A 57,671-nucleotide genomic window follows, 5' to 3' on the forward strand; every position below is an offset into this window, starting at 1 on the left:
CAGCATTGACAACACACAAATGGAGCAAATGTTTGCACAAGGTAAAGCGGCTATGATGATTGATGGTGGATGGGCACTAACCAATCTGGCAGCAAATGCATCACCTGAAGCTCTAGCTGCAATGCGTGCAACGGTTCTGCCTTCTATTCCAGGCGGTAAAGGAAATCCTGACTCTTTATCTGGTGTAGTTGGAACAGGACTTGGACTAAGCAAGAAGGTTGAAGGCGCTCGCAAGGATGCTGCATTTAAGCTCATCTATGCGATGGCTAACCCAGAAGTACAGAAGAAGACGCTTGAAGGTAATCAATTAGTCAGCTACAAGGTAGAGCTGGACACTTCAAAAGTTACACCTATTTTCGCTGAAGTGTACAAATTGCTTGGTACAGTGACTACAACACCTGTATATGATGGTCGCCTAAGCTCGGCGGTTGCTGATGTGGTGAACAATGGACTACAGGAATTATTGATGGGCGGTAACCCAGAAGCGATTGCGAAGAAGATTCAAGCTGCTCACGAAAAAGAGCTTGCAGGTAGTAAATAGAAAGATTGGTAGAGCGATTCCAGTCATCAACTAGGGCTGGAATCGACTTTTTATAACTGCAGCGGCATGAGAGCTAGGAGGGTATTATGACAACTTCGACGAGAATCAAAGGGTTTATTTTAATCGGTCTTCTCCCCGCCCTATTGTTGTATTCATTTTTTGTGATTGTCCCTATTTTTTGGTCTGCTTATTATGGTTTTTTTGATTGGAAAGGGCTTGGTAGCGCTAAGTTTATCGGCTTAACGAATTATGTAGAAGTGTTTAATGACCCGATCTTCTGGACGGGCTTCAAAAATAATATGCTGATCGTTGCTGCTTCTGTGTTCGGTCAGGTACCAATTGCTATGATTCTAGCACTCTTGTTAACGCGTGCTAGTCTATTCCAACGAATGATCCGCGCCTCGATTTTCATGCCTATGGTGCTTTCCTCAGTGGTCGTCGGGATTATCTGGGGCTATATTTATCACCCGCAAATCGGTGTTCTTAATTTTGTACTAGATGCTACAGGGCTAGAAATGATTAAGAAAGTCTGGTTATCCGATCCAAGTGTGTCCATGTACGCCATTATGGTGCCGATTATCTGGAACTACATTGGTCCTTACATGATCATCTTCATCGCTGCACTTCAGAACACATCACCTGAGATTAATGATGCTGCTTCATTAGATGGAGTAGGTCCAGTGCGCAAACTCTTCCAAGTGACATTGCCAATGATTTGGGACACGATTAAGGTCGTTATTGTGTTATGTATTTCGGGTAGCTTGAAGGCATTTGATCTGATCTATGTGATGACCGGTGGGGGACCTGCTCATACAACCGAGGTTCTAGCTTCCTATATGTATAACAGTACGTTTAACGTATATCGGTTTGGTTATGGTAGTGCGATTTCGACAGCCATTATTATCCTGAGCTTAATTCTTATCTTGGGAAGCCAGTATTTAATGAAGCGGGATTATCGATAGAGAGGGGATGATTACCGATGGAACAGATACTAACTAAGAATAAGAATATCCCTAAGCTGCAGGATAAAAAGCTAAAGTGGAGCCAGGGAATTATTAATATTGGGCTGACGCTATACGCATTAGTAACGTTATATCCGTTATTTTGGTTATTCACCAGCGCACTCAAAACGAACGAAGAATTTGACTCAAGGCCCTTCGGCTTGCCGGAAGTATGGCAATGGGAAAATCTGAAACGAGCTTGGGACGTTTCGGCAATGGGTACCTCCCTTATTAATTCGACGATCGTAACGATAATATCCTTGGTGCTGACGCTTTTACTTGGTGCACTAGCAGCTTATGTGCTGGCACGCTTCCAATTCCGGTTTAAAGCATTTATTATGGGTTTATTTCTTCTAGGGATGTTAATTCCTATTCATAGTACACTAGTCCCACTATTTATTATGATGAATAAAGTCAATTTGTTGGATACGTATTGGGCACTCATTTTGCCGTATACAGCATTTGAGCTACCTTTAGCCATTTTTGTTACTGCAGCATTCTTGATTGCTATTCCGAAGGAAATTGAAGAGGCTGCTCTTATTGACGGTACAGGGTATTGGGGCATTTTCTTCCGAATGATGCTTCCGCTCAGTCTTCCTGCTCTATCCACAGTAGCCATTCTTGGATTTTTACGGTTTTGGAATGATTTTGCCTTTGCGCTTATTTTCATTAGTAAACCCGCGTTAAAGACGGTTCCACTAAGCTTATCGGTGTTCGCAACAGGCTATGCTACGGATTATAAGCTGACGATGGCCGCGATGACCATTGCTGTAGTTCCAACGATAATCGTGTTCCTGATGTTCCAGGAGCAGATTATGAAGGGCATGACTGCAGGAGCGGTTAAAGGATAAGGCTCCGATTACATTACAAAATATAAAAAGCGGTAGTCAATGGGCTTAGATGCCCTATGACTACCGCTTTTTTTGTCTTATCGTCTTAATTTACGGATGCCCCTCGAACCAAAGTGACATACATCCGCTCGTGATCGACGGACTTCCCTGTGATGAGCTTGAGGAGTTGTTCGGAGGCGAGCGCTCCCCATTTTCTATTAGAGTAATCGATTGTCGCGAGTCTTGGCTGAACATACTGAGCGATCTCGATGTTGTCGAAACCAATGAGATGGACGTGATCTCCGATGAGGAGTGAAGTATGATTGCTTATATAATTATAAATACCGATGGCCATCTCGTCATTCAGACAGAAGACCGCAACGGGGCGGGTGTATTCATCTACAATTTGTTTAGCGGCAGCTTCCCCTGAGGCTTTAGTGAAGTCACCTGAAATTTCGATGTATTCCAGATGAGGTGAGCGATCAACGACTTGTTCGACCGCATGCATCCGTTGCTTAACGTCGTAGGAGCCCTTAGGCCCAGAAACGACATAGATCTTATCATGGCCTTGCTCAAGTAAATAATCCATTGCTAGGGAGGCCCCAGCTTTATTGTCGAGGAGCACCTGATTAATATTGGGATGGATTAACTCGCGATCTAACACAACCAGCTTGTGTCCTTGATTTGCATACTGGAGCAATTCTTCATCGGCAAAGGTTTCATCAAGTATAATGGCCCCATCGATCATTCGCTCAGGGATCATCCGGTGCGATTGCAGTCCGCTGCATACGATCAGATCGTAGCCCTTCCCTTGGAGCCCCTCTTTAACCCCCTGCAATAAATCTCCATAAAAATTACCGCTGAAATCTGTAAGGAAGATTCCAATAATATTAGATTGTCTCTTCTTCAATGATCTGGCAGCGGCATGAGGAACATAATTTAACTCCTCCGCGATTTTAATGATTCGTGCCGCAGTTTCTTCCGTTACCTTGCTGCTTCCGTTCAGAGCGTAAGAAACCGTCGAGATGGAAACGCCCGCCCTTTGGGCAATATCTTTAATGCTAACCACGAGTCTCGCTCCCTTATTGTACTTGCATTGTCAGATTAAAGGATAATTGTTAGTAGGTCAACACATCTTCAACGAATAAAATCGAGCTTTGGTGAAACGTTTCGATTTCTACTATATCCGAACCTTGTCTCGTTATCAACTTCCCATTTTTTCCCGTTGTAAACGGTTAAAGAACGTTTGACATCCTCTAAACCCTAGATTTATAATCAATATTGAAGTGAATCGAAACGTTTCTATTAGACAACAATAACAGCTAGAGAGGTTGATAATGCTATGTCCAAACCATCAGAGCAAGCATCTCGCATTTCATCCATTAATAATCAAACCTTGACTGAGTTACTCGGGCAAATGACGCTTGACGAGAAGATTGCCCAACTCCTTCAGTTAGCTGTTCCGTTCTATGAAGGCGCGGAAGGCGATGGTCTAATTACGGGACCTATGGAGTCACTAGGTATTTCAGAGGAAACAGTACGCAATTCCGGTTCTGTCCTTGGTATGGCTGGAGCGGCAGAAACGATTAACGTCCAACGTGTGCATCTGCAGAACAACCGACTGGGCATTCCATTGCTTATGATGGCGGATATCGTCCATGGATTTAAGACGATCTTTCCCGTGCCACTAGCAATCGGCTGCTCATGGGATCTGGAGCTGGCTGAACAAAGCGCAGTGATCGCTGCTAAGGAAGCGTCTGTATCAGGCGTCCATGTTACGTACGCGCCTATGGTTGATCTTGTGCGTGATCCGCGTTGGGGACGGGTTATGGAGTCCACTGGGGAAGACCCTTACTTGAACTCGGAGTTCGGACGGGCATTCGTTCGCGGGTTTCAGGGCACCGATCTTGCCAACGACATGGATAGAGTAGCGGCATGTGTGAAGCATTTTGCAGCATATGGAGCTGCAGAGGGTGGACGAGACTATAACACGGTCGATATGTCCGAGCGTCAATTGCGTGAGTTCTACCTGCCAGCTTATAAGGCCGCTCTTGACGAGGGCTGCGAGATGGTGATGACGTCATTTAATACGGTGGACGGAATTCCAGCGACAGGAAACTCGAATTTGATGCGGAAGCTACTTCGGGAGGAATGGGGTTTTGACGGCATTCTGATTTCCGACTGGGGTGCGGTCAAGGAGCTCATCGCACACGGAATTGCGGCTGATGAGTCGGAAGCTGCGCAGAAAGCCATCCAGGCGGGAGTCGACATCGAGATGATGACTTCCTGCTACGCTAAGCACTTATCCGAGCTTGTGGAGAATAAAGAAGTGGACGTGGCTTTGATCGATGAAGCGGTTATGCGCATCTTGACGTTGAAGCAAAAGCTTGGCTTGTTCGATAACCCTTATCGCGCAGCAGATCCAGAACGTGAAAAGGAAATTGTTTTCTGTGACGCGCATCGTGAAGCTGCACGGGAGCTTGCGGTTAAATCATGCGTGCTTCTGAAAAATGAAGATGTGTTGCCGCTCAAGCGGAACGGTAAAATTGCGCTAATTGGTCCGTTTGCTCAAAGCGGTGACCTGCTTGGGCCATGGTCTTGGACAGGCTCCAAGGAAGATGTTGTTCAGCTGGCAGATGCAATGAAGAGTAAGCTTAACTCGTCGGCTGAGCTTGTTGTAGCTGCTGGCTGCGACTTTGAGACGGCTACGGAAGCACAATGGGTAGAAGCTCTTGCAGCAGCTGAGGCTGCGGACGTTATCGTTCTTGCGCTTGGTGAGCACTCAGATATGAGCGGGGAGGCTGGCTCTAGGGCGAATATTCAATTACCTGAAGTTCAACTGGAGCTTATTCGGAAGCTCGAAGAGCTCGGCAAGCCGATCGCGGTTGTATTGTTTAACGGACGTCCGCTTGATTTACATGGGGTTTATGACAAAGTGGACGCCATTCTGGAAGCTTGGTTCCCAGGCTCCGAGGGCGGTCTTGCAGTCGCAGATTTGCTGTTTGGTGACGCTAATCCATCTGGTCGTCTAACGATGTCATTCCCGTTCAGCGTAGGTCAAATTCCGGTCTACTACAACGCATTTAACACGGGACGTCCTCAAGGGGCACCTGATGCTCAAGTTAAATACGTATCTCAGTACCTGGATATCCCTAATGAGCCATTGTATCCGTTCGGATATGGCTTGAGTTATTCCTTATTCGATTATAGTGAAGCACAAATATCCTCCGACATCATGACAGCAGATCAATCGATTAAGATTGCAGTGAAGCTGACGAATAAAGGTGAGGTTGCCGGTGAGGAAACCGTGCAGCTATATGTAAGAGATATTTCAGGTGAGGTTGTAAGACCACTCAAAGAGCTGAAGGATTTCCGCAAGATAACGCTCCAACCGGGTGAGAGCTGTGAGGTTGAATTTGAACTATCGGAAAGCCAACTCCGTTATTATCACTCGGATCTCAAGCATTATAGCGATGCCGGAGCGTTCGTGGCCTACGTGGGACCGAACAGCAAGGTGAACACCGAGCTTCCGTTCAAATTGACGAAGTAACTTAACAACTACCAAGAGAAACATAGAAAGGGGCAGTCCCGTCAGAGGGACTGCCCCAATTGTGTAGCAAAAATAAGAAAGCCAGGCAAAGCAGGTTATGACCTGCTTTGCCTGGCGAATTCACATCAGCCTATTCTTTAACGGCACCGATGACGACGCCTTTAACGAAGAAGCGTTGCAGGAACGGATAGACGAGCAGGATCGGCAAAGCGCCAATGAAGATCTGTGCTGCCTTGATCGTCCGCTGTGACTTATTGACGACAACTGATACATCGAAGCCTGTCATATTATTCGCTACGATTATCGTTTGCATAAAACTGGCTAGTGGCAGCTTTTCGGCATCCTTCATGTAGATAAGACCGTCAAAGTACGCGTTCCAGTGTCCGACCATCGTGAACAAAGCGATGGTCGCGATCGCCGGCATGGAGATCGGAAGGTAGATTGCGAAAAAGGTGCGAAGATGTCCTGCTCCGTCCATAAACGAGGCCTCTTCTACCTCTTTCGGCACGGTGCGGAAGAAGTTCAAGAGCAAGATGATATTGTACACCGTAACCAAGCCTGGAAGGATCAACGCTAATAGATTATTTAACAAGCCGAGCTTCAAGATAAGGATGTAGTTTGGAATAAGACCGGCGGTAAAGAGCATCGTGACGACAAAATACCAAAGGTATATGTTTCTGGCACGAAACACGCGGGTATCTTTGGACAGTGCGTAAGCGGCAATGGCATTTACGAACAAAGCCAGCGCCGTTCCGAAAACGGTCCGTTCTACCGATACCTTGAGGGACGTCAAGAAATTAACGTTCTCGAACGTCCTTGTGTAAGCTTCGAACGTCAAGTCAATTGGCCAGAACGTTACGAGTCCGGCGTTAGCCGAAGAGGTCGAACTCAAGGATACCATCAGCAAATGGTACATCGGCAGCAAACAAAGGATGGCGACCGTAACGAGTAGTATATAGTTAAAAATGCTAAATATACGATAAGGCAATGTTTTATGGTACATGCGATGTCACCCTCCCTAGAAAATTCTATATCCGGCTACTTTGAATGCAAGACGGTACGAAATGACAATCAATGTCAAGCTAATGACCGACTTGAAGAGGCTGACCGCCGTAGCAAAGCTAAATTGACCGCTCAGCAAACCTTCCCGGTAAACGAACGTGTCGATGATGTCGCCTTGTTGGTAAATCATCGGGCTGTACAGGTTAAATACTTGGTCGAAGTTAGCGTTCAGCACATTGCCTAGGGCCAGTGTCGCAACGACGATTAGCATCGGCACAAGTGAAGGAATCGTAATATGCAACGTTTGCTTGAAACGGCCTGCGCCGTCGACTTCGGCTGCTTCATAAAGCGCGGGGTTGATTCCCGCCAGCGCAGCAAGGAAGATGATCGTGTTAAATCCGAATTCCTTCCAGACGTCACTGAAAATGATCGTAAGTCGGAACCAAGTCCCGTCGCCTAAGAAGAAAATAGGTTTATCAAGACCAAATACGGACATCAGGAATTGGTTGACAATACCGGTTTGGGAGAGCAAGTCAATCAGAATCCCGGAAAGGATAACCCACGATAGAAAGTGGGGCAAATAGACAAGAGTCTGAATGGATCGCTTGAATCCCATGTTTCTGACTTCGTTCAGTAACAAGGCGAATGTAAATGGGATGATCAAATTAAGGACGACTTTGGAGCAAGCGAACAACACGGTATTCCAAATGATTTTCACGAAATAATCATTCTCGAACATATATCGGAAATGCTTCAAGCCGACCCAAGGTGAACCGGTAATACCAAGATTCGCTTTATAATCCTGAAAAGCCATAATAATGCCCGACATAGGCAAATAGGAAAAGACGAAAACAAACAGAACAGCCGGCAGCACCATTAGATGTAAAGTCCATGGTATCTTATAGCCTTTTCTTTTTTCGGATTTCCGAATGGCTTTGAGGTTGGTATTGAGTGATAATTTATTTTCCATAACTCTCTCCCATTCCAATAAATGTAATTAGCGTATTGAGTGAAGCCCTGATATATATAGTAACAACGCGCACATTCATTGAACTATAAGACAATCTTAGGATCGATAGTATTTTGTTAGGGACATTGTCTAGGGGGAACAGTTTATGAAGCTCAGGAGAGGCATCGATTTTATAAGAATACGGACGGGTTCCAAATTTAGCCTATTTTCAAAGATGAACAGTTTGATCTTAGTGTTGTTCATTCCGATTATTGTTTTGTTTACCTACTCGAATGGGGTGACTTCTAATGTCATCGAGAAGGAGCTCCAGGCTTCGAACATTAAACAGCTATCTTTTCTATCCAGCCAAATCGAAACTCGTATTAATCAGACGATGGACTTTGTTGTGACCTTCTCAAGAGATCCGAACGTTCGCAAGTTCAACGGACTAAATATATGGGACGATCGTTACGATCGAATGCAGACGAGGTACGCCATTCAGGAAAAAATGGTACTGCAATCCGGGGTTATGAACATATGGCCGGTGAAGTTCACGGTGTATTCACAATTGAACAAAGATGCCATATCGAATGGGACGGACCGGGTTGAGTACGATGAGCAGTATTTGAAAAGAAATGTGACTGGCAAATGGTCATATGGGGATGGGAAAATCGATGAATCCGGTAAATCACAAGCCTTTCATTGGTTCTACACAGATACTTTTGGTCAGCAAGATGTGATTAAAGGGAGTAACCTGGTCGTGCAAGCCACCTTCGAGCATGAGAACATTCAGAATATGCTGGACACATACAAGGCAGGGGGACAAGGTGATCCCTTGTTTTATCACAAGGGAGACGCTCCTATCCTAAACCGCAGTGCATCACCTTTAACGAACGCGCTTATCCAGTATTTGGACGGTAACGATTTAGAGGATACGAGGCAAGAGGTCGTCGAATTAGATAATAAGAACTACTTGTTGAACGCAGTGAAATCTCCCCTATTGGGATGGTATTTGGTGGACATTGTACCGCTGGATCAGATTATGGGACCGATATCGTTTAGTCGCAATCTATTTTACTTAACGATGGTGCTGCTCTTCGTGGTGGGGATTTCTGCGTCTGTACTTATGTATAGGAATGTCCAACGCCCGATTCGGAAGCTGGTTCGAGGATTACAGAGTGTTCAGCGCGGGGATTTCTCAGTACGGATGGATTCCAATGTAAACAGCGAGTTCTCGTTCTTGTTCTATAGGTTTAACGACATGTCGACGCAAATTCAAAGCTTAATCGAGAACGTACTGAATGAGAAGCTTCTGGCTCGAGAAGCGACCTTGAAACAATTACAGGCGCAGATCAATCCTCATTTTCTATATAATTGCATCGGATATATGATCAATATGGCACAGATGAAGGATGATGAGGCTGTTGTCTCTATGGGGTACAATCTTAGCGCGTATTATCGTTACATGACCCGACTGGAGCGCCCAACGGCGAGCTTGGATGAGGAAGTTAAGCTAATCGTTAACTACTTGGATATCCAGAAGCTACGCAACGGTAGAATTCATTATCATATCGATATTCCCGAGGAAATGTTGAAGCAGCAGGTTCCACGACTCATGCTTCAACCGATCGTAGAGAACGCAGTTATTCACGGGGTTGGCAAGACTTACACATCAGGGGAGATCCGCATAACTGGTGAAATGTCTGAAGGCTTCTGCAGGCTATATGTAGACGATGACGGACCTGGCATGGCCGATGAGCAGTTGGAGACACTGAACCGCAAAATGCTTGAAGCGTTACAAGAAGATATGGGCTACGGCTTCTGGAATACGAATCAGCGGATTATCCATCATTTCGGAGAACGCTCGCACCTCAGTTTCACAAAATCGATGCTTGGAGGATTCCGCACGGAAATGGTGTGGGAGCACGCTCCAGTAGACGAACGTCAGCATCATTCGATACAAGAAGGAGATTGACCAAATGCAAATGATCATCGTTGATGACGAAGCCCACTGGGTGGACAACCTGTCTATGAACAAGCCTTGGCATACGCTAGGCATTGAACAAGTTCATAAAGCCTATTCCGCACAAGAGGCGCTGCGAATCATAGAGACGCATCCTATAGATATTGTTATTTCTGATATTCTCATGCCGGAGATGACAGGGATTGAGCTTATTGAAAAAATCCGCGAGCGAGACAAAAGAATCAAATGTGTCATCCTTTCCGGACATTCTGATTTCGAATACGCGAAGGAGGCTCTCCGGCATCAAGCGGTAGATTATTTGCTTAAGCCACCGATGGACAACGAATTGCTAGCGGCGGTGAAATCTGCGGTCGATCAATTAAATGCGGAATGGGAAAGCGTGAGTTCCCATGAGCGTACCCAATATACGTTGCGAGAAAACCTTCCGCTCTTGCGGGGCCAACTCCTGTTAAGTGCATTTCGTGGTGAGCGAATGCCGACAGAGGAATGGATCCGGAAACTCGAAAATTATAGTTTGCCTTTTCAATTTGGTGAATGTGCACTGCTATTGGTCCGAATGGAGGATGAATTCGGACAGTACCGTAACAACGGGCAGCAGCTTCTGGAATACGCCATTATTAATATTGCAGAAGAGATTTTTGGCGAGTTTGCGAACATATGGGGCGTCAAGGAGGAGCATGGTTATTTAGCTTTTCTGCTTCAGTTCAAGGAAACCGCACAAGAGGTTGGGAATGACATATTGCTTGAGAAGCTCTCGATGCAGCTTCAAGCGAAAGTAAAGCAGTTCCTGAAAGGCTCCTTGTCCATCGTTTCGACAGAGCCGTTTCATTTCCCGGATCAGCTTGCGGAGCGATATCGGCATGCCCTGGCCTACTTTAGGCAGATCGTCGGGGATGAGCATGAATTTGTTATGAGAGCTGGGGACTTGGAGCGAGGCTTGTCACATGGCACTCTAGATGCGATTCATGTGCTTCCTGGATTAAACAACCTGCTTGAGGCAGGACGCTGGGAGGCAGCGGAAGAGAAGCTCCAAGAGGTATTTGCAGAGCTTGACGAGAGATGGTCAGATTCCTGGGAGCATTGCATGGAGACGGGGTATATTATTGCGTCCGCTTACGCACAATTCTCTCATCGCAACGGGCATATGCTTGCCGGTATTTTGGGGGACGACATCGAGCCGTTACAGAGTGGAGAGGCTTTCACGACGATAAGCAAGCTGCGGAGCTGGGCTATGGGAGTTTTGCAGAAACTGAAGCTGAAAGCGTCCAATGAAGTCAAGGATGTCCGTTCCGTGTACGTCAAGAAAACGCAGGAGTTCGTGCAGGCGAATCTGCATGACGATGTTTCACTACGCGCGCTAGCCGATCATGTCAATCTTCACCCGACACATCTTTCGAAGCTGTATAAGATTGAGACGGGAGAAGGCGTGAGTGAATATGTGTCCCGCCTCAGGATGGAAACGGCTTGTCACAAGCTGGTATCGACCGATAGGAAGGTGTACGAGATTAGTGCGGAAATCGGCTATTTGGACTCTGCTTATTTTATCAAGGTTTTTAAACGACAATTCGGGGTTACACCGCAAGAATATCGAGAGGGAAATTAACAACATGACAGAGTCCTATGGAAACTAACAAAATCCTATAGATGACCTCCTAGCCTCGTTGGTAAAGTAACTCATGAGACAATCTTACACCGTAGGGGGAAATCAGAATGGGTAAGTTAAAGTTAAGTAAAGTAATGCTACCTATCGTAGCAGCATCGCTCATCGTGTCGGCTTGCAGCAGCAACAACGACAACAACGCAAGCTCGACTCCATCCGGTTCAGCTAGCTCAAGTGCATCGGCACCAGCTACTAAATCAGAAGCGGATCTTGCATTCGAGAAAGGCAAATATGAACCGGCTATCGATATTAGCACGATCATTATGCCTAAAGAGTACACCAAGGGTGAAACGAAGGACAACAACATCCATGACAAATGGATGCTGGAAACACTAGGAATCAAATACAAGGGTACTTGGTATCCTGCAGGCGCTGACCAATACAAGCAACAGCTACAGCTTGCGCTTACTTCTGGTGAGAAGCTACCTGACTTCGTTATGGTACCTACCGATGCAGTATTAACGAATCAACTGATTGAATCCAAGCAATTCATTCCGATTGACGAGCTGTTCGAGAAGTACGCAACACAAGTTTGGAAAGATCATACTGTAAACAACCCAGAATTGTGGTATCCCTTCACACGGGACGGAAAAAAATGGAACCTTCCGATTATGGAATATACCGATAACGACGATACACTTCTATGGCTCCGCGAAGATTGGATGGAGAAGCTGAAGCTTGAGCAGCCGAAGACGATCGCAGATCTTGAGAACATCATGGACAAATTTAAGAACGCGAACCCAGACGGATTGGCTGCCAAGGATGTTTTCCCGCTTGCAATTTCCTTGAAGAACAATACGAATACTTGGATGGGTGGACTTGACTGGTTATTCGGAGCTTATGGTTCTGTTCAAGAGCAATGGAACAAAGATGCGAATGGCAATCTAGAGTATGGCTCTGTTAACCCAGGTGCGAAGCAAGCGCTTGCTAAGCTACAAGAGTGGATGGATAAGGGCTATATTCACCCGGACGCTGCACTATGGGATGAAGGTAAATCAGCTGAAATTTGGACTAAAGGAAACGCAGGGATATTACCAGGCGCGAACTGGGTTCCTGACTGGCCGGCTCCGGATTTGCTGAAAAACGTTAACGGTTCGAAATATAAAGCGTATCCGGTTCCTGCAGGTCCAGATGGCCTCATGGGTACGAAATGGCAAAATTCCGGTGTTAACAGCAGCTTCATGATCAACAAAGATGCTAAACATCCGGAAGCCATTATTCTTTACTACAACTACTTGCTAGACAACCTAGCTGATCCAGCTGTTGGCAGCCCGTACGAGTATGGTTTTGCTAAAGGATATGACTGGGATATCGTAGACGGTGTATCGACGAACGATAAAGAAAAAGTAGGAAAAGACTTCTTCGATAAGTTCCCGTACATCACTGGTCCAGCTCGTATTCCTAATCTGTACATGTCATCCCTCGTTAAGCTTGCTGACGGTGCAGAGCCGTCAACACCTTACGAGAAACAACAAGCTACTTTCCGTAAACCGGAAAACTGGTATGCAGCGAAAGTTGTTATGTCACAAATTGACATTCGTAAGCAAAACTACTTTACAGGCGCGGCAACACCAACAATGATTGAAAAATGGAACCTGCTTCGTCAGTCCGAGCTTGAAACATTTAACAAAATCATTTACGGCAAATTGCCGGTTAATGCTTTCGACGAGTTCGTCGCTAACTGGAATGCGAATGGCGGAGAGCAAGTGACTAAGGAAGTTAACGAATGGTTCAAGTCGGTTTCTCAATAAATTAGAATGGCTCCGCTAGAAAACCTTGTCTCTATTCGTAGAGACGAGGTTTTTTAAGTTATTCCACCGCTATTGTATAGAATCGATTTTCTGCTATATTTATTATTATACGAATTGTTGTAATAAAATCAGGAGGTGTTCTACGTCAAAATTTTGCAGCTAACTATGGATGAAGCGGTGGAAATAGGGAAAGTGCTTTCTAATGAACACCGTATGAACATTCTGAAAATATTAAGCACGGGTCCACATAATGTGAATGAGTTATCGGAGAAGCTAGGTATTCCATTCTCAACGACAGCCGTGAATGTAAAAAAGCTGGAGGATGTGAATCTGATTATTACCGAGTTGGTCCCCGGCCGAGGAACCCAGAAGGTAAACTCCAAAAATTATGACCGTATCGTCATTGATTTAGTTACCGATCAGGCAGACAAAGAAAAGAATGTGATTACGATAGACATGCCGATCGGTGAATATGTCGATTGTCATGCTGAGCCGAGTTGCGGTATCGTAGGCGAATTGGATTATATCGGCATTCAAGATGACCCGCGTTCTTTCTATGAGCCTGGCAGAAAAGACGCCCAATTGCTCTATTTTCGTCATGGCTTTGTGGAGTATCGGTATCCTAATCGCATTCCTTATGGGGAAAAGGCTACGGAAATTGAATTCAGTGCGGAGATTTGTTCCGAAGCCCCATACCATAAGCTAGACTGGCCTTCCGATATTACGCTATGGGCGAATGATGTGGAGATCGGAACATGGACCTCACCCGCAGACTTTGGTGGACAAAGGGGTTTTAATACACCAGAGTGGTGGAACACTAATTTTACGCAATTCGGGCTATTAAAGCATTGGAAAGTTAATCACAGTGGTAGCTTTCTAGACGGAGTGCAAATATCCGATGTCACAGTAAACGATTTGAACCTAAGTGATAAACCGTTTGTTTCCTTGCGAATCGGAGTAAAGAAGGATGCCTTCAATGCCGGTGGAATCAATTTGTTCGGTCCCAACTTTGGGAATTATGCGCAAGGAATTATTATGAATTTGCGCTATAGTAAATAACGAATAGCGATAGAAATGATGGATAGGAACGATAAGATTTTATTTTAATAATATAGGTTATAAAACAAAAAGGAAAACTATTCGTAGTTTTCCTTTTTTTCGTTAAAACGTATTATTTGAGGGGATTTAAAGGGTTTCCATCTAAAATTTTTATTACAATATATATTGATATAAAACACTATTAGGTGTTATATTGAAAAAGTAATCATTCATATTCACATCTCTAGGGGGAAAAAAAATGAAAAGATCAATGCAACTGCTTGTAACCGTTATCATGATTTTTAGCTTAGTGTTGGCTGGTTGTTCGAATGCGAATAATTCAAAGCCAAGTAATGCAAACGCTTCAAGTACCGGAAGTGGACAAGCAAGCAGCACAAGTGGAAGTGAAGCATCTGGAAAAGTCATCGATCTCAAGTATTGGGTACCGTTTAGTGGATCCGATGGAGAATTCATGGAAGATATGGTTAAAGCCTTTAATGAATCTCAAAGTGAAATAAAAGTAGAGTTCATGAACAATAACTGGGATAACTATTATCCTAAGCTTCTATCTTCGCTTGTGGCTAAGTCCGCACCGGATGTAGCCGTTGCCCACGTATCGCACCTTTCAGAGCTCATTCCAACTGGGATGATTGAACCACTAGACGATTTGGTGGCGGATGCAAAGCTTGATTGGTCGACTTATGGTAAAAATCAAGAAAACTCGATCATCCGTGATGGCAAGCATGTCGCGATTCCGTTAGACACTCATGCCGTGGTTATGTACTACAACAAGAAGTATCTTGGAGATGCAGGACTTCTGAATGAAGATGGAAGTATTAAGATGGAGCCAGGTGCTGAAGGCTTTACACAAATGCTGAAGACATTGAAAGAGAAATTGCCTGCCGACGTATCCCCTCTGATCATTGGTAGCAACAATATCTTTACTTACTGGATCTGGTACGCGCTTGTTCAACAACAAGGAGGTACATACTTCCAAGATGGTAAACCGACGATCAATACACCTGAGGGCAAGAAAGCAATGGAATTGATTCAAACTTGGTTAAAGGATGGATTAACGCTACCTGATATCGGAGACAACAGCTACGATATTTTCAAAACATCCAAAGCTGCTGTTACTTTCACTGGCGTATGGGCTACGGGTAACTTCGAGAAGGAAGCATCGCTTGATTTTGCTGCTGTTCCATTTCCACAGCTTTACGATCAACCGGCTGCTTGGGGCGACTCTCACACGCTGATCGTACCAAAGCAGGGGAATCGCGAGAAGCAAGTCGCAGCTGTTAAATTCGCTAACTGGTTAGCTGATCATGGTGCGATGTGGGCCAAAGCGGGTCACGTCCCATCTAAGCCGTCCGTTCAGGATACGGAAGAATACAAAGCATTACCTTATCGCTCAGGTTATGCGGCAGTTATGAACGATGTGAAATATATGCCTGATTCAACGAAGCTTGGCGCAGTGAACGATGCTGTTCTTGAGTCTCTTGTAGAGATTAACTATGGTAACAAATCGATTGAAGATGGATTGAAAGATGCGCAAAACAAAGCTGACAAGCTAATAAGCAGATAATCAAGCAAATGGAGATGATGCGGGATTCCGATAGCCGTCCCGCATCATGTTTATTTGAAGGAGCGAGATCGATTTGAAGCAACTCAAAAGCCCGATATACAAAAACTATTTAACCGCACTGGCCTTTTTGGCTCCTTTCATGGTTCTGTATTTATGGTTCTGGATCTATCCGATCATCAAAGGGTTTTTAACGAGTTTAACCGCAGGTAGCATAGGTGCGGAAAAAACCTTCGTTGGTTTAGATAATTACCGTTATATGTTGTCTGACGACAAGTTTTGGAGCTCTTTTTGGAATACTTTGTACTTTATTTTGATATCTACGCCATCCATCGTCGTTGTAGGACTAGTCATGGCATTGCTGGTTAATATGAAGCTGAAAGGCACGACATGGCTTAGAACGGCTTTCTTTATGCCTTACATGCTTTCTGTGTCTGTGTTGGGAAGTATTTGGGTATTTATTTTGCAGTCCAGGACGGGATTGATCGCAGAGACGTTGAGTTCATTTGGCGTGACAATGGAGTTTTCCTTCTTCGGCAGTTGGGGCATGGGATGGCTATCCATCTTGATTGCCACGCTTTGGTGGACAGCAGGATTTAATATGATCATGTTCCTGGCGGGACTACAGGAAATATCAGATGACTTATATGAAGCTGCAGATATCGACGGTGCCAATCGATGGGCGAAATTTCGTTATATTACGATGCCTTCATTGAAAGGTGTAACGGCGTTGGTAATGATGCTCCAGACGATTGCTTCATTTAAGCTCTTCGGTCAAACTTGGCTGATTACGAAAGGCGGACCGGGAACATCAACTACGCCACTCGTTCACTATATTTATCAAATCGCGTTCCGACAATGGGATTCGGGGTATGCATCGGCTGTCTCATTTGTTTTATTTTTGACGATTGCACTGATTTCATTGATTCAATTCAAGCTGTTGATGAGCAAGAAATAAACAAGAGGTGAATCAAGGTGAGTTACACGAAACGAATAATGAACAGCAGGGTTTGGATGTACTTGTGCGGGTACGCAATAGCATTGCTGATGGTTGCACCCTTGCTTTGGATGTTCATTTCCGCCTTCAAACAACCCGGTTCTACGGTTACAGTGCTCAGTAAGCTATTCTCTCCGCCGTTTACCCTAGATAGCTTTATTAAAGTTCTTAAGCCTGACGGAACGGCGATGATGTGGCGCTGGACCTTAAATAGTGTCATCGTTGGTGTTGTACAGACGGGGATTACCGTACTGTTCAGCTCTTGGGCAGCATTTGCTGTGTCCCGAATTGCTTTTAAAGGCAAGACGATCATTTTCGTGCTGATTTTAATCGGTATGATGGTGCCAGTAGAATCTATCGTCGTCCCCTTATTCGACATGGTCACGGACATGGGGTGGTCCAACAGCTATAATGCGCTCATCTGGCCGGGGATGATGCTTCCGCTCGCCTTCCTCATTCTTAAGCAATTTATTGATCAGTTACCGAACGAATTGCTGGAAGCCGCCAGAATTGATGGTGCAGGTGCATTTTTGATTTGGTGGAAAATGATTTGGCCTTTATCTCGCAGTTCAATGGCTGCTGTTAGCATCTTTATTTTCATCCAGTCGTGGAACAACTTACTTTGGCCTTTGCTTGTCGCACAGGAAACTTCGATGATGACATTACCTGTAGGGATACCAACGTTCCAAAGTATTTTTGCGACGGATCTGGCTGTGCCAATGGCATCGAACGTTCTTGCGAGTGTGCCGGCATTGCTCGTATTCCTACTGTTCCAGCGGCACATTATCAAAGGTATCTCTATGACAGGTATCAAGTAACGGGGGAGAAACATGAGAGAGAAACAAAATTTAAACGGTTCATGGAATTTTCAAATAGATCGCAAGGGGCAGGGTGAAAGAGAAGCATGGTATGCCGAACAATTAGCGGAATCTCGCCAAGTTGAGGTACCCCATATTTGGCAAAGAGAAGAAGATTACGTTCATTACTGTGGGGCAGCTTGGTACGAAAAGCATTTCATAGGGGATGAAATCCCAGCTGAGAGCAGCCAGTATATTTGTTTCGGCGCAGTCGATTTTCAAGCGAGAGTATGGCTAAATGGTATTTATATCGGAGAGCATGAGGGTGGATTTACACCATTTGAGTTTGATGTTACTAGAGTCATCATTCCAGGGGGATCGAACCGCCTCACTGTCAGGGTATATGATCCACAAGATAACGCGGAAATTCCGATCGGTAAGCAAGGCAGCTGGTATACGAGGATCAGTGGAATTTGGCAAGAAGTGTTCTTGGAATTACGTTCTAATCGTTACATTAAGCATGTCCATATCACGCCCAAAATTGATGATGAGCTCATTAAGGTTGATGTAACTCTTTGTGGTCAGATGACTGACTTGCTAGTTGTTAAATATCTAGTTACGGATCACCTGAACACGGAGAACACGATTGCATTGATTAGAGGTACCGTGACGAGCGACCAGGTCCAACAGGAAATTAAAATCAACGATGCAATCCTGTGGTCTCCGAGCATTCCTCATCTCTACGATATTGTCGTACAGATTAAAGACAGCCACAGCGATGTGATCATCGATGAATATAGCACTTCCTTTGGGATGAGGCAGATTGATTTCGCTGATGGGCAACTATTCCTAAACCATCAACCTCTCTATGTTCGCGGGGCTTTAGATCAAGCTTTTTATCCCGATACAATCTATGTCGCACCTTCGGACGAGTGGATACAGAATGAAATTCGGCTAGCCCAAGAGATGGGCTTTAACCTATTGCGGAAGCATATTAAAATCGAAATCCCTCGTTACCTATATTGGGCAGATCGAATGGGAATGCTCATTTGGGCAGAACCGCCTAATGTGGTGAAATGGTCGGCACAGAGCAGACAGAGATTCCACGCCGAGCTTCTAGGCATGATCGAGCGGGACTTTAACCATCCCTCCATTCTGATGTGGTCCTTGTACAATGAGGAGTGGGGCTTGGAATGGGACTTAGCAAATGACGTCGTGAAGCAAGACCATGTAAAGGCGATGTATGACGAGATCAAGCAGATCGACCCGACTCGTTTAATCTGTGATAATTCCGGCTGGATCCATGTTAAGACGGATATTAACGATCACCATCGTTATTTTGTTCTACCTGAGCAAATTGAAGAGTGGAAGCTGGACATCGATCAATACTTAGTCGGAAATCCGGAGGCCAATTACGTCAAGGGGTATGCACCACTAGGCGAGCCTATTATCGTATCCGAGTTCGGGGTATGGGGGCTGCCAAGTGTTGAAAAATTATTAGAGCACTACAAGGGTGAGCCATCGTGGTTTGCGAACTTGGGTGATGATACTCATCGCGAAGACTTCAAGATGCCTAACAATGCAATAGAGAAGTTTAGTAAGTATCAGCTGGATCGGATATTCGGCAATATGGAAAATCTGGCTGTTCATTCTCAACGGAGAATGTATCGTGCCGTCAAGTCTCTTATTGAAGAGATGCGCAAGCGTCCGCAAATTAATGGATATGTCGTTACGGAATTTACGGACATTGAGTGGGAAACAAACGGTTGGTTAGATTACACGAGAAAAATGAAATACGGCATGGAGCATGCTTCGGACTTTAACGGAAGTCTCATCGTAATGGCGGATCGGGTCAATCGAAATGTCTGGAGTGGGGAAATGCAAGCTTGGGACATCATCGTGTCCAATGATGATCTTCGACTGCTCCAAGGTGTAGTGAATTGGGAAATCCCAGGTACAGATGTATCCGGGAGTATCGTGCTTAACGAAGGGAACCAAACCTTCGTGAAACTACCGGAAGCTATCTTGTTTACAGTACCGACGGTTGCCTCTTCCTCCTTTTATACTTTGAAGCTTACCCTTGTCTTAGATGGATTAATCGTGGCTAGGAACGAGGAAGAGCTAACGATTTCTCCACGACAGAAAGCGACTATTCCGGTGACCGTATGCCCTTATCGGATGGGAGAGAATTTCTGTACCACTCTTGAAGAGAACGGTATGGTATTAACTAAAAATATCCCATCGGCAGAAGTTGTAATTACATCCGTACTGGATGAAGCTGTGCTTGAGTATTATAGAAACGGCGGTCATGTCGTGTTTCTGGCGGAAGAAGGAGATCATCTTTCGGACAAAGGGCAATTCACTTTCCGTGAGCTCGTACAAGGTGAAAGCTGGGATCGAACATCCTCATTTAACTATGTCGATCCAACCTTCTTCGATGGAATCCCGCTGCTTCATGAAATGGGATGGGAGATGGAAGGACTTTACCCGAAATACATCATTCCATTTAGTAATTATAATAAGCTTGGCGGAACGATGGGCCGGGTTGTCTATATGTTCGGTAACGAGAACATTACGGAAACAAGCGAGATTATCTCGGGTTATTTCCAAGGGTGGATCGGACAAGCAGGTGGATCTCTACTCGTTCAGAGAAGTGCTCAAGGGAGTCTGACTTTGACAACTTGGCAGTTGAAAAATAGCTATGGCTCGCATCCGATTGCAACGCAATTGATTCATTCCTTGATTTTGAATTGTAGGGCAGATATCTAATACTCGCTCAAATAATGCTAAGAAGCCTCAACCTCACTTTCTCCTTAAAGTAAGGTTGAGGCTTCTTTCTTGAGACGTGAAGTTCAAATTCTATAGTAAAAATCCGATATCGTATTGACATTAAACGATTAGAATGATAAATAATAATAAGTATTGGCACTCACTGTTTAAGAGTGCTAAAATCTAATGATACAACTTCAATTGGCTTGATATATCGAAAGGAGAATGATTTTCATGGCAAAGAAACAGTTCAAAGCAGAATCTAAGAGATTGCTCGAGATGATGATTAACTCCATCTATACCCAGAAGGAGATTTTCCTGAGAGAGCTCATTTCCAACGCAAGTGATGCTGTAGACAAAATCTACTACAAGGCATTAACGGATGATCAATTGGTATTTAATAAAGAAGATTATTATATTAAAGTGACTGCAGATAAGGCAGCTCGTACGTTGACGATTACCGATACAGGGATCGGGATGACGAAGGAAGACCTGGAGAATAACCTCGGGATTATTGCCAAGAGCGGCTCTCTTGCGTTCAAGAAAGAGAACGAAGCTCAAGACGGTCATAATATCATTGGTCAATTTGGGGTCGGCTTCTATTCGGCATTCATGGTAGCGGACGATATTACGGTAATCAGTAAAGCGCTAGGCAGTGATGAGGCTTACAAGTGGGAATCCACAGGAGCTGACGGTTACACCATCGAGCCTTGTGAGAAAGACACTGTAGGTACTGAAATTACTTTGAAGATTAAAGAGAGCAATGAAGAGGAGCAATACGAGGAGTTTCTTGAGCAATATCGTCTGAAGGCGATCATCAAGAAATATTCGGACTTCATCCGCTATCCAATTAAGATGGATATTACAGGCAAGCGACCAGTAGAAGGTAGCGAAGAGGAGTTCGAGGACTATTCCGATGAGCAAACCGTAAACAGCATGGTCCCAATCTGGCGCAAAAATAAAAATGAGCTGACGGATGCGGATTACGAAAATTTCTACACAGAAAAGCGCTATGGCTTTGATAAACCCCTTAAGCATATCCATATTAGCGTTGACGGTGCAGTGAGATATCAAGCGATTCTGTATATCCCTGAGAATACGCCATTCGACTTCTACACGAAGGAATACGAGAAAGGGCTCGAGCTATACTCTAACGGCGTATTGATCATGGATAAGTGCTCTGACCTACTCCCAGACTACTTCGGCTTCGTGAAGGGCATGGTTGACTCTGAGGATCTATCTCTTAACATCTCGAGGGAGCTACTGCAGCATGATCGTCAGTTAAAGCTAATCGCGAAAAATATACAAAGCAAAATCAAAGGTCAGCTGCAAGGCCTTCTCAAGGATGAAAGAGAGAAGTACGAGAGCTTCTACAAAGCTTTCGGCAGACAGCTGAAGTTTGGAGTATACAACGATTACGGCATGAACAAGGATGTTCTGCAAGACTTGCTCATGTTCTACTCCTCTAAGGAGAAGAAGGTTGTAACGTTGGACGAATATATTGCGAGAATGCCTGAGGATCAGAAGTATATCTACTATGCTTCCGGCGAATCCATCGAGAGAATTGAGAAGCTGCCACAGACAGAGATGGTATCCGATAAAGGCTATGAAATTCTCTACTTTACCGATGATATCGACGAGTTCGCGATCAAATCGATCATGAGCTACAAAGAGAAGGAATTCAAATCCGTATCAAGCGGAGATTTGGGCATCGAGCCGGACGCTAAGGATGAGCAGACGGAAGCGGAAGAAAACGAGAGCAAGGATCTTTTCGCAGCGATGTCGGAGTTCTTGTCGGGTAAAGTGAAGAGCGTTAGAGCTTCCAAGAGATTGAAGAGCCATCCGGTATGTCTATCAACGGAAGGCGAAGTTACAATCGAAATGGAGAAAATATTGAAGGCTATGCCTAACGGTCAGGATATTAAAGCCGATAAGGTGCTTGAGATCAACGTGAATCATGCGGTGTTCCAGTCGCTGAAGGATGCTCATGAGAAGGACAAGGAAAAGCTAAATCTCTATACGAGCCTACTGTACAATCAAGCGTTGCTGATCGAAGGCTTGCCGGTTGGTGATCCTGTAGAATTCACTAACGACATTTGTAAGGTTATGGTGTAATTCATTGCACATTGTATAAACAGGTTACACTAGAAACTCAAGCCCGCTGGGGCTTGAGTTTTTTTGAGTCGTGCGAGACAAACGATTGCAACAAGACTTTCAAAAGAGTTAATATGGCTTATAAGTTACAAAGAATATAAGGCGGCTAGAGAGGGAGTAAGGATATGACAATCGAACAAGGCACCAAAGAAAATCCATGGAAGCTGAAAACCCCACCGCAATCTTCAGAATATGAAATGTACAAAGGTGAGAAGGACGGGAAAGCCATCATCGTGTGTACAGTAGGGAAAACAGTTCTGCATTATGATTATCGCTGCCTTGCTGATCTGCACTCCATGCTTAAGGAGCATGGGGACTGGATGGAGCTCGGTAGTGCAGACGAACAGAAGCCTGCTAAAGAGGGGACTGTCGAGGCATGGGGGCGTTCGCCAGATAATCCGGCAGGTGGCTGGTATGGCTTGAAAAAAGGATTTCGCGGAAGATTCGGGATGTATATCCCACCGTTGATGGAAGAGTTAGGACTTGCGGAAGTCGAGCATAATCCAAGGAATAACCGGATGAGAGCGATTTAACAGGAGCCGGAGCATGACCAACTGTCCTAATAAAAATAGCGATGAGACGTCTCTTTATTGACCGTCTCATCGCTATTTTTTTTATATTTAAGTTCCGTATCTCCGCTCCGCCAAGGCACTTTTATGGCCTTCGCACCCGGCCAACTCAAATTCTCGCTCCGCCAAGGCACTTTTATGGCCTTCGCACCAAGCCAACTCAAAATCTCGCTTCGCCAAGGCACTTTTATGGCCTTCGCACCAAGCCAACTCAAAATCTCGCTCCGCCAAGGCACTTAAATGGCTTTCGCACCCGGCCAACTCAAAATCTCGCTCTGCCAAGGCACTTATTTTACAAGTGAAGTTGCATGCGGGTGTGGAACACCTAAGTAGCAACGATGTAAAGCATTAATTCCGATTAAAGCATCAATTCCAGCCATTGCTCCTTCGTCACCGGACCGCAATAGAAGGGCAGGTCGATATCATCGAGTAGCGCACTTAACGCTGCAGCCTCATAGCGGACGCCAACGAACTTAGCCGCTAATTCGCTGCTGTCACCCCGACCGAAGAAGTCTCCATAGATCGTTGCTCCCGCAATTACGCCTTCTTCTACTTGCAATCGGACATCGAACGTGCCTACTCCTTCGATCCGCTTCGTCTGACGCACGTTAAACGTAGGCGAACGTCCGTAGTTCCATTCCCAGCTCCGATAACGTTCATCCGCTAGCTTGTGTACACTTGCCCAATCTTGTTCGCTCAATTCATAGTAAGGAATTTCGTTCTCACCCTCGAAGAGGGAGGTGAGCAGGCTTTGCTTGAATTGCTCGATGGTCATCGGTTTAGCTAGAAATTCCGTAATGTTCGCAACTCTGCTGCGAATAGACTTGGTAGCCTTGGACACATACTTCTCTGCGTTTGCCTTCAGTGCAGAAACGATGTTCTCCATCTCCGAGTCAAATAAGAGCGTGCCATGGCTAAACATTTTCCCTCTTGTGGAAAATTGGGCATTGCCAGATATTTTACGTTCGCCGACTTGAAGATCGTTACGCCCAGTTAATTCCGCCTCAACACCAAGCTTGCGAAGTGCTTCGACGACAGGTGCAGTGAATTTCTTGAAGTTATGGAACGACTGTCCGTCATCCTTCATAATGAAGCTGAAATTCAGATTACCGAGATCGTGGTAGACCGCGCCACCGCCCGAAAGCCTGCGGACGATGTGAATCCCATTCTGCTCCACGTATTCTGCGTTGATTTCTTCGACAGTGTTCTGGTTCTTACCAATGATAATCGACGGCTCATTGATGTAGAACAATAAGTAATCGTCATTGTCGGGCAGAGAACGCAACACGTATTCTTCTAATGCCAAATTAAGCGACGGGTCGGTTATGTTATTGTTGCTGATGAAACGCATGTATTTTCCCTCCGGAGTGCATGTTGACTTGTGAGAGGATTAACCCACATGCTCTTATATTACATCGCAACCAGGGGCCTGTCACTTTACAGCTAATAAAAACAAATGATAGTCACAGACGCTGATTTAGCTATTTACATCTAATCCATATTTACATAACTTCTGTCCATTTACGTTATTGAATTCCCATGTCCTTAGCCTTAGCATTCACTTCTTCGATCATTCTATCGAGTCCCTTTGCCTTATACCCATTGATGATATCCTGCCAGATGACCTCTACGGGAAGTTTACTGATCATCACTCTGACCATGTCGTCGCTATCGAAAATCGTGAAGCTATCTTTAGTCGGGGTGGACATTTTCGTTAATCGAATGTCGAAATCCTGTTTGCTTGTCATTTTCAAAGAATAATCAATCAATTCCCGTTGGGCTGCGTGAGCGGCAGGAGAAATACCCGCGAATTCGGGATTTAGCTTAAACATACCATCCCAATGCAGCAGATTAGCAAGCGATGAGAAGGGCTTGTACTTCGTTAAAACGCTCTGTGAAGGATCGAAAACCGTAATTTTACCATCGCTTTTGGTGTAATCGACGTCCTTCAAACCGAAGCGTCTCATTTCCAGAAACTCGGGTGAGTTCATGTAGTTGAACAATTGCAGAATCCGTTCCATTTTCTTGTCATCGACTTTAGAGGAAATGTAGCTTTCGGACCAGAAGGTTCGAAAAATAGGATGATACCGGTTCCCGTCCATAGCTTTCAACGGCTTCAGAATTTTGACTTTATCGTAAAACGCATTTTCAGCGGGATGCAGCTTCAACCATCGTTCTTTGTAAATGCTGATGTCGACCGCCTGCATCGAACCTCCTGCCGTAATTAACGCGGCCGCTTGCCCCTGGGCGAATTTATCTCTTCCCATATCCCCTCGCGTGACCGGTAGATCAGGATCAATCAAGCCCGAAGTGTAGAAATCTCTAAGCAATTTCAAAGATTCGATCGAGTTTTTGGAGAAAACCGCGGGAATATACTTGCCGTCTTCTTTAATCCATTTGAAGTCGCTTCCGCTTCCATCGCTCGTTGCCGCCGGAGAACTGTACAGCCAGAACAACCCGCCGAGCAATAAATTTCCCACGCTAGTTAAACCAGTAATATGCTTGTTCTCGGGATCGTTGTCGACGATCGCTTTGAGCAGCGCCCTGAATTCTTCCCACGTTTCGGGCTCTTTCGTTATGCCTGCTTGCTGAGCAAGATCCCATCTGTAGATGACAATTCGATCCAATAGATTATAGTCAGTGCTGTCATACGTTTGGCGCGGTATAAAATAAAGCTTGTCGTCGTCCTTAAGGTCCTGCAGATCGGGAAAATTCAAATACTGTTCGAGGTAAGGATAAGCGGACAGATCACTCGGTAATGCTTGGATCACACCGCGATCCCGCCAATTCCGGTAGTATTGGGAATTCACCGCATCCACGGAGAATATATCGGGAAGCTGGCCCGATGAAGCCCACATCTGAATTTGCTGCACGTAGTTGGCTACCGCAATAGGTACGGGTTTGATCGTAATGTTAAGCTTCTTCTCCAGCTCTTCAACTAACGGATCATCGTTCGTCATATTTTCTGCTAGATCCCATAACGCCACTGATATTTCCATGTGCTCGGATTGCGTTGGCATTCCTTTCGGATTTAGCGCTTTGGTCGTTTGGTCCTGGCGAGGCACGGACACGGAACGGCTGCAGCTTAGCGTCATGGAGGTGAACGATATGATGAGTAGGACAGAAGGGAGAAGTCTTTTTATCAGTCTTATCACGGTCGCTCCTCCAGACGTTGCTTAAGGTGAGCCTTGCCGCCTACCCCGTTTTTATCTTTATTCCGATATTGCTTAGGCGTTTGCTGCGTGTGTCTTTTGAACGTTCTTATGAAGTAAAAATAATCCCTAAACCCGATGTTTTCCGCGATCTCGCCAATGGAGAGTCCTGTGGTTTGGAGTAAGCTTTTGGCTTCCTGCAAGCGTACTTTCGTTACATACTCCGTGAACGTCACTTCCAATTCCCGCTTGAACAGTTGACTGAGATAGTTGGGGTTCAGATAGAAGCTTTTCGATATGCTCTGGATGGAAATATCGCTTTTGTAGTTCTCGTTAATAAATTTTAGCACTTCTCTTAAGCTGGCATTGTTCGTCTTATTTTCCGTTTGTTCCTCTTCGGGCTTGTCGCAATCGACCAGGAATTCCTTCAAGTTCTCGATCATCGACTCGAAGCTATGGAACAAGTGATAGAGCTGCTCTCTACTGAAAATATAATCCTCTTCCGGCGTATTCGAAGGGTCTGTCGAAGCATGAAAATACACCAAGTTATAGATTTTAAGCGCATGAAGCACGCTTAGGCAAGGTCGATTAGCAGCAGTGAGCATCTCATCGAGCGTTGTCCGCATGAGTTGAGGGTCCTTCTTGGCGATTGCTTTTTCGAGCTGCTTCAGCATTTGACTCGCTCTAATTTCATTGGATTGTTCCAGATCAACGAAGAAATCCTTGCGACCATGAATGAAGAAATCCCAGGCTTTAAGGGTGGCCTTCTCCATGCCTTTGACGATGCCGCTCATACTGCGTTCCGCCTGCGCGATGCCTATTCCCAGAATTCCTTCGGGAATAGGGAGGACCACCGAGCTGGGAACGGCATCTCGGTTAAGGCATTGAACGATATAGCTGCTTTTTGCGCTCCCAATATGGATCGCGACAAATCTCGTATTCTCGTTAAAGATCAGTCTTCCTTTACCAAGAGTAACGACGACATGAAGGTTTTCTGCCGTTATCCCTTCTTCGGACAATATTTTCTTGAATGCCGATTGGGTTTCCTCGGTCGGAATTTCTTCAATTAACTCAAGCAGATGACCCTCGCGCTTGTGTTTGATTTCTTCAATGGCTTTCGCGGCCGTCTGGAGCAGCGTCTCGATTTCATAATCGTCGAACGGCTTGAGGCAATATCCTAATACACCGTAATTCAATGATTTCTGCACATAAGCGAATTCGGCATAACCGCTGATCACGATAATTTGAACGGTACTATCCAGTTCCTTAATTTTCTTAATTAACTCTAATCCGGAGATTCCCGGCATCCGAATATCCGTGAAGACGACTTGAGGCTTTAAATCCTTAACCATCTGCAGAGCTTTGACTCCGTTATTGGCCTTCCCTATGACGTAGAAGCCCGACTTCTTCCAGTCAATTCCGGCTTCAAGGCTTTTAATGACCAGGTTTTCATCGTCGACTAGCAGTACTTTATGCATGAAAGTCACCTCCCGGCAAAATGAAGTCTCTAGGCATGGATAACGTAATACAGGTTCCTTTACCGAAGGTGCTCTCGAACTTGAGACCGAAAGCGGGACCGAAGGCTAACCTAAGCCGATTGTGCACGTTTAGTATTCCGATGCTCCCCTTCTCGGTAAGGTAGCTGTCATTACGGCTTGTTGGGGAGGCCTCGTTCATTAACAAGCTTTGAATGACCGCCAGCTTCTCGCTGTCCACACCGGTTCCATCGTCCGTAATCTTGAGAACTAACGTATTTTCTTCAACGATTTCTCCGCGTATCGTCAGCATTCCTTTGGTCTCCTTGGGCTCAAGCCCGTGGAAAATGGCATTCTCTACGATCGGTTGCAAAATCATCTTCATTACCGGAACGGATAAGGCTTCCTTCGTGAAATCGTAGCTCACATCGAAACGTCCTTCGAAACGAATCAGTTGCAGAAATACATAAGATTTCACGGCATTTAGCTCTTGCTCGAGCGTGACATACCCGGATCCCTTGATACTGTAATGGAACAGCTTTCCAAGAGCTTTGGTCATATCTACGATCTTGTCAACTCCGACCTCAAGCGCGACTCCTTTAATGGACTCCAATGTATTGTACAAGAAGTGAGGATTGATCTGGCTGCGGAGGTAGGCCGATGCCGCCTTTTCCTTCGCGATCTCGGCTTCGAGAAGATGAGTGGTCGTCTCTACTAGCTTGTGGGTCAGAATATTAATTTCACCCAGCATCCCATTTAGCTTCTCCGCTACGACGGTCATTTCCACGTTTCCTTCAAGCTGCAGATTCTTCTTTAAATCCCGAATGTCACCGGACTTAATGCTGTTGATGAATCTCACGAGGATCTGAATCGGATGGAGAATATTATTGACGATCATCGCGAAAGGCAATGCCATAAAAATTAGCGCCAGTATGACGATGAGTATGCTTCTCGTGCGAACGGACGCCAGATCGGCAAGAAGCGCTTCTTCCGGGACGAAGCTGAGCACGGAAGCTTGAATCTGATCCAGCTGCTGAATTTGAACGGCGCCTTTGACGCCTCCAATGAAATCCGTCAATCGCTGCTTGTTATCCGGATTGTGGCTTAAAGCGCTAATGCTTCGCGCGATATCTGGGGAGTTGGCATCCGGAAAAACTTCCCCATAGCGGTCTATCATATAGAAACCTACGCCCGGTTGCGTATTGGAAGTATCGTTGTCGAAATACATGGATGCTACGTCGGCAATGACGGCGATGTATCCGATTTTGATCCCGTCGGTTCCATCATTCATATTGTTCGAGTACATATTCTGAGCGAATACCATGCTGGTCAATAAGTTGTTGCTATAACTGAACTCTTGGAATCCGCTGACATACACCGTCGAGCTTTCCTTAATTTCCTTCTCCAGCAGTTGAACGTAATCGATCCCCCCGTTGAGGCTGTACCTTGTACCGTTCGTTGCGATAAGGACGATATCTACGAAACCTTTCCTGCCAGCTTTAAGAGAAATAATCTTTCGGTCTAAATCCTTTGCCATTTCGTAAGAGAGACTCGTATCGTTCTGTACCATGAATTTCTGAACGGTAGGATCATATCCAAGGTTGAGCATGATCTGACTGATCTCATCGACCTTCTGAGAGATTCCGAGTTTGAATTTCCGAATCGTATCTTCCGAATATTGATTGTTGTTCTTAATGACGATCTTGGAGGTCTGGGAGTACAGGGAGTAAATAATCGCTAGCATGATGACCATGATACATGTAACCGCTATCAATATTTGCGTTTTGATGCGTAGCTTCTTCAATAGGCCCATTAGAGAATCCCCCGTCTGAACAGTAAGGGACATAGCTTTTACTGTACCCTAGTCGTGTGATTACATTATAGCATCTTCATTTTTGACGTAGGGACTCTAGAACATAAACCTAACTTTTATCCATTTTTATATAACTGGAGAACATACTTTAGGTCCGTTTCTTTGCCTATACTCAAACTTGCATTCAAACCAATCGCAGGGGGAATATATCCGTGAACAAGAAAACAAAGTCATTCGGATCTTTATTACTCGCAGTTATGTTAACGCTTTCGGTATTGGCGGGTTGCAGTAAATCAAACAATGCTGAACCGTCTGCGGCATCTAGTACGTCACCAAGCGCGTCACCTTCCGAGACGGTGGCTGCTAACGCAAGTGAAGGTGCTTCGGCAGAAGCCTCTGGTCTTGAAGGCAAAGTTGTTTTCTGGTCTATGTGGAGCAATACGGAGCCTCAGGCCAAAGTGATCGACGAAGCCGTGGCTGACTTTAAGTCCGCCAATCCTAAGGTGGAAGTAGAAGTAAAATATAATGGACGCGATATTAACAAACTGATTAAACCTGCCTTGGAAAGCGGGGAGCAGATCGACATCTTCGAACAAGATCCGGGAGCAGCTCTTGCCAATCTGAAGGATCACGTGCTTAAGCTAGATGAGCTACTCGACCAGCAGTCCATCGGTACCGATGGGAAGTCAGTTAAGGATTCTATTATCCCGTCACTGATAGAATGGGTAAAATCTCTATCCGCTCAAGCAGGTCTGGAGGAAGGATACTATGCGATCCCTCAGCAACCGTACGCGGTTCTGTTCTTCTATAACAAAGCGCTGTTCAATAAAGCGGGCATCACTGGAGTACCTACATCATGGGAAGAGTTTCTTGCCGCTTGCGAGAAGCTTAAGCAAGCTGGTATTGAGCCCATCACATTCGACGATGCTTACCGCAGTTTATTTATCGGGGGTTACCTGGGCAGCGCAATGGGCAGCGATTGGACGGATAGTCTAGTCAAGGACAAAACCGGCGATATGTGGAAGGATCCAATGGTACTACAATTCGCGAACGATATTCAGAATTTGAAACAGAAAGATTACTTTTCTAAGAAGATCGCAGGGAATAAGTATCCAGCAGGACAACAGTATTTGGCTCTAGGCAATGCGGCTATGTACTTGAATGGCACTTGGCTACCTAATGAAATTGCCGAAACGGCTGGACCTGACTTTCAGTGGGGCTCCTTCCAGTTCCCAACTGTGCCGAATGGCAATGACAAGGGGGGGCAACAAGGGCTTACCTTTGGTGCTCAGGGACTTCTCATGAACAAGAACAGCAAGAATATTCCGGCTGCCTTCGAGCTTGTTAAGTTTTTGGTTAGCAAGAAAGCACAAGAAGGAATGGCTACTCAGGCCGTAGCGATTCCGGCCACCGTTGACACTAAGTGGCCAGCTCCATTAGAGGAAGCGGCAGTGGCTTTCAATAATGCGAAGTTAAATATGCCATGGGGCGCTGGAATTGAGAACGGTGCTGACTTCTCTTCAGGAACGGTTATTCCTGTATTCATGGAATTGGCAACAGGAAAAATAAATGCCGAGCAGTATGTCGCTAAAATGGCTGCGGCAGCCAAAAAGTTCTACTCAGGTAAATAATCGATTATCTCTTTTGTCTGAGTGCGGCGGATAAGTTGACTGCTGCACTCAGATTTTAGGTTTGGAGTCGGATGTGGAGTAAATGATCAGGAGGTGTCGTCATGAGGCTCAGTAAATCGATTATCGCATTATTTTTATTACCCGCAGTTCTAATCTATCTTGCCATCTTCCTTTATCCAACCCTGAGAACGTTGGCCATGAGTTTCTACGATATTCCTTCCTTGTCGAGCAAGATTAACGAGTGGGAATTCAAAGGTATACAGAACTATTCGGATCTGATTCATAACTCGTATTTTATTGAATCGGTAAGGAATGTACTAGGGATATGGGCCATTGGTGGAGTGTTGATTTTTGTTTTCGCTTTTCTGTTTGCCATCATTTTAACTTCGGATGTCCGGGGAAAAAACTTCTGGAGATCGCTTATCTTTCTACCGAATACCGTATCCGCTGTCGTGTTATCGGTTGTGTGGCTGCAATATATTTTCAATTCTGATTATGGCTTATTAACTACGGTATTTAATCGCCTTGGCCTAACGGCGCTTGCCAATATACAGTGGACAGACAATGAACATATTTACTTCTCGATGATCATCGCATTCAGCTTCGGTTCCATTGGATATTTCATGCTAATCCTGAATGCTGGAATAAATAGAATCCCATCCGACTATTACGAAGCCGCCACGCTTGACGGGGCGAGCGTATGGGTTAAGTTTTTCAAAATCACATTGCCACTATTACGCGATGTTTTTCGTACGACCCTTGTTCTATGGACGATAACGGCATTTAACTTCTTCGTATGGTCGGCAACCTTCGGGCTGGATGACCCACACACGGTAACGCCTGGCTTCTATATGTATCAGAAGGTGTTTGGCAAGGGAACTAGCGTGTATTCAGAGGAAGTATTCAACGTCGGGGCGGGTGCAAGTGTCGGTATCCTGATTACGGTAGCTATTCTGATCGTAACCGCGCTCATCAATCGATTATTCCCGAAAGACCGTTTAGAATATTAAGCAGGAGGGAACGTCATGCGCAATTCCAAATTCATGCAGCGAAAGAATCTATGGCCCGCTTATATTCCACTTGTGGCATGGCTTATATTTTCTGTCGTATTATTTGGATGGGTCATCCTAGCATCCTTGAGTACGACAAGAGAAATATTCACGAACTCGCTAATCGGCAGTGGGCCTAAATTTGCTAATTACATTGAATTATTCAAAAGTCAGGCAATGGGGCGCTACTTTATGAATAGCGTGATCTATACCTTTGCGTCCTGCATAGGCATCGTTGTCGTTGCCGCTCCCGCAGCTTACATCTTGGGTCGAGTGCAATTCAGGGGCCGGGTTCTTGTGAATGCGATGTTCGTATCGGCGCTTGCCATACCCAGCCTGTTAATTTCCATTCCACTGTTTTCGCTCTTCGTTGAAATGAAGCTTACAGGATCGATTGCGACTTTGATTCTGATCTACATCTTTACGAACGTGCCTTTCGGCGTGTTTTTTTTAACGAGCTTCTTTTCCTCTATTCCTAAGGAGTTTGAGGAATCCGCAGCAATGGATGGATGTGGCCCGATCAAAGCATTTATTCAGATCATATTGCCTGTGGCTCAGCCCGGACTGATCACCTTATCTATCTTTAATTTCTTAGGGGTATGGAATGAATACTTCTATGCTCTCATCTTCGCTAACGATTCAAGCACTCGCACTTTGGCATTAGCCCTTCAGTCAATTGTATACGGTTACTCCAACACGGGGAATTATGGTGGAATATTCGCAGCCTGTATGATTGTTTTCCTGCCGAGCTTTATCGTCTATTTATTCGTATCGAAGAGGATTATCTCAGGGATGACGATCGGGGCTGTAAAGGGATAACACAACAAGGAGATGAAGCGAATGCAAGTATATAGGTCAACATTAATACTAGAAGGCACAACGCTAGAAGGAGAAAATCCTCTTCCTATGTTCAGGAACAGAAACAAAAACAGGGAAGTCATAGACAACGGAAGCTTCTCTCCAGAGCTCAAGAAGGATATGGGTGCAAACACGGGAGAAAGATATTTGCCGTACCGTATTCAAGATAGATATACAAGGGAACGCGAAACTATAGAGCTTCAAACGATTACGCTGGAAAATGAGAACTTAATAGCTGTATTTCTGCCGGATTACGGTGGGAGATTATATTCGCTTAAGGACAAGAGGACGGATAGGGATATCTTGTATAAGAACCCTGTGATGCAGCCTGCAAATTTGGCGATTCTTAATGCCTGGTTCTCGGGAGGGGTAGAGTGGAATATCGGGCATGTGGGACACACGTTTACGACCTGTTCTCCCGTTCATGCCGCTAAACTTAGCGATGATAAGGGAAATGAATTTTTAAGAATATATGAATATGAGCGTTGTAAAAACCTGTTCTGGCACATCGACTTTCATCTGCCTCAAGGAGCAGAGCAACTGCAAATCTATGTACGCATTATCAATGATAATCAGAACCCGATACCGATGTATTGGTGGACGAATATCGCGGTAGAGGAAACTCCAAAGTCAAGAGTGTTCTCATCCACCAGTGAAGCAATCTATATCGATCCTGGGCTTAAGGGGTACGGGGTCGGTCACTTGCCTTATTTGCCTTCCGTACTTGATGCAGACGCTACCTATCCGATGGAATTCCCTTTTTCGAGCGAGTATTTTTTCCAAACTCCCGCATCCTGTAAATCCCCATGGGAAGCGGTTGCCTATGAGGATGGAAGACTATTCTTTGAACGTTCAACCTCCTTGCTGCAATATCGGAAAATGTTCTGCTGGGGTAATCATGCGGGAGGGAGACGCTGGTGCGATTTCCTGGCGAAGCCCGGTGAAGGAAACTATATTGAGGTGCAGGGTGGGTTTGCTCCGACTCAGCTTCACGACATCGAAATGCCGGCGAATACGGTGTGGGACTTCACGCAGATGATAGGTGTAACCTATGTGGACACGAACTTAGCCTATGAGAGCAATTGGGAATCCGCGAAGGGATATATCGAACAACATATCGACAGTCGTATTCATGGGGATGAGGTTTATGCGATTCATGAGAGATTGCAGTCCCTTGCCGATCGGGCACCGGAATGTTTGTTGCATACCGGATCAGGTTGGGGAGCATTGGAGAGATTGCGGAGGGAGCAGGAGGAGGGCAGAACAACTCCAGCAGGCTTCGTGTTTATAGACGAGAGTATGGAAGGACCACAGCAGCCATGGATAGTGCTGCTACGGGAAGGACATTTTCCGGAAAGCGGGGTCAATGAAATTCCGGCATCGTGGATGGTACAGGAGGAATGGATGAATAGGGTTGAGAGCAGCCTTACGATTTCGGAGGACAATCGTTCTTGGTCAGCGCTTATGCATTATGGTGTCATGCTCTATGAGAAGGGCTTGGAGGAAGAGGCCATTGCTGCTTGGGAAAATTCTCTTAAGCTTCAACCCTCAGCTTGGGTTTATCGTAACCTCGCCGAGGTGATGAAGATTAGAGGAGAGACAAATAAAGCGCTGGCTCTTCTAGAACAAGCTTACCTCGTATCGAATAGTTTCCCAGATCGGGCATTTGCGGAAGAGTATCTCAACTTATTAATTCAGAATAAAGAGTTTGAGAAAGCTTGGTTCATCTATGAGTCATTACCCGCAGACTTCGCCAAAGGCGAGAGAATCCAGATTATCGTAGGAGCAGCGGCTCTTCATCTGGACAATCATGCCTTTATGAATAAGCTGTTTAACGCGGAATTTGCAGTTATTCGCGAAGGGGAGATATTAATTATTGAGCTTTGGTATAAGTATAATGCTAAGAAGCTTGCCAATGAGAGGAATATACCTCTAGCCCAGGAGCTGATCGACGAGGCTACCCTCAAATTCCCACCACCGAGCAATATTGATTTTCGGATGATTGGGTCATAGAATGTTTGTATTTCTATCTGCTCGTGTTTAGAGGATCAGGTTCTGATAAGATAAGAGATATCGTTATTTTATAAGGAGCCTAGAATGAACAATCTTCTGATCACCGGTTACCGAGCCCATGAGCTTGGTATTTACGATCAAAAACATAAAGGAATTGCCTATATCCATAAAGCGATCACATCTAAGCTCATTCCACTCATTGAGGATGGGCTGGAATGGGTCATCACTCCCGGACAATACGGCGTTGATCTGTGGGCTTGCGAAGCGGTCATCGCCTTGAAGAAGCAGTATCCGCAATTGAAGTTGTCGATCATCACGGCCTTTCTTAATCAGGAGGAGAAGTGGAAGGAGGACAAGAAGGAATATTATGAGGGGATTTTACGAGAGGTTGATTATTACGGTGCGGTAAGCAAGCAGCCGTATATTGGCCCTTGGCAATTTGCGGCAAGGGATGATCTTCTATTGAGGAAAACGGACGGCATTCTCTTGGTCTATGATGAAGATGCAGGTGAGGGAAGCCCGAAGTTTATGAAAGAGAAGGCATTACGGAAAAATGCAGTAGATGGATATGAGTACATCGGGATAAGCGCGGAGGATATTCAGAGCATGGCGAACGAGGAGAGCTTTGATACTTTCTTCGAATGATCTCTTGTCGTCCCTTGTAAAGCAGACATCTTCAACACTATGATCATGGATAAAAAATCGCCAGAAACAATTGGCGGTTTTTTTATTCTTTTTAAAGGTGAATGAAGTTGACAAAATGTTGGTAAATCATTATCATCTAATTTAACAATTGACTAATTAGACATTTATCTAATCTATATTTGGGAAGGATGATCATGAACCGATGCAATTGGAGAAGGTGGTCGCCTATCATAAGGCACTTGCCGACCCGACAAGAATCAAGATTCTGATCCTGCTAGCGGGAGGCGAATTGAACGGCCAAGTTCTTGCGGAGAAGCTAGCGGTAACGCCAGCGACGATTACGCACCATGCGATGAAGCTGCGGGAGGCTAGTCTGATCAATGAAAGACGGGATAAGAACACGATCTATTTTACGCTGAATGACTATTTCATTAAGAGCAACGCTGCGGCAACGGAAAAATTAATCTATCGGGGAGTTCACTCCGAAGGAGATGATGGGATCATGAACGACGATTGCGAACGGACTAGGGAATCGATCATCCGGAATTTCTTTACCTCGCAAGGAAAATTAAAGCATCTGCCAGCTCAGTTGAAGAAAAAGTTAATCGTGCTCGAGCATATCGTTTCTAATCTAGAGAAGGGGAGAAAGTATACCGAGAAGGAGATCAACGAGTTCGTTAAGAGCTTCCACGAGGATTTTGCGACCATTCGGAGAGAGTTCATCATGCATCAATTCATGTACCGAGAAGAGTCTGTATACGAACTGAATCCACCAGAAATGTGGACTAAGTGGCACCAGTTATCTTGAACGATTGAAGAGATTTTTTGTATGCCATAATAGCCTCGTCCCTCAGTAGAGGAGACGGGGCTATTCCATTTCCTTGTGCAAATAGTAATAAAACACCGCGTATTCATGAAATTGAACATCGTTTCGAATGTCAGACACTCCTATGATTAAGGATAGATACGATCACGCATTTGGATTATAATAACAAAAAATGGGTGTGGGACGGATGGTTCAACATGTTCAGATGGCTTTCACGGATGAATTTGATCCAGAAATTAATCGTGTTTATTATTTTTCTTATCGTCATTCCGATCTTGCTCGCTTATTGGGTCGTCTCTGTTAAAGTAGCAGAGATTACCGAGGACCAAATGGGCGATACTCTGTTTCAATTGGTCAAAACGAGCCATTTGACCTTGGATCGAGATATTACCTCGGTTGATGGCACGACGGAGAAGCTGATGGTCACACCCGAAACACAACTGATGTTCGATACGACCGAGCTAAATGAGTACGATCGGCTGCAGAAATATCTCGTTCTAGATAAGCTGCTTACAGGCTACTCTAAGAACGACATTAATTTTGCGGTATTTATTCCAAAGATTCTTGATGATTATCCTTTCGCACCTCCTTCAGATGTTAAGCCGAACGGGGTTTTTTTCGCATGCGATACTTCTTCATCTAGTTGGTTCCAGGATGCACTCAATGCAAGGGGCACTGGCATTATCCGAATTATGAACCAACTCGGGAATAACCCGAAAGGAATAAAGACGGCTGCTTATATTCGAAGCATGAACAATGATCTAGATGACCGAAAGCCCAGCGGCGTGATCGTCATGACGGGATTGGATCTGCTTCTTCAGAAGGATTTAGAATCGCTTAAGATTCCTAAGGACGGTCAGATTGTCTTGTTAAATAAAGCAAATGGAGTGCTTGCGAACACAGCGGGACTTGACATCGGCTCTGTTTTCAAGCTTCCTCAGGACATTTTCCGTGCTTCCGACGGTGTATTCATTGATCGCAAGGGAAGCGATTCATCGCTATATGCCATTCATAGAAGCGTTAATAGCGACACGAAGCTGCTGTTCAAGATCCCAATCAGCTCCATCATTGGGGAACACGAAGCTGTGCGGCAGCTTGTCAACTATTTGATGATCGTGTATTTCTGCGTTCTGTTAAGCGCGAGCATTTATTTTTTTAGACATATTCTGAGTCCTCTCTCCAGATTGGCTAGGCTGAGTCGATCGTTTGAACCAGGAAGACCGCTCACGAATGAGTACAAGGTGAATCGTCGGGATGAGATAGGCCTACTTAATAATGCTTTTATTGAGATGACCAAGAGGCTCAATCAGACGATACATGATAAGTACGACCTGGAGCTAAAGCATAAGGAAGCTGAGTTGACGATTCTTCATTCCCAGATCAATCCGCATTTGCTCTATAACACACTGGAATCGATCTTCTGGCGTACGACAATCGAGGGCAACACGGAATCGGCCGAGATGATTCGAGATCTGTCCCTGTTAATGCGTATCGGTTTAAGTCGCGGGAAAACCTTAATCCCAATTGCGGAAGAGATCAATCATATCGAAGCTTATTTGAGATTGCAGTTGAAGCGAAACAATTATTCCTTCACAACCCATTGGGATATTGATGACGATGCAAAGCTATTTCTTATTCCGAAGGTCGTATTACAGCCGTTAGTTGAAAATGCGATCATTCATGGTATTCGGAAAATGGACAATGAAGGACAACTATGGATATCGATTAAAACCAAGGAACAAGAGGTACATATTACGATCGAGGATAATGGGTACAGAACCGTAGATATCGACAAGCTGAACGATATCGTGAACGGAATCCGTACCGAGGAAGGATTTGGCATACAGAACGTCAACAAGAGGATTAAGCTCCATTTTGGGGAGAGCTTTGGTTTAGTTTTTGAGCAACGAACAGGGAAAGGAACGAAGGTGCTCATGACCATTCCGGCTACAGTAGAAGACCACTCCATCGTATAGGAGAGCAGGGGGGATCCGCATGTATCAAGTTCTGGTTGTTGATGATGAACAGATGATTTGTATGGGTGTCGCCACCGTATTAATGAATGCGAACATTGGTATCACTGAAATATTCATTGCGAATAACGGCTTCGAAGCACTCGATTATATTCGCCTAGAGAAAATTGACCTGATCATAACGGACATCCAGATGGACTTAATGAGTGGGATTGAGCTCATTGAAACCATATTTACGGAAAATCCAATGGTTCCTATCATCGTCTTATCCGCGCACGGAGAGTTTGAATACGCACAGAAAGCGTTACGCTTCGGGGTGAAGGAATACATCGTGAAGCCGGTTATTCCCGCGGAGCTTATTCGGGCGGTTCAATCTTTCTTGACGGAACGGGATACGCAGCAGCGATCTTTAACGGATACGACCTTTAATCAGAAGTTCGTTTTTGAGGAAATGGCATCCAAGCGAAATCATATCCTGAGTGAGCTTGTGTCGGAGGGAATTGCGGACGATGAGGTTGATGAAATTTTCACCTATTTGGGCCGTAGGTTCGATGGTCCCTATTACTGCATGCTTGTAATCGAGCTTAATTTCTTAAATGCGGGTCTGTTTGAATCAGAGATTCGTTCCTTCCGAGATCGGAGCCTCCTAAGATATGCTGCACTGAATGTCGTTGAGGAAACATTAAATCGCTGGGATAGCCTCATTTTCTACAGTGGAAGCCATTCGATATCGGTCGTCCTACAGTTTACGCAGGAGGAAATGGATAGCCCGACAAGACTGAATGAACAGACGATGATCGCTCAGTTGCTGCACAATAATTTAAGTAAATTCATTCGACTAAGAAGCATAGTCGGAATTAGTCATATTCAGGAAGGCATACCGAGCTGGGTTGCTCTGTTCAAGGAGGCCAATGAGGCTATCCGATGGAGCGGTGTTCATATCGACCACAATGTTTTCTATATAGGAGATTTCGGCAAGCATGAGAAGCTTCCTTCCGCTGGGGGCATTCCCTTCTCGAAGCAAATTATTGATGATAATAATTCATTTATCCTTAGCGCGATTCAATACATCGATGATAATTACCGTCAAAAAGGGTTGAAACTGCAGGAGATCGCAGGGTCGATCTGTTTAAGTCCTAATTATTTAAGTTATTTATTCAAGAAAATAGTCGGGATGAACTTATGGGATTACGTGACGAAGCTGAGAATGGAGGAGGCTAAACGTCTGCTTCTAACGACGGATATGCGAAGATACGAGATCTCGGACGAGATCGGCTACGAATCTCCAGAGCATTTTAGCAAAATTTTCAAGAAGCATTTCGGTGTCAATCCATCGGAAATTAAAAACTAAATTGAAAATTACCAATCATAATTTATCCCTTCTCAAACGATATATCACACATCGACGTGGGATATATCGGGGTTTTATGATAAAAATGTAAAACATAAACGAAACGAGAGGGGTAGTTTTGAAAATGAAAAAGAGCTTACTAATCAGTATGCTGGTATTCGTCATTGTGCTGGCTGGATGCGCAAGCGGTAACAAAAATGGGGACAACAGCCCGGGATCAGCATCGCCTTCTGCGTCTTCTCCAGTGGAGAGCAGCAGCACACCGGAAGCAACACCTTCTCCAGCCATTGCAGAGCCTGTTAGCATTATTGCTTACGCTTTTCCTGCGGATAAAACAGAGGAAAACGCAACCCTGAATGCAAAGATCAAGCGCTTCGAAGATAAAAATCCGAATGTCACGATTACACCTAAATATTGGAAATACGAAAACACGGAAATTGCTATCAAGATGGCGTCCAACAGTGCGCAAACAGAATTCACCACATGGGCAACAGAAGCTAATCTACTGTCAGGTAAGAAATGGATCATCGATCTAACTGAAAATCTAGCGAATTGGCCTTATGCAAAGGATTTGAATGAGTTTGCACTCGCACCTTTCGTTATCGAAGGTAAAACATATGGTATTCCGATCGATGCTTACGGGATGACGATTACGATCAACAAGAAGCTGTTCGAACAGAAAGGGGTTCCACTTCCTCCACTTGATTGGACATGGGACGAATTGATCGAAGCGGCGAAAGCTGTCAACGATCCGGCTAAAGGGATTGCGGGCTTCATTCCGATGGGCAAGGGTACGGAAGCGGGATGGAACTGGACGAATTTCCTTTACGCTGCAGGAGGAGAGGTTCAAACCGTAGCGGACGGCAAAGTAACGGCAACGTTTAACTCAGAGTCGGGACTGAAGGCTCTGCAATTTTATAAGGATCTGAAGGATGCTAACGTGATTCCGAAAAACTGGGCACTTGGGTACGGTGACGCCTTGACGTTATTCAACCAAGGACGCGGCGCGATGGTTATGTGTGGAAGCGGTAATGCCTTGGATGGCGCCATTAACCAAGGGGGTATCAATAAAGACGACGTGCTGCTCTACCCGATTCCTTCGATGACCAAAGGCGGTAAGCATACCGGCGTTGCAGGCGGTAATTATAAAGTTATTAATGGATTAGCTACGAAGGAACAGCAAAAAGCGGCATTTGATTTCGTTGTTGACGAGTATTTCACTGATGCGTATCTGGATTCGATAGACGCACAAATCACTTCACAGAAAGCTAAAAACCAAGTTTATGTTCCACAGCTTATCAACTACTGGAATGATAGCTCGGATTACGGAAAAAAATACGAAGAAATACTGGCTAAGCATGATAACGTATATCAATATTCTCCAGACCTAAGCAAGCTGATGGAATCCAAGCCTGAAGCAACCTATGAAACACAAGCTTACTACGGCGAAATGGCTAACGCCATTCAGAAGGTATTCACAAGCAAAGGCGACTTGGATCTGCAGAAGATTCTAGATGATACTGCAGCCAAACTCCAAAAGAGCTCTTTCGACAAAGTCAAAATAGAGTAGGAATTGAGATGACGAGAGGGGTCTATGCTGAAACTTAGTATAGACCCTGATTCATACACGGGGAGTGATACAGATGGAGCTGCAGTTGGATTCTCCGATCGCAAAACCGGGCTTGCGCAGACGAACCCGATGGTATTTCTGGGGGCTGTTATTCCTAATACCAGAGATCGTAATCTTTTTTATTTTTCTATGGGTGCCGATTGCTAAAGGCGTGGCTTACAGCTTCTATAACGTAGATTTCGTTAGCGGTAACTCCTTCGTTGGCTTGCAAAATTACAGCGAGGTGCTGAGCAACCCCGATTTCTATACCGCAATCAAGAATACGCTTGTATATATGGGGTTAGCGCTACTGATTGGCTTCTGGGTACCGATTGCAATGGCTATCGCAGTGTCCGAGCTAAAATGGTTTCAAGGACCAGCCCGTATTGTAGGCTATCTGCCCAGCATTATTCCAGCAATTGTGCTATATGGGATGTGGCAATGGTTCTATGATCCAGTGGGCCCAATCAATACGTTCCTGAATTTCATAGGCTTAGAAAGCTTCGACTTCTATAGCAAAGAGCATGCGGTATTTTCCTTGATCATCTTGGAAACATGGCAAAACTTCGGGAGTGCAACGCTGATTTATATTGCGGGTTTGGCTGCAATTCCAAGAGATTTATACGAAGCATCTGAGCTAGACGGGGCGGGGGTATGGGCACGTATTCGTTATGTAACGCTTCCGAGCCTGAAGAATCTGATTTTACTGCTTCTCGTGCTGCAAGTGATTGCGACTTCTCAGGCATTCCAATCCCAGCTCCTTATGTTTGGAGGCGGGCCGGACAATGCTACGTTGACTTATCTACTTCTAACGACAAGAGAGGCTTTCACCTACTTCAACTTCGGCAAGGCTAGTGCGATGGGAGTCATCATGTTCGTCGTTCTGGTTCTATTCTCTATCCTGACGATCAAGATCAGAAAGGGAGGCGAAGAAGCTTGAAGTCAGCCCAAGAACGCGCGATTATGTCGCGCTACGACTTCCGTAAATCCGGCGTGAAGGTCGTGTACGCTTTTATGGTGGCGTGCATTGTACTGATCTCGCTTTCGATGTTATATCCGTTCGTCAACACGTTCCTAAACTCACTGAAATCGACACAGGAGTTTTTCGCCTTCCCCGCGCCGTTCTTCCCAAGCAAATTTCTGTGGGGGAACTATAAGGAATCGTTGACCTATCTTAATATCGGCTTACATTTCAAGAATACAATCCTGATTTTTGCGGGCAATACCTTTTTCTCTCTAACTTTTCTCGGTCTGGCGGCGTTCAGCTTGTCGCATCTGAGGGTGCCAATCAAGAAGTGGATCACGTTGTATTTCCTGTCCACCTTGCTCATTCCTGCAGCCTCGTACTTGATTCCGAACTTCTTGAACCTCAAGGATTTGGGTTTGTTGAATAGTTATTGGGCGTATTGGCTTCCGGCTGGGGCGAATGCATTCTATCTGTTGCTGTTGAAAAATTTCTTCGACGGGATTCATAAGGAGCTATTCGAGTCGGCGAGGATAGACGGGGCATCAGAATTTCGATGCTTTCTTGGCATCGCAGTACCGCTGTCCGCTCCGATCTTAATTACGCTTGTCCTGCTCGGATTTTCTACCACATGGAACGACTTCTATTGGTCAAGCTTGGTTATGCAAGAAGACAAGCTTCCGCTGGCAGGTGCGATCTATACGAAGATTATCTATCCTGGCTCGACGATTAATTGGAATGTAAGATTCGCTATTCTCAGTATGACATTGCTTCCACCGTTAGCTCTATTTCTATTTTTCCAGAAGTACATTATAAGCGGTTTGAGCCTAGGGGCAGTCAAAGGCTAGGAAGCGGAAAATCGTTCTTCGACAAAACATCCTAAATACGGGATGTTTTTTCGTTGTGACGTTATAGGCTATACTTGAGAGATGGAAGATTAGCGAACAAGAAAGGAAGAAGGGAATTTACATGTTGTTTTACTTGGTTGCGATATTCGTTATTTCGGTTGATCAAATCACCAAATATTTAATCCGAATTCACGTTGATATCGGTGAGTTTATAACGGTATGGGGGATGCGGTTTACACATTATGAGAATAGTGGGATGGCAGGCAGCCACCTACAGGGTTATGGGCGACTCTTTGGTGTCGTGGCGCTTCTATTCGTCGTATTCGTTTTTTACTATCGTCGAACGAACAAGCTACAGGGGATTTTATTGAATTGTAGCTTAGGTTTATTTGTTGGAGGTGCGATAGGCAATGGAGTTGACCGTCTCTTATTCGGGCAAGTGACGGATTTTATCATTCGTTCCGGAGGTATTCTTAACGTTGCGGATCACGCGATTGAGCTTGGTGTACTATTTTTCCTCCTTCACATGGTCATCGGGTGGCTGAAAAATAGAAAAGCCTGATGAGGGCTTCATCTCATCAGGCTTTTCTATTATACGCCTTGAGGAACCGCTAGACCTAGGCCTTCCGCAATGCGCTGACCAAACTCTGGATCAGCCTTGTAGAAATGTCCGATTTGGCGAAGCTTGATCTCATCCTTCTCCACAGGCTTCATAGCTCCAACAATCGTGCTCACAAGACGAGTACGTTCATCTTGACTTAACAAACGATATAAGTCTCCCGGCTGAGTGTAATGATCGTGATGGTCGTAGCCTACGCTATTCGCTTCACCCGTCACCTCAAATGCAGATGGTTTGTCTTGAGCTGATTCAGTCGCTCCACCGTAGCTATTTGGCTCATAATAAACAGATCCTCCGCCGTTGCCATCAGAACGCATTTGTCCGTCGCGTTGATTGTTATTCACTTCCGCATGCGGTCGGTTGATAGGCAAAGAGTTATGATTGGTGCCAACGCGGTAACGATGGGCATCCGCATAAGCGAAGAGACGCCCTTGCAGCATTTTGTCCGGAGATGCCTCGATACCCGGTACGAAGGAGCCTGGTGAGAAAGTTGCTTGTTCGACTTCGGCGAAGTAATTTTCCGGATTTCGATCTAATACCATACGGCCTACTTCGATTAGTGGATAGTCCTTCTGTGACCACACTTTAGTTACATCGAACGGGTCGAAGCGATAAGTATTCGCATCTTCGACAGGCATGATTTGCACATGTAGCTTCCACGCTGGGAAATCTCCATTCGCAATTGCATTAAACAGATCCTCCGTATGGTAATCCGGATTATCTCCAGCAAGCTTGGCCGCAAGGTCGACGTCTAGGTTCTTAACACCTTGCTCCGTCTTGAAGTGATATTTCACCCAAACCGCTTTGCCTTCATCGTTGACCCACTTGAAAGTATGGCTGCCGAATCCGTGCATATGGCGTAAGGTTGCTGGAATTCCGCGATCGGTCATTAGAATCGTCACTTGATGCAGAGATTCTGGGGACAAGGACCAGAAATCCCAAACAGCATTCGGGTTTTTCAAGTGAGTTTGCGGATGACGCTTCTGTGTATGAATAAAGTCAGGAAATTTAATCGCATCGCGAATAAAGAAAACAGGTGTATTGTTACCGACCAGATCATAGTTTCCTTCTTCTGTGTAGAACTTCACTGCGAAACCGCGTGGGTCACGTACTGTATCGGCAGAGCCAAGCTCGCCAGCGACCGTGGAGAAACGAATAAACATAGGAGTCCGTTTACCGATTTCGGATAGAAAGCTTGCTTTCGTATAACTGGACAAGTCATTTGTAACTTCAAAGTAGCCGTGCGCGCCTGCCCCTTTAGCATGAACGACCCGTTCTGGAACACGTTCTCTATTAAAATGTGCGAGTTTCTCTAGAAGATGAACATCCTGAATTAACGTTGGACCTCGCGAGCCTGCCGTCATCGAGTTCTGGTTATCCCCTACAGGAGCCCCCCAGCTAGTTGTGAGTTTGTTGTTTGGGTTACTCATTACACAATCACTCCTCAGATAAATTGGATTATAGATATAATGATAACGATTATCAGTAAATAATCAATAGTAAATTAGAATTATTCTAAATAAGAATAGAAGTTGACTCAGATTAATGGGTGAAGATGGAAATTCTTTCGCTAATCTATATGCTCGATAATCAAGCTTATGGGCTTGGCTACCGTGTTATTCATAGGAAATGTACAGGGTTCAACAATTCGTAACTATTGCAGTAACTCTAGTGATTAGAAGGATTTACCTTTGTCTAATCGAATTAATATGCAACTGTGGATGACGGGAGATTATATAGATGCCGAAAATAATATTTTTCATTGGGGGAGCTGGAGCCGGGAAGACGTCTTTAGCGAAAGCGTTGGCAAGTAAACGTGGTGTCGCCATGTTGGATATGGACACGCTTTTGCGTCCAGCCGCGGTAGCCATGATGACGTTAGCTAATCTTGATCCGAACGATCGGGATTCCTCTGATTATAAGAGGTTATGTCGTGATCTGGGTTACCGCATCACAATGGATGCTGCACTTGAAAATGTGGCAATCGGGAATGATGTACTGGTCATTGGGCCCTTTACTAAGGAGACGGAGGATCCGGGGTGGATTGAGGGGGAGCTATCCACAATTGGCGCTAGTCTAAAGGATGTTGAGGTTAAGATCATCGTTGTCCATCTTGGGAATCTAGAAGAGTATCACAGACGGATAGAGCAGAGGAACTCAGAACTAGATCGCTGGAAGCTTGAGCACTGGAATGAATTCAGCCGCTCCTTATCTGTCAGAAATCCGAAATGGGATCTGCCCGCGGGCTCCGTGCTTTTTTTTGACAACACACGTCCGCTTGACGAAGACCAACTAGCTCTTGTAGAAGAGTTTGTTTATGCGAGTTCCGTATAAATAAGTGCACATTTACAAATGACTAACTTGATTTTCAATATGTTTGAAACGGAGATCTACTTATGAGATTCGCAACCAAGGTTGTCATCGTGACGGGTGGAGCTAGTGGCATTGGAGAAGCTGCCGTCAGATTGTTCGCACAAGAGGGTGCGAAGGTCGTTATTGCGGACTTTTCCGAGCGAGGGCAAGAAGTATCGGATCTATATAACGCAGAAGGCTTGGATACGATGTTCGTGAAGACGAACGTTGTCGACGAAGACGAAGTCAGGAATATGGTCGCTCAAACAGTGACTAAATATGGCAAGCTTGATATTTTATTCGCGAACGCGGGAATCGCCAAGGACGGACCTGCCCATGAATTGAGCATGGAAGCTTGGCAAAGAACGATTGATATCAATTTATCGGGTGTGTTTCTTTGCGATAAGTATGCGATTCAACAAATGTTATCCCAAGATACAGGAGGCGTTATCGTTAACTGCGGCTCCATTCATAGTCATGTTGGTAAAGCGAGCGTAACTGCTTATGCCGCGGCTAAGGGAGGGGTAAAGCTTCTCACCCAAACGTTAGGAATTGATTATGCTGTTAAAGGAATCCGCGTCAATGCAGTCTGCCCGGGATATATCGATACTCCACTACTTGCCGGACGCAATGAGGCCATTACTCAGCATCTTGTCGGGCTTCACCCGATGGGACGACTTGGCAAGCCTGAAGAGGTGGCTAAAGCGGTTTTATTCCTCGCCAGTGAAGATGCTTCCTTCATTACAGGGACGACGCTTCTTGTGGATGGTGGGTATACGGCGCAGTAAAGAAATTTTTAATGGGATAAACCCACTCCAATGTTGTAGAATAGATAGGGTACACAAACATGGGGTGATCATATGAGCGATAATCATACGAATTCGGCGGATGCCGGCACAGAGCAAGCAAAGAAATTGAGCCAAGCAGAAGCGATTAAACGTATTCTCGACAAGAAGAAGCAGGCTCAGCAACAAGCAAGTGGTCAACAAGGTAACCATTCTACGAATGGGAAACAGATGAAAACTCAGATTCATAAGGTCCAAAACAATCAAAAGAGACGCACGGGCGTTTAACAATTGCTCTTGTTGTCGGAACAAGGAAGCAGTCCATGTGAGCCTATCGGCTTTCGGACTGCTTTTCTCTTAAGTAATCCGGCAACAGGAAGCAGTCCAAACCGATTAAAAAGCGGGGATGGAGTGCAAGCTATTCAGGGAGGTAATGGTATGGAGCTTTGGTTTTTGGGTACTAGTGCAGGTATGCCAGTTCCTGAGAGGAACGTGACCTCTATCGTGCTGCGAATGTCGCAGAGTGGAGGGAAGTTCTGGATGTTCGATTGTGGAGAGGGAACTCAGCATCAGTTGATGCGTATGCCCTTCCGATTAACCCGGCTAGAGAAGCTTTTTATTACCCATCTCCATGGGGATCATATATTTGGACTACCTGGATTGCTGAGCAGTCGTTCTTCACTTGGCGCTACCGAACCACTGGATTTGTATGGCCCTGAAGGGATAAGAGAGTTTATTGAGTCAGCTCTGCGGATTTCTGGATCTCATCTTAGCTATACGTTGCAAATTCATGAGATTGACGAAGGGACGATATACGAAGACGAAACCTACAAAGTAGAGACGGCCAAGCTAGAGCATCGGGTCGATAGCTTCGGCTTTAGAGTAACCGAACACCCACGTTCTGGAACGCTTAATGCTGAATTACTTGCGGAAATGGGAATCCCGGCAGGGCCCGAATATGGAAGATTGAAGGCTGGACAGGACGTTCTATTGGAGGATGGGAGAACGATCCATTCCGTTGATGTCACGGGAAGTCCATTACCCGGTCGTGTTATCGTCGTGTTAGGCGATACGAAGCCTTGCCGTAGCGCGGTTGAGCTTGCAAGAGATGCAGATTTGTTAGTGCATGAAGCGACCTTCGGTCATGAGCTAGTTGAGAAAGCTGAGGAGTATGGACATTCCACTGCTTTACAGGCTGCACAGATCGCACAAGCTGCGGGGATCAAATGGCTAATCTTGACTCACTTTAGCACCCGATACAAGCTAGGGGACTTGGTACTTCTAGAAGAAGAAGCGAGAACTGTATTCGAGCATACAGATGCAGCATTGGAGCTGCAACCCTATGAGATTCCTCATGCAGCCCTAACATCTGACGCGAATGAATAATTCAATGGCGTCAGATGTCTTGGACTTGAGTACGTACTTGAGTGAATGATCAGTGTGTGACGTAAGCTTGAAGGCCAGCCTGATTCAGCAAGTTCCAAGGCTTGTTGTAGTGTGGTTGGAAGAAGAAATCGACAAAGCCAAGCTCGTCCATCGTCATGTTGTTTTGGATACATACAGATAGCGTGTTAATCGATTGGGTTAGATCTGCTTTCGAGAGCACTTGGGCACCTAAGATTCTACCACTCTCTTCCTCGTATACGACTTTGAGTAGTGCCTTCTCATGCGTTGGCATAAAGTCAGGTCGATAATCATCGTTTATTGTGATTTCTTTCACATTCATCCCCGCGTCAAGAGCCGCTTGTTCGGTCAACCCCGTCGAGGCAATGTTATAGTCGAAAATTTTAATCCCGGACGTTCCTTGTGTCCCCAGGTATTTAAGGGTTGGTTTAACTAAATTGCGGGCAACGAGGGTGCCCATCCGAACAGCGTTCGTAGCAAGTGGAATATAAGCATGCTTACCGGTCGGATTAAACCGAATGGCGCAGCTATCTCCAGCGGCATAGACATCTTCACAGCTCGTACGCATGTATTCGTCGACGATGATTGCGCCATTTGGGAGCATCTCCACTTGGCCTTCAAGCAGCATTGTGTTAGGACGGAATCCGATACATAGAATGACCAGATCGGCTTCATACTCTCCAGCACTTGTGATTACTTTGTTAACTCGACCTTCAGAGCCGCTGAATTCAGTAACGGTCTGTTCCAGCGCTAGCTTGACCCCGCGTGCAGTTAGCTCTTCCTCAACAAGATCGGTAAAGGGTGCATCCAGATACTTAAAGAGTACACGGGCTGTATTATCAATTAACGTTACCTGTTTATCTAATTGCTCGAATGCCTCCACAAGCTCGATCCCGATATATCCAGCTCCGACAACAGTGACCTTCTGAGCGTGATCTGCTTTCTGAATGATGGTTTGGGCATGGGCATAATTTTTGCATAATAAGATATTGTCCAGATCAATGCCTTCCATCTTCGGAATGATGGGCCATGATCCTGTTGTGAGTACCAGCTTATCGTACGTATCCTCATTTGTTGCTCCGGATACTAGGTTGCGGACTTGTACGGTTTTATGAGCAGTATCGATATCGAGCACCTCATGGCGCATCTTCGTATTCACGCCTAGCTGCTTTAATTGCTCAGGATTTGAATAGAAGAGCTGTTCGGCATTGTGAACAACGCCACCAACGTGTAGCGCGATGCCGCAGGAGAGGAAAGAGATATTATCATTGCGCTCGTAGACGGTGATGTTAGCATCTGGATAGAGCTTAGCCATCTGAGTGACCGCAGCGGTTCCGGCATGGGTGCAACCAATAACAATGATTTTCAATGTATGTTCCTCCTCGAATGAATTGTGATTTATTTCACATAAATCGATATGTTGTGATTTAAATCACAATGTTTGAATAACCACATCTTATTCTTGTTAAGGAACATTTGCAATAGAATTTTTATTCTGTCGTAATATGGCTACAACTTTAGAAAAAATACCCATCCTCTCAAGGTATAATGATTCAGAAGGAGGAGGAGTATGAACGAGCATAGAAAACAAAGACAACCATTACTCTTCAGTATTGGAACAATAGCACTATGGTGTGGGTTAATTTTATTTATAGGGACAGTCATCCTGTCACTACTCGCACGAATAAAGGTAACTGGCTCTATATGGGCTACCGTAGGAATAACCGCGAGTGTTGTCATTGGGTATTTGCTCCTGTTCCACTGGCTCAATCGTCCACTATCGAGAAGGATTTATGGGCTGGCTTTGCTCTTCATTGCATTAGGTTCACGGGTCGTCTGGGTATTAGTCGTAGACACGCAACCGGTGTCGGACTTTAAGGTGTTATACGATTATGCGATCAAAGCTGCAGATGGGGACTTTGCTTTCGGGAAGATGGATTATTATATCAGGTGGGTATATCAATTAGGCTACACCTTATATGAGGGCTTGATCGTGCGGATATTCGGCCCATCCTTAGTCCCTCTTAAGCTATTTAATGTGTTGTTCGAAACGTTAACGGTATGGATTGTCTATCGAATGGGAGCAAGTCTGTTCGGTGAAACAAGCGGCAGAATAGCTGGGCTTATGTATGCGACATACATACCGAATATCATCATGTGCTCAGTGCTGACGAATCAACATCTTTCGACATTATTATTCGCTGCAGGCTGTTTAATCGCTGTGACCCATAGAGGGAGGAACGGTGTTTTTGGCATCATGACAGTGGCCTTATGCTTCGCTTTAGGATCTGTGTTCCGACCCATGGGCTCCTTCTATGTTGGCATATTTATACTATTCCTCTTTCTATATGAGTGGACGAAGAGTGGCAGCTGGCAGCGCCGGTTGGGGACACTAACGAGAAAAGGATTAAGCTTCATTGCTGTCTATTTCCTCGTGCAGCAGCTCATTAGTTACTCTCTCATTACTGCTGGCATTACAGACTTAAAGCTTTCTTCCAACCAGGAGCCTTACTGGAAGTTCATAGTCGGACTAAACGCCGAATCGAATGGGCAGTGGAATCCGCATGATGCCGAATATGTTGTGAAATACCCTCTAGGACCGGAGCGTAATCAAGTAGAATTAACACTTCTTAAGGAGCGACTCAGTGACCCTGTCGAGGTATCGGCTCTTCTCCTTCGTAAGTTAGTTCTGATTATGGCTAAGGAAGATGATTCGGTACATTGGAGCTTAGGCGGCTTGGATCAATATGAATGGCAAATTAGACTCCTGTCGATTGAGCGAAGCCAATATATGGCCTATGCTTTCTTTGGTTGTTTCTCGTTGTTTGCCTTACTCTTTCATAAGCGTATAAGATCCAATCACGAGGGCTTGCGAACACTCGTTTCGAATAGACGGATTTCTGTGATCCATTTCCCTTTGCTACTCTTACTCGCGTATACGGTACTGCACACGATTATCGAATTTCAGGTTCGATATCGTCTCGACGTTATGCCCTTTTTCATTGTTTTCGCAGGCTATGGGTGTGTGTATCTAAATACGGGCTTACAAAACCGAATATTCTCTAGACGCTTATCTCAGCGCATGGAACAACGATCAGATACGATAGCCTCATAGATGATCAATTTTCTGCTCTTGAAGGATATTTTTATTTTTTGGAGAATTGTGTAGGATAAGGTCTTAGGGGATATTCGGGGCTAGCGCATAGGGATGCAGGGGAGGCAGGACCATGTCGAATAAAGACGATTTCAAATCTTATCGCGTACAATCACCTGTCAAAGCTTCACTGAGAATAGCATCCATATATTTGATTTGCGGGGCTGCGTGGATTCTTTTTTCGGATAGGGCGCTAAATACGTTGATATCGGATAAAGAATTGTTCGCCTTTTTTAGTATGATCAAAGGCTGGTTTTACATGGTTATGACTGCCCTGATGCTATTTTACTTAATCTATCGAACAACCTTCCGAATGAGAGTTACAGAGCGTAAGCTGCACAATCATTATACGGAAATGCTTAATAATCGGGAGGAGCTTCGCCAAGCTGCTTTTCGTGACCAGTTAACGGGATTGCCGAATAGACTTGCTTTGTTTGAGAATCTGACGATATTAAAAGATGCATCCCTCTTTTACATTGATTTGGATGATTTCAAATATGTGAATGACACTCATGGGCATGTGTTTGGAGATTTGTTAATTAAGGAAATATCGACTAGGCTATTGAAAGAGTTGAAGCCATCTGAGCAGCTTTATCGTCTAGGTGGAGATGAATGGGTCCTTGTTACCCGTCAACCCAAAGATCGGCTTCAAGAACGTGTAGAAATGCTGCTCAGCATTTTTGAAAAGCCATTTGTTGTAGGAGAGCATCGGAAGCACATGACGGGCTGTGTCGGAATATCGCACTTCCCTTCGCATGGCAGAACGCTTGAACAATTGTTGAAAAATGCGGATATTGCTCTCTATCACATTAAGAGTCATGCGAAGAATAGCTTTGCCATCTACGATGTATCGTTAAGTATACCTCTCCAACATCGATCGGATATGGAGCGTCTTCTCCGGCATGCATTGGATAATGGAGAATTTGAGCTCCATTATCAACCCCAAATTCATCTCGAGAGCTCCCGTGTCCAAGGCTTTGAAGCTTTGCTTCGTTGGAACAGCCCAGAGCTAGGACGGATTCCACCTGATCAATTTATTCCTATCGCGGAAGAAACACAGCTAATTGTTCCGATTGGAGAATGGGTTCTACGGACAGCTTGCGAATTCATACGAACGATTCATCAGGATGGTGATGACCAAACGATTGTCTCCGTAAATGTCTCAGTGGTGCAGTTAATTGAGCATCGCTTTGTCGAGCGAGTTTTAGATATTTTACAAGAAACCGGCTTGGATCCACGTTATCTAGAGCTTGAAGTGACAGAATCAATGCTCATTGAATCATTGGATCTCATTGCGGATAAGCTATCCCGCTTGAAGGACCATGGCATCACCATTGCATTGGATGATTTCGGTAGGGGATTCTCATCACTTAATCACTTAATGAAGCTACCGATTAAGACATTAAAGATTGATAAGAGCTTCATTGATCAGATTCCAGACCATTTGGAAAATCAACCGCTAACAGGCCTCGTCATCGGGATGGCTAAAGGACTGGGGATGAAAGTAGTTGCGGAAGGCGTGGAAACCTATATCCAATTAGAATACCTGAAAAGGTATGATTGTGATTGTATTCAAGGTTACTTGTTCAGTAAACCGCTCCCCGCTATAATAGCTAAGGAATGGATCAAGACAGCAGGCTAGCTAAAAAAAAAACGGAAATGAAATCATTTGTTTTTTTATTTTATATTAATTAGTCCAATGAATTAAACAATTGATTATATGTTAAAATGAGAAGGATGGAATGGGCTCGGGGAGGGTAGTATGCTGTGCGTATAAAGGGAAACCTGCAATTAATGAAAGAGATCAACACGGCCATGATCATGAATTTACTTCATAGGGAAGTCAGGATCACCCGCGCTGAGCTTACTAAGATTACTAAACTTAGTGCAACTACGGTTTCCACTCTCATAGAAGAGCTTATCGCGAACAACTTCGTGGAAGAAGTGGGCGAGAAGCCTTCATCAGGAGCGGGAAGAAAGGCGATATCCCTGCAGATTAATAAAGACGGTGGTTATGTCATCGGAATCTCCATAGGCAACAATTCTTTAATCTGCGCGGTTATGAATCTTCATGGTCAATGTATTACCGAGTTGAAGTCGAAGATCGCCGTAGGAAATGATAATTTGGCAGAGCAAATCAATTCGGCGTTGCACAATGTCTTGGGTCAGGTTGAATCGTTGAACACGGAGCTCATCAAGGGGATCGGTATTTCCACTCCGGGAATTATCGATGAGCTGGAGGAGACGGTCCTATTTTCAAGCCTACTGAAGCTAACGAACTTTAATCTGAGGAAACAAATCAGCACCGTATTTCCTAATGTTCCTATTAAAATCGTGAATGATTCGAATGCAGCTGCTTTTGCGGAGCATTATTCTGGAGCGGGCAAGGATAAGAGTAGCCTTCTGTATTTAACGATTAATGAAGGCATTGGAGCCGGAATTATACTGAATTCGCATATCTATTCCGGATATAAAGGAGCAGCGGGAGAAATCGGACATGTTCCCGTAGAAGCGAATGGAGAAATTTGCAATTGCGGCCAAGTCGGCTGTGCGGAAACCGTCCTTACTAGTCCTTATATCCTCCGTAAATGCCAGTCTCTTGCCAAGGAATTAGGCATAGTGATCCCTCAATCCTTGGATGAGGTCATTACTCGCTATGAAGCAGGAGAAGACTGGTTGGAGGCTGTATTCTATAAAGTCATTCAGGTGACAAGGCTGATGATCGCAGGTACAGTTAACTTCATGGCCCCAGAGGTAGTGATTCTTGAAGGCTGGATGAATCGTTCCCCCAAGCTGTGGGAGAAGCTTAGAACGGAGCTTGAGAGTTTCCCGTTCCCGTTCAAGTTCAACAGGGATAGGGTTTTACAGGCATCGTTTGGTGATAAAGGAGCCTTATATGGCTCGGCAACATTAATGCTACAAAAAATATTTAGCGCATCCGTTCTGGATTAATATGGAGGTTAACATTTATGATGAACACAAAAGTTTACGTTGGAATTGATTTGGGTGGCACAAAAATACTCGCGGTAATATTGGACGAAAATGGAGTTACGTTAAATAAGGCGGAAACAAGCACGAATGCTCATGAGGGTGCTGAACCGGTTATTCAGAGAATGATAGAGCTGATTAAGACCTGTCTGGAGCCCGAACACCAATTAGCTAGCATCGGTGTTGCGACAGCTGGGACGCTGAATAGCAAAGAAGGTATCGTCGCAACCGCTTCGAACCTGGGCTGGGATCAAGTACCGCTTGGCAAACGGTTAGGGCAAGAATTTGGCGTTCCTGTAAATTTAGAAAATGATGCAAATGCAGCTGCGTATGGGGAATGGGCAGTAGGAGCTGGGCGAGGAACACAAAATTGCGTGTATATAACGGCTTCCACGGGTATCGGTTCAGGTATTATTAGTGGAGGGAAGCTCATTCGCGGTCGGGATTCGAGTGCGGGTGAGCTTGGCCATATTACGATTGATATGAACGGTCCACGTTGCTTATGTGGGAATATCGGCTGCTTAGAGCTCTATGCTTCTGGAACATCGATTGGAAGAAGAGCGCAGGAGCTTGCGTCGCAATTCCCGGAGAAGGCAGCAGTGCTGCTAGAAAAAGCGGGCGGAAGTGCGATTACATCACGTCATGTTGCTGAGGCTGCTGCTTTAGGTGATGAAGTATCCGCTCAAGCCATTGAAGAAGCAGGAAAGGCGCTTGGCAATGGCCTAGTGAGTATTATTCACATTATGAACCCAGAGGTGATCGTTCTCGGGGGCGGAGCGGCTAGCATCGGTGCTCCATTATTAGAGCCGATGAAGCAAGTGATTGCTGAACGGGGTATCTATTCGCTGACGAACGGGGTTAGAATCGTTAGCCCGACTTTGGGTAAAGAAGCAGGAGCGATCGGGGCTGCTCTGTTGGTTGCGGAATAATTGGTTGCTGATTTTAAATAACACAATACGAAATCCCGTTCTGCGAAAATTGCGGAGCGGGATTTTTATTTTAAGTCGAGGTAAGTGGAGATTACATTGTGTTCTGGACGCTTGGCTTCTGCAGCACGAAGTTGTCGAGCATGACGTCATCAAAGTCATAGGCCTCGTAGGTGAGAGTGTCACCATTGATTCGTATTCCGGAGTACATTTGTTTCTTATTCTGGAAGTGGACCTGGTGGTAGAATAGATCCGCTTTCTTATCATTAAATTTATTGCCAGAGGTGTTGGTGACTACGTAGACCGTCCCGTTTTCTTGTGTTGTTATTTGGCCGTCTTTCAGTGGATAGGAGCGCGAGTATTCATGGTTATGACCCTGCAGCACCAAATCTACTTTGAATTGATCGAATAGCGGCACCCATTGCTTAATGATGGAATCCTCTTGTTTTCCCCCATAAGGTCCTTGGTGTAAAGCAACTATGATCCATGGCTGCTTCGTGCCGGACAAATCTTCAAGGAGCCATTCCTTCTGTTTCTTCTTGTTGGATTCCGTATTTAGGAAGACGAAATGCGCTGTACCGTAATCAAAGGAGTAGTTAGTGCCGGGAGTCGAGCCTTTCGCCGCATTATCCGGTAAATTAAAGTGTGAGACAAATCGAGCAGCATTGCCTTCTACTTCATCATGATTGCCGGTTACGGGCATGAGTGGATAGCTGGTCAGCCACTTTTTAGCATAGCCAAAAAAATAGTCCCAAGACTGCTCCACTTCAGGATCCTCTACCAAATCCCCATTATGTACTATGAAGTTGGCCTCTGGGAAGGTATGGAAGGCTTTGCTTAGCGTCTGTCCCCAAACCTCGAAGTCCTGTTTAGAAATCCCTTGAGAGTCAGCAACATTAATAAAAGTAAAATCCGTCGTATTAGCTGCTTCCGTTACAAACTCCGCAGGCTCGCTCCAATCGGTGCCTTTTCCTGTTCCTACTCGGTAGGTGTATCGTGTTCCCGGCTCAAGACCCGTTGCATTCACTTTATGCACCCCTTGGATACTCTTGTCTCCGGTTTTAATTGTTGTTGTTGTTCCTGTAAAGCGTAGGATGTCTTGTTCGTCAAAATTAGCTGCACGGCTAGTACCTTTAACGATCTGGAGGAGGGTTGCCGAGTTCGAACTATTCGTATACCACGTGAACGATCGGGTTGATTTGGCATCTTCCTTGAAGTTGGTAACGATCGAATGTGGTTCATTGGTTGTAGTTAATGGGCTCCTTTGCTGAGTCTGAATATAGGCTAAAGCAATAACTGCCACAAGTAATAGCGCCCCGAGTAACCAAACCCCTTTATGTGCGAGCATGGTACAGCCTCCCTTTCATTGCCTTTTCAAGTATGGATCTGTCGATATTAGCGGAAACATTCAGCAAACACTCAGCCCAGCTTAAGGCATATTTCATTTAATATTAAGTTTACAATCATTATCGCAATGTAAAGTTTAACTTGTTGATGAGAGACAGAATCGAGGTGTAACAAATGAATTCACAACTGAAATACCGTCACGAGTTAAAGTATCACATGAATCATCATCAGTATCAAATCATTAAACAGCAACTCAAGCATTTATTGATGCTGGACAAGTATGCCGGTTCAACTGGAGATTATCATATCAGAAGCTTGTACTTTGATGACATAGAGAACAAAGCGCTTCATGAGAAGTTAGGTGGTGTTCGAGATAGAGTAAAGTACAGAATTAGAATTTACAACCGTTCGGACAAAGTCATTCATTTGGAGAAAAAAATCAAATTCAACGATTATGTCTCGAAGGTGAAAGAGCCGTTAACGAGAGAGATGTATGAAGCCATTATGGCAGGCGATTATGAGGTGCTGAATAATCCATCCAAACCACTGCTATTGGAAATGTATTATCGGATGAAAAATCAGCTATTAAAACCAAAGGTAATTGTTGATTATGTACGGGAAGCCTACATTCACCCGGCTGGCAACGTTCGGATAACGTTCGACAAAAGGCTCCAGACGGGATTAAATCAAGTCGATATCTTTGATCCTAACCTGT

Annotated in this window: 46 protein-coding genes (2 of these 46 running past the window's edge); 35 read left to right on the forward strand and 11 right to left on the reverse strand. The window is 45.0% G+C overall.

All coding sequences use genetic code 11. From position 1 onward, the window contains the following. From M1K58_RS22130 to M1K58_RS22140, 3 genes are all read left to right on the forward strand, one after another. Positions 1–541: the 3' end of an extracellular solute-binding protein gene (locus M1K58_RS22130; protein WP_372339195.1), read on the forward strand. Its footprint begins 806 nt before the window's first position; 541 of the gene's 1,347 nt are visible here — the last part of the coding sequence; its start codon lies off the left edge, out of view; it ends in the stop codon at positions 539–541. 86 nt (positions 542–627) lie between these two features. Then, entirely contained in the window at positions 628–1,503 is an 876-nt protein-coding gene (locus M1K58_RS22135; RefSeq protein WP_256761064.1) for a carbohydrate ABC transporter permease, read from the forward strand. A 17-nt stretch (positions 1,504–1,520) separates the two neighbouring features. Continuing rightward, positions 1,521–2,393: a carbohydrate ABC transporter permease gene (locus M1K58_RS22140; protein WP_256761065.1), complete on the forward strand. Its 873-nt coding sequence runs from the start codon at positions 1,521–1,523 to the stop codon at positions 2,391–2,393. A gap of 85 nt (positions 2,394–2,478) precedes the next feature. Here the strand turns inward: M1K58_RS22140 and M1K58_RS22145 are convergent, their stop codons facing one another. Continuing rightward, positions 2,479–3,441 carry a LacI family DNA-binding transcriptional regulator gene (locus tag M1K58_RS22145; RefSeq protein WP_256761066.1) on the reverse strand — a complete coding sequence of 321 codons (963 nt, stop codon included), beginning with the start codon at positions 3,439–3,441 and terminating at the stop codon, positions 2,479–2,481. 273 nt (positions 3,442–3,714) lie between these two features. Here M1K58_RS22145 and bglX point away from each other — a divergent pair, with 273 nt between their 5' ends. Then, positions 3,715–5,922: a beta-glucosidase BglX gene (gene bglX, locus M1K58_RS22150; protein ID WP_256761067.1), complete on the forward strand. Its 2,208-nt coding sequence runs from the start codon at positions 3,715–3,717 to the stop codon at positions 5,920–5,922. Between the two features lie 130 nt (positions 5,923–6,052). On the opposite strand, the gene M1K58_RS22155 is transcribed toward bglX, so the two are convergent. Both M1K58_RS22155 and M1K58_RS22160 read right to left on the reverse strand, forming a co-directional pair. Then, on the reverse strand, positions 6,053–6,925 hold the full coding sequence (locus M1K58_RS22155; protein ID WP_256761068.1) for a carbohydrate ABC transporter permease: 873 nt from the start codon (positions 6,923–6,925) through the stop codon (positions 6,053–6,055). A 15-nt stretch (positions 6,926–6,940) separates the two neighbouring features. Then, positions 6,941–7,894 (reverse strand): ABC transporter permease, encoded by a 954-nt coding sequence (locus M1K58_RS22160; protein ID WP_372339196.1) that lies wholly within the window; start codon positions 7,892–7,894, stop codon positions 6,941–6,943. A 145-nt stretch (positions 7,895–8,039) separates the two neighbouring features. Here M1K58_RS22160 and M1K58_RS22165 point away from each other — a divergent pair, with 145 nt between their 5' ends. The 10 genes from M1K58_RS22165 (at position 8,040) to M1K58_RS22210 (ending at position 23,138) form a co-directional block, all read left to right on the forward strand. Beyond that, positions 8,040–9,848 (forward strand): sensor histidine kinase, encoded by a 1,809-nt coding sequence (locus tag M1K58_RS22165; protein WP_256761069.1) that lies wholly within the window; start codon positions 8,040–8,042, stop codon positions 9,846–9,848. A gap of 4 nt (positions 9,849–9,852) precedes the next feature. Next, the gene (locus tag M1K58_RS22170) at positions 9,853–11,460 is read left to right on the forward strand and encodes a response regulator transcription factor (protein WP_256761070.1); all 1,608 of its coding nucleotides are present in this window, start codon (positions 9,853–9,855) and stop codon (positions 11,458–11,460) included. A gap of 107 nt (positions 11,461–11,567) precedes the next feature. Beyond that, positions 11,568–13,268 (forward strand): type 2 periplasmic-binding domain-containing protein, encoded by a 1,701-nt coding sequence (locus tag M1K58_RS22175; protein ID WP_256761071.1) that lies wholly within the window; start codon positions 11,568–11,570, stop codon positions 13,266–13,268. 153 nt (positions 13,269–13,421) lie between these two features. Beyond that, positions 13,422–14,327 carry an ArsR/SmtB family transcription factor gene (locus tag M1K58_RS22180; RefSeq protein ID WP_256761072.1) on the forward strand — a complete coding sequence of 302 codons (906 nt, stop codon included), beginning with the start codon at positions 13,422–13,424 and terminating at the stop codon, positions 14,325–14,327. Positions 14,328–14,565: 238 nt separating this feature from the next. Then, complete coding sequence (locus M1K58_RS22185; protein WP_256761073.1) at positions 14,566–15,891, forward strand: ABC transporter substrate-binding protein; 1,326 nt, start codon at positions 14,566–14,568, stop codon at positions 15,889–15,891. Positions 15,892–15,964: 73 nt separating this feature from the next. Continuing rightward, positions 15,965–16,846, forward strand: coding sequence for a carbohydrate ABC transporter permease (locus M1K58_RS22190; protein WP_256761074.1), 882 nt, complete (start codon positions 15,965–15,967; stop codon positions 16,844–16,846). 17 nt (positions 16,847–16,863) lie between these two features. Beyond that, on the forward strand, positions 16,864–17,703 hold the full coding sequence (locus M1K58_RS22195) for a carbohydrate ABC transporter permease (RefSeq protein WP_256761075.1): 840 nt from the start codon (positions 16,864–16,866) through the stop codon (positions 17,701–17,703). A gap of 12 nt (positions 17,704–17,715) precedes the next feature. After that, positions 17,716–20,451: a glycoside hydrolase family 2 protein gene (locus tag M1K58_RS22200; protein ID WP_256761076.1), complete on the forward strand. Its 2,736-nt coding sequence runs from the start codon at positions 17,716–17,718 to the stop codon at positions 20,449–20,451. A gap of 234 nt (positions 20,452–20,685) precedes the next feature. Further along, positions 20,686–22,566 carry a molecular chaperone HtpG gene (gene htpG / locus M1K58_RS22205; protein WP_256761077.1) on the forward strand — a complete coding sequence of 627 codons (1,881 nt, stop codon included), beginning with the start codon at positions 20,686–20,688 and terminating at the stop codon, positions 22,564–22,566. A 164-nt stretch (positions 22,567–22,730) separates the two neighbouring features. Then, positions 22,731–23,138, forward strand: coding sequence for a DUF6855 family protein (locus tag M1K58_RS22210; protein ID WP_256761078.1), 408 nt, complete (start codon positions 22,731–22,733; stop codon positions 23,136–23,138). A gap of 26 nt (positions 23,139–23,164) precedes the next feature. Here M1K58_RS22210 and M1K58_RS22215 read toward each other — a convergent pair whose 3' ends face one another. From M1K58_RS22215 to M1K58_RS22235, 5 genes are all read right to left on the reverse strand, one after another. Next, entirely contained in the window at positions 23,165–23,389 is a 225-nt protein-coding gene (locus M1K58_RS22215) for a hypothetical protein (RefSeq protein WP_256761079.1), read from the reverse strand. 143 nt (positions 23,390–23,532) lie between these two features. Next, on the reverse strand, positions 23,533–24,525 hold the full coding sequence (gene lplA / locus M1K58_RS22220) for a lipoate--protein ligase (RefSeq protein ID WP_256761080.1): 993 nt from the start codon (positions 24,523–24,525) through the stop codon (positions 23,533–23,535). A gap of 175 nt (positions 24,526–24,700) precedes the next feature. Then, positions 24,701–26,329 carry an extracellular solute-binding protein gene (locus M1K58_RS22225; RefSeq protein ID WP_256761081.1) on the reverse strand — a complete coding sequence of 543 codons (1,629 nt, stop codon included), beginning with the start codon at positions 26,327–26,329 and terminating at the stop codon, positions 24,701–24,703. Continuing rightward, entirely contained in the window at positions 26,326–27,804 is a 1,479-nt protein-coding gene (locus M1K58_RS22230; protein WP_256761082.1) for a response regulator transcription factor, read from the reverse strand. Before M1K58_RS22230 ends, M1K58_RS22225 begins: the two co-directional genes overlap by 4 nt. After that, complete coding sequence (locus tag M1K58_RS22235; RefSeq protein WP_256761083.1) at positions 27,797–29,614, reverse strand: sensor histidine kinase; 1,818 nt, start codon at positions 29,612–29,614, stop codon at positions 27,797–27,799. The genes M1K58_RS22230 and M1K58_RS22235 overlap by 8 nt, the downstream gene beginning before the upstream one ends. A 212-nt stretch (positions 29,615–29,826) precedes the next feature. On the opposite strand from M1K58_RS22235, the gene M1K58_RS22240 reads away from it, so the two are divergent. From M1K58_RS22240 to lspA, 12 genes are all read left to right on the forward strand, one after another. After that, the gene (locus M1K58_RS22240) at positions 29,827–31,245 is read left to right on the forward strand and encodes an ABC transporter substrate-binding protein (RefSeq protein WP_256761084.1); all 1,419 of its coding nucleotides are present in this window, start codon (positions 29,827–29,829) and stop codon (positions 31,243–31,245) included. A 101-nt stretch (positions 31,246–31,346) separates the two neighbouring features. Next, entirely contained in the window at positions 31,347–32,255 is a 909-nt protein-coding gene (locus M1K58_RS22245) for a carbohydrate ABC transporter permease (protein ID WP_256761085.1), read from the forward strand. 15 nt (positions 32,256–32,270) lie between these two features. After that, on the forward strand, positions 32,271–33,113 hold the full coding sequence (locus M1K58_RS22250; RefSeq protein ID WP_256761086.1) for a carbohydrate ABC transporter permease: 843 nt from the start codon (positions 32,271–32,273) through the stop codon (positions 33,111–33,113). Between the two features lie 21 nt (positions 33,114–33,134). Next, on the forward strand, positions 33,135–35,165 hold the full coding sequence (locus M1K58_RS22255; RefSeq protein WP_256761087.1) for a DUF5107 domain-containing protein: 2,031 nt from the start codon (positions 33,135–33,137) through the stop codon (positions 35,163–35,165). An 84-nt stretch (positions 35,166–35,249) separates the two neighbouring features. Beyond that, positions 35,250–35,810: an SLOG family protein gene (locus M1K58_RS22260; RefSeq protein WP_256761088.1), complete on the forward strand. Its 561-nt coding sequence runs from the start codon at positions 35,250–35,252 to the stop codon at positions 35,808–35,810. A 202-nt stretch (positions 35,811–36,012) separates the two neighbouring features. After that, positions 36,013–36,618 (forward strand): DUF2087 domain-containing protein, encoded by a 606-nt coding sequence (locus tag M1K58_RS22265; protein WP_256761089.1) that lies wholly within the window; start codon positions 36,013–36,015, stop codon positions 36,616–36,618. 215 nt (positions 36,619–36,833) lie between these two features. Then, positions 36,834–38,612 (forward strand): cache domain-containing sensor histidine kinase, encoded by a 1,779-nt coding sequence (locus tag M1K58_RS22270; protein WP_256761090.1) that lies wholly within the window; start codon positions 36,834–36,836, stop codon positions 38,610–38,612. Positions 38,613–38,631: 19 nt separating this feature from the next. Beyond that, the gene (locus M1K58_RS22275; protein ID WP_256761091.1) at positions 38,632–39,960 is read left to right on the forward strand and encodes a response regulator; all 1,329 of its coding nucleotides are present in this window, start codon (positions 38,632–38,634) and stop codon (positions 39,958–39,960) included. 124 nt (positions 39,961–40,084) lie between these two features. Continuing rightward, entirely contained in the window at positions 40,085–41,530 is a 1,446-nt protein-coding gene (locus M1K58_RS22280; RefSeq protein ID WP_256761092.1) for an ABC transporter substrate-binding protein, read from the forward strand. Positions 41,531–41,603: 73 nt separating this feature from the next. Beyond that, positions 41,604–42,509: a carbohydrate ABC transporter permease gene (locus tag M1K58_RS22285; protein WP_256761093.1), complete on the forward strand. Its 906-nt coding sequence runs from the start codon at positions 41,604–41,606 to the stop codon at positions 42,507–42,509. Continuing rightward, positions 42,506–43,381: a carbohydrate ABC transporter permease gene (locus M1K58_RS22290; protein WP_306220634.1), complete on the forward strand. Its 876-nt coding sequence runs from the start codon at positions 42,506–42,508 to the stop codon at positions 43,379–43,381. The genes M1K58_RS22285 and M1K58_RS22290 overlap by 4 nt, the downstream gene beginning before the upstream one ends. Positions 43,382–43,502: 121 nt before the next feature. After that, positions 43,503–43,943 carry a signal peptidase II gene (lspA, locus tag M1K58_RS22295; RefSeq protein ID WP_256761094.1) on the forward strand — a complete coding sequence of 147 codons (441 nt, stop codon included), beginning with the start codon at positions 43,503–43,505 and terminating at the stop codon, positions 43,941–43,943. Positions 43,944–43,972: 29 nt separating this feature from the next. On the opposite strand, the gene katA is transcribed toward lspA, so the two are convergent. Continuing rightward, positions 43,973–45,430: a catalase KatA gene (gene katA, locus M1K58_RS22300; RefSeq protein WP_256761095.1), complete on the reverse strand. Its 1,458-nt coding sequence runs from the start codon at positions 45,428–45,430 to the stop codon at positions 43,973–43,975. 310 nt (positions 45,431–45,740) lie between these two features. Here katA and M1K58_RS22305 point away from each other — a divergent pair, with 310 nt between their 5' ends. From M1K58_RS22305 to rnz, 4 genes are all read left to right on the forward strand, one after another. Next, complete coding sequence (locus M1K58_RS22305; RefSeq protein ID WP_256761096.1) at positions 45,741–46,334, forward strand: P-loop nucleotide/nucleoside kinase family protein; 594 nt, start codon at positions 45,741–45,743, stop codon at positions 46,332–46,334. A gap of 62 nt (positions 46,335–46,396) precedes the next feature. Then, the gene (locus M1K58_RS22310; protein ID WP_256761097.1) at positions 46,397–47,140 is read left to right on the forward strand and encodes an SDR family NAD(P)-dependent oxidoreductase; all 744 of its coding nucleotides are present in this window, start codon (positions 46,397–46,399) and stop codon (positions 47,138–47,140) included. Between the two features lie 72 nt (positions 47,141–47,212). After that, the gene (locus M1K58_RS22315; RefSeq protein WP_256761098.1) at positions 47,213–47,425 is read left to right on the forward strand and encodes a hypothetical protein; all 213 of its coding nucleotides are present in this window, start codon (positions 47,213–47,215) and stop codon (positions 47,423–47,425) included. Positions 47,426–47,575: 150 nt separating this feature from the next. After that, on the forward strand, positions 47,576–48,523 hold the full coding sequence (rnz, locus tag M1K58_RS22320) for a ribonuclease Z (RefSeq protein WP_256761099.1): 948 nt from the start codon (positions 47,576–47,578) through the stop codon (positions 48,521–48,523). Positions 48,524–48,572: 49 nt separating this feature from the next. On the opposite strand, the gene M1K58_RS22325 is transcribed toward rnz, so the two are convergent. Beyond that, positions 48,573–49,910, reverse strand: a complete 1,338-nt coding sequence (locus M1K58_RS22325; RefSeq protein ID WP_256761100.1) for an FAD-dependent oxidoreductase — start codon at positions 49,908–49,910, stop codon at positions 48,573–48,575. Between the two features lie 201 nt (positions 49,911–50,111). Here M1K58_RS22325 and M1K58_RS22330 point away from each other — a divergent pair, with 201 nt between their 5' ends. The 4 genes from M1K58_RS22330 to M1K58_RS22345 all read left to right on the forward strand — a co-directional run bounded on the left by M1K58_RS22330 (position 50,112) and on the right by M1K58_RS22345 (position 55,612). Beyond that, on the forward strand, positions 50,112–51,656 hold the full coding sequence (locus tag M1K58_RS22330; RefSeq protein WP_256761101.1) for an ArnT family glycosyltransferase: 1,545 nt from the start codon (positions 50,112–50,114) through the stop codon (positions 51,654–51,656). A 112-nt stretch (positions 51,657–51,768) separates the two neighbouring features. Continuing rightward, on the forward strand, positions 51,769–53,337 hold the full coding sequence (locus tag M1K58_RS22335; RefSeq protein ID WP_256761102.1) for a putative bifunctional diguanylate cyclase/phosphodiesterase: 1,569 nt from the start codon (positions 51,769–51,771) through the stop codon (positions 53,335–53,337). Positions 53,338–53,462: 125 nt separating this feature from the next. Continuing rightward, positions 53,463–54,647, forward strand: a complete 1,185-nt coding sequence (locus M1K58_RS22340) for an ROK family transcriptional regulator (protein WP_256761103.1) — start codon at positions 53,463–53,465, stop codon at positions 54,645–54,647. A 17-nt stretch (positions 54,648–54,664) separates the two neighbouring features. Further along, positions 54,665–55,612 carry an ROK family protein gene (locus M1K58_RS22345; protein ID WP_256761104.1) on the forward strand — a complete coding sequence of 316 codons (948 nt, stop codon included), beginning with the start codon at positions 54,665–54,667 and terminating at the stop codon, positions 55,610–55,612. Positions 55,613–55,703: 91 nt separating this feature from the next. On the opposite strand, the gene M1K58_RS22350 is transcribed toward M1K58_RS22345, so the two are convergent. Continuing rightward, positions 55,704–56,957: a purple acid phosphatase family protein gene (locus M1K58_RS22350; protein WP_256761105.1), complete on the reverse strand. Its 1,254-nt coding sequence runs from the start codon at positions 56,955–56,957 to the stop codon at positions 55,704–55,706. Positions 56,958–57,130: 173 nt separating this feature from the next. On the opposite strand from M1K58_RS22350, the gene M1K58_RS22355 reads away from it, so the two are divergent. Beyond that, positions 57,131–57,671 carry the 5' portion of a polyphosphate polymerase domain-containing protein gene (locus M1K58_RS22355; RefSeq protein WP_256761106.1) on the forward strand. The gene runs 173 nt beyond the window's last position, so only the first 541 of its 714 coding nucleotides appear in the window; the start codon lies at positions 57,131–57,133; the stop codon falls past the right edge of the window.

Source organism: Cohnella sp. WQ 127256, assembly GCF_024519285.1.
Classification (GTDB): domain Bacteria; phylum Bacillota; class Bacilli; order Paenibacillales; family Paenibacillaceae; genus Cohnella.

Excerpts from the sequence above, each read along its gene's own strand:
- M1K58_RS22135 (WP_256761064.1), top strand. The coding sequence starts at position 628 with ATGACAACTTCGACGAGAATCAAAGGGTTTATTTTAATCGGTCTTCTC.
- M1K58_RS22140 (WP_256761065.1), top strand. The coding sequence starts at position 1,521 with ATGGAACAGATACTAACTAAGAATAAGAATATCCCTAAGCTGCAGGAT.
- bglX (WP_256761067.1), top strand. The coding sequence starts at position 3,715 with ATGTCCAAACCATCAGAGCAAGCATCTCGCATTTCATCCATTAATAAT.
- M1K58_RS22155 (WP_256761068.1), bottom strand. The coding sequence starts at position 6,925 with ATGTACCATAAAACATTGCCTTATCGTATATTTAGCATTTTTAACTAT.
- M1K58_RS22160 (WP_372339196.1), bottom strand. The coding sequence starts at position 7,894 with ATGGAAAATAAATTATCACTCAATACCAACCTCAAAGCCATTCGGAAA.
- M1K58_RS22165 (WP_256761069.1), top strand. The coding sequence starts at position 8,040 with ATGAAGCTCAGGAGAGGCATCGATTTTATAAGAATACGGACGGGTTCC.
- M1K58_RS22170 (WP_256761070.1), top strand. The coding sequence starts at position 9,853 with ATGCAAATGATCATCGTTGATGACGAAGCCCACTGGGTGGACAACCTG.
- M1K58_RS22175 (WP_256761071.1), top strand. The coding sequence starts at position 11,568 with ATGGGTAAGTTAAAGTTAAGTAAAGTAATGCTACCTATCGTAGCAGCA.
- M1K58_RS22185 (WP_256761073.1), top strand. The coding sequence starts at position 14,566 with ATGAAAAGATCAATGCAACTGCTTGTAACCGTTATCATGATTTTTAGC.
- M1K58_RS22200 (WP_256761076.1), top strand. The coding sequence starts at position 17,716 with ATGAGAGAGAAACAAAATTTAAACGGTTCATGGAATTTTCAAATAGAT.
- htpG (WP_256761077.1), top strand. The coding sequence starts at position 20,686 with ATGGCAAAGAAACAGTTCAAAGCAGAATCTAAGAGATTGCTCGAGATG.
- M1K58_RS22210 (WP_256761078.1), top strand. The coding sequence starts at position 22,731 with ATGACAATCGAACAAGGCACCAAAGAAAATCCATGGAAGCTGAAAACC.
- lplA (WP_256761080.1), bottom strand. The coding sequence starts at position 24,525 with ATGCGTTTCATCAGCAACAATAACATAACCGACCCGTCGCTTAATTTG.
- M1K58_RS22230 (WP_256761082.1), bottom strand. The coding sequence starts at position 27,804 with ATGCATAAAGTACTGCTAGTCGACGATGAAAACCTGGTCATTAAAAGC.
- M1K58_RS22235 (WP_256761083.1), bottom strand. The coding sequence starts at position 29,614 with ATGGGCCTATTGAAGAAGCTACGCATCAAAACGCAAATATTGATAGCG.
- M1K58_RS22245 (WP_256761085.1), top strand. The coding sequence starts at position 31,347 with ATGAGGCTCAGTAAATCGATTATCGCATTATTTTTATTACCCGCAGTT.
- M1K58_RS22250 (WP_256761086.1), top strand. The coding sequence starts at position 32,271 with ATGCGCAATTCCAAATTCATGCAGCGAAAGAATCTATGGCCCGCTTAT.
- M1K58_RS22255 (WP_256761087.1), top strand. The coding sequence starts at position 33,135 with ATGCAAGTATATAGGTCAACATTAATACTAGAAGGCACAACGCTAGAA.
- M1K58_RS22260 (WP_256761088.1), top strand. The coding sequence starts at position 35,250 with ATGAACAATCTTCTGATCACCGGTTACCGAGCCCATGAGCTTGGTATT.
- M1K58_RS22265 (WP_256761089.1), top strand. The coding sequence starts at position 36,013 with ATGCAATTGGAGAAGGTGGTCGCCTATCATAAGGCACTTGCCGACCCG.
- M1K58_RS22270 (WP_256761090.1), top strand. The coding sequence starts at position 36,834 with ATGTTCAGATGGCTTTCACGGATGAATTTGATCCAGAAATTAATCGTG.
- M1K58_RS22275 (WP_256761091.1), top strand. The coding sequence starts at position 38,632 with ATGTATCAAGTTCTGGTTGTTGATGATGAACAGATGATTTGTATGGGT.
- M1K58_RS22280 (WP_256761092.1), top strand. The coding sequence starts at position 40,085 with ATGAAAAAGAGCTTACTAATCAGTATGCTGGTATTCGTCATTGTGCTG.
- M1K58_RS22285 (WP_256761093.1), top strand. The coding sequence starts at position 41,604 with ATGGAGCTGCAGTTGGATTCTCCGATCGCAAAACCGGGCTTGCGCAGA.
- lspA (WP_256761094.1), top strand. The coding sequence starts at position 43,503 with ATGTTGTTTTACTTGGTTGCGATATTCGTTATTTCGGTTGATCAAATC.
- katA (WP_256761095.1), bottom strand. The coding sequence starts at position 45,430 with ATGAGTAACCCAAACAACAAACTCACAACTAGCTGGGGGGCTCCTGTA.
- M1K58_RS22305 (WP_256761096.1), top strand. The coding sequence starts at position 45,741 with ATGCCGAAAATAATATTTTTCATTGGGGGAGCTGGAGCCGGGAAGACG.
- M1K58_RS22310 (WP_256761097.1), top strand. The coding sequence starts at position 46,397 with ATGAGATTCGCAACCAAGGTTGTCATCGTGACGGGTGGAGCTAGTGGC.
- M1K58_RS22315 (WP_256761098.1), top strand. The coding sequence starts at position 47,213 with ATGAGCGATAATCATACGAATTCGGCGGATGCCGGCACAGAGCAAGCA.
- rnz (WP_256761099.1), top strand. The coding sequence starts at position 47,576 with ATGGAGCTTTGGTTTTTGGGTACTAGTGCAGGTATGCCAGTTCCTGAG.
- M1K58_RS22330 (WP_256761101.1), top strand. The coding sequence starts at position 50,112 with ATGAACGAGCATAGAAAACAAAGACAACCATTACTCTTCAGTATTGGA.
- M1K58_RS22335 (WP_256761102.1), top strand. The coding sequence starts at position 51,769 with ATGTCGAATAAAGACGATTTCAAATCTTATCGCGTACAATCACCTGTC.
- M1K58_RS22345 (WP_256761104.1), top strand. The coding sequence starts at position 54,665 with ATGATGAACACAAAAGTTTACGTTGGAATTGATTTGGGTGGCACAAAA.
- M1K58_RS22350 (WP_256761105.1), bottom strand. The coding sequence starts at position 56,957 with ATGCTCGCACATAAAGGGGTTTGGTTACTCGGGGCGCTATTACTTGTG.